Raw genomic sequence first — 56,837 nt, 5'->3', positions numbered from 1 at the left:
TCCGGCAGGCGAACCGGTTCACGGAACGGATCACGGCGGACGGCTCCGGCGGCCTCCTGGCCGAACCCGGCCGCTACCGCCTGTTCGTGTCGTACGCGTGCCCGTGGGCGCAGCGCAGCATGATCGTCCGGCGACTGCTCGGGCTGGAGGACGTGATCGGCCTCGCCGTCGTCGACCCGATCCGGGACGAGCGCGGCTGGCGGATCCCCGGCCGCGACCCCGTCACCGGCGCGGAGTTCCTCTCCGAGCTGTACCTGCACACCGACCCGTCCTTCGAGGGCCGCTACACCGTCCCCTGCGTCTGGGACACCCAGACCAAGCGCCTGGTCACCAACGACTTCCCGAACATCACCACGATGATGGAGACGGAATTCACAGCCCACCACGCGCCGGACGCCCCCGACCTGTACCCGGAGGCGCTCCGCCCCGAGATCGACGAGCTGAACGCCACCGTCTACAGGACCGTCAACAACGGCGTCTACAGGGCCGGCCTCGCCACCGCCCAGGACGCCTACGAAGAAGCCGTCGACGCCCTCTTCGTCACCCTCGACGACCTCGAAGAGCGCCTTTCCCACCGCCGCTACCTGCTCGGCGAGCAGATCACCGAGGCCGACGTCCGCCTTTACACCACGCTCGCCCGCTTCGACGCCGTCTACCACGGGCACTTCAAGTGCAACCTGCGCCGGCTCGTCGACTACCCGAACCTGTGGGGCTACGCCCGCGACCTGTACGCCGTCCCCGCGTTCGGCGGCACCACGGATTTCGACCAGATCAAGCGCCATTACTACGTGACGCACCGCAACATCAACCCGACCGGCGTCGTGCCCAAGGGCCCCCTCGTCGACTGGACGACCCCCCACAACCGGGAACGTTGACCCCACCACCTCGTTATGCTGGCGGTTCTCCAGTAAATCCGCACGAGAGGCACGACCCGACCATGCGCAGCCAGTTCTTCGGAAACATGGACCAGGGACAGCAGCTCCCCGGCCACTTCGCTCTCCAGAACTCCAAGATGCTCCGAGTCCACCTGAACGGCGACGTCCTGGCCCGGCAGGGCTCCATGGTCGCCTTCCAGGGCCAGATGGAGTTCGACTACGAGGGCTCCGGCGGCATCGGCAAGTTCATGAAGAAGGCTCTCACCGGCGAGGGCGTGCCGCTCATGCGCGTCAAGGGCCAGGGCCTGCTCTTCTGCGCGAACGACGCCGACGACATCCACCTGTTCTACCTGGAGAACGAGGGGATGACCGTCAACGGCAAGAACATCCTCGCCTACGACTCGCATCTGCAGTCGGACATCCAGCGCGTCCAGGGCGCCGGGATCGCCGCGGGCGGCCTGTTCAACACCACCCTCACCGGCACCGGCTTCGTCGCGCTCACCACGCACGGCACCCCGGTCATGCTCGACTGCGGCCGCGCGCCGACCTTCGCCGACGGCCAGTCCGCCGTCGCGTGGAGCACCAGCCTCCAGGTCGGCGTCAACCGCACCTTCAAGGCGGGCGCCCTGATCGGACGCGGCAGCGGCGAGGCCATGCAGCTCGCCTACCAGGGCCAGGGCTTCGTCCTCATCCAGGCCAGCGAGGGCCCGACCGTCGCCCCCCACACCCACTGACGCACGGGTGCGCCGGTGTGGACACCACGCCGGCCACCGGCCCCGACCACGCGGCGACCAGTGCGATGATCACGGTGCTGGCGCCGGGGCGAGGCCAGTGCGAGTAGCCTTGACTTGTCTTAGAACTTACCTGCGAGCTGCGGAAGAGGGCGATCTCCGCCGTGTCGACAGAGTCGTCGCAAACTAGTGCCGACCCCAAGATGACCGACTTCGGTGCCAACGAGTGGCTGGTCGACGAGCTGTACCAGAAGTACCTCGAAGACCCGAACTCTGTTGACGAGGCCTGGTGGAACTTCTTCGCGGACTACCAGCCGGACAGCCGGCCCACGTCCGCGACCCCCGCGTCCCCCCAGGCGCCCGCCGACGGCGCGGCCCAGAAGGCCGCGAAGGCACCGAACGGCACAGCGGCAGCGCCGCCGACACCGCAGCAGCCCGTACAGCCCCCGAAGGCGGGGCCGAAGCCCGCGGCGCCGAAGAGCGAGAAGCCCGCTCCCCCGCCGGTGCCCGCGGGCGCCGAGGAGGTCCGGCTGCGCGGGGTCGCGGCCCGGACGGCCACCAACATGGAGGCCAGCCTCGGCGTGCCGACGGCGACGAGCGTGCGCGCCGTCCCGGCGAAGCTGCTCATCGACAACCGCATCGTCATCAACAACCATCTGAAGCGCGGGCGCGGCGGCAAGGTCTCGTTCACGCATCTGATCGGCTACGCGATCGTCAAGGCGCTCGCGGCGATGCCGGAGATGAACGCGGCGTTCACCGAGGTGGACGGCAAGCCGGTGCTGGTCAGGCCGGAGCACGTCAACTTCGGGCTGGCGATCGACCTGCAGAAGAGCGACGGCTCGCGGCAGCTCGTGGTGCCGAGCATCAAGGCCGCCGAGACGCTCGACTTCCGCCAGTACTGGGCCGCCTACGAGGAGATCGTCCGCAAGGCCCGCGGCGGCAAGCTCACCCTGGACGACTTCCAGGGCACGACGATCAGCCTGACGAACCCGGGCACGATCGGGACCGTCCACTCGGTGCCGCGGCTGATGCCCGGCCAGGGGACGATCATCGGCGTCGGCGCGATGGAGTTCCCGGCGGAGTTCGCGGGCGCGTCCAGCGACACCCTCGCCCGCATGGGGATCAGCAAGGTCATGACGCTGACCTCCACCTACGACCACCGGATCATCCAGGGCGCGCAGTCCGGCGACTTCCTGCGCCGCATCCACGAGCTGCTGCTCGGCGCCGACGGCTTCTACGACGAGATCTTCGAGGCGCTGCGCATCCCGTACGAGCCGGTGCGCTGGGTGAAGGACATCTCCGCCACCCACGAGGACGACGTCGCGAAGGTCGCCCGCGTCCACGAGCTGATCCACGCCTACCGGGTCCGCGGCCACCTGATGGCCGACACCGACCCGCTTGAGTACAAGCAGCGCCGCCACCCCGACCTCGACATCCTCAAGCACGGCCTCACCCTGTGGGACCTGGAGCGCGAGTTCGCGACCGGCGGGTTCGGCGGCAAGCCGACGATGCAGCTCCGCGAGATCCTCGGCGTGCTGCGGATGGCGTACTGCCGGACGGTCGGCATCGAGTACATGCACATGCAGGACCCCGAGGAGCGCGCCTGGATCCAGGAGCGCGTGGAGGTCCCGCACGAGAAGCCGTCCCGCGAGGAGCAGCTGCACGTGCTGCGCCGGCTGAACAGCGCGGAGGCGTTCGAGACTTTCTTGCAGACCAAGTTCGTCGGGCAGAAGCGGTTCTCGCTGGAGGGCGGCGAGTCCGTCATCCCGCTGCTCGACTCGGTGATCTCGGCGGCGGCGAAGGCCAGCCTGGACGAGGTCGTCGTCGGCATGGCGCACCGCGGCCGGCTGAACGTGCTGGCCAACATCGTCGGCAAGTCCTACGGGCAGATCTTCGGCGAGTTCGAGGGCAACCTCGACCCGCGCAGCGCGCAGGGCTCGGGCGACGTGAAGTACCACCTGGGCGCGGCGGGCGACTTCGTCGCCGACGACGGCTCCAAGATCCACTGTGAGCTGGTCGCGAACCCGTCGCACCTGGAGACGGTCGACCCGGTGCTGGAGGGCGTCGTCCGCGCCAAGCAGGACCTGCTGGACGTCGGCGAGGCCGGGTTCAGCGTGCTGCCGATCCTGGTGCACGGCGACGCCGCGTTCGCCGGGCAGGGCGTGGTGGCGGAGACGCTGAACCTGTCGCAGCTGCGCGGCTACCGCACCGGCGGCACCGTCCACGTGATCATCAACAACCAGGTGGGGTTCACCACCGCGCCGGAGTACTCGCGGTCCAGCGTCTACTCCACGGACGTGGCCCGGATGATCCAGGCGCCGATCTTCCACGTGAACGGCGACGACCCGGAGGCGTGCGCGCGGGTGGCGCGGCTGGCGTTCGAGTACCGGCAGACGTTCAAGAAGGACGTCGTCATCGACATGATCTGCTACCGGCGGCGCGGCCACAACGAGGGCGAGAACCCCTCGTTCACGCAGCCGCTGATGTACGACCTGATCGACGCGAAGCGCTCGGTCCGCAAGCTCTACACCGAGGCGCTGATCGGCCGCGGCGACATCACCGTCGAGGAGGCCGAGCAGGCCCTCCGCGACTACCAGGAGCAGCTGGAACGCGCCTTCACCGAGACCCGCGAGGCGGTGAAGCGGCCGCAGGAGCCGGGCTCGGTGGTGAAGCCGGACGTCGAGGAGAGCATCCCGATCGACCACGGCGGCGCGGGCTCGGCGATCCCGGCGGAGACCGTCAAGCGGATCATCGAGTCGCAGGTCAGCCTGCCGGAGGGCTTCACCCCGCACCCGCGGCTCCAGCCGATCCTGCAGCGCCGCGCGCAGATGATCGAGGACGACGCGATCGACTGGGCCACGGGCGAGCTGCTGGCGTTCGGCTCGCTGTTGATCGACGGCCACCCGGTGCGGCTCGTCGGGCAGGACACGCGGCGCGGGACGTTCGGCCAGCGGCACGCGGTGCTCGTCGACCGCAGGACGGGCGAGGAGTACACGCCGCTCAAGCAGTTCGGGCAGGGCGTGTCGAAGTTCTACGTCCACGACTCGCTGCTCAGCGAGTACGCGGCGATGGGCTTCGAGTACGGCTACTCGATGACGCGTCCGGACGCGCTCGTCTGCTGGGAGGCCCAGTTCGGCGACTTCGCCAACGGCGCCCAGTCGATCGTGGACGAGTACATCTCGTCCGGCGAGCAGAAGTGGGGCCAGCATTCCGGGGTCGTGCTGCTGCTGCCGCACGGCTACGAGGGGCAGGGGCCCGACCACTCGTCCGCGCGGATCGAGCGCTACCTGCAGCTGTGCGCGCAGGACAACATGACCGTCGTCTACCCGACGACCCCGGCGAACTACTTCCACCTGCTGCGCTGGCAGGTGCTGTCGGGCCGGAACAAGCCGCTGATCGTGTTCACGCCGAAGTCGCTGCTGCGGCTGAAGGCGGCCACGTCCCCGGTCGAGCGGATCACCGGCGGCGCGTTCCAGCCGGTCATCCCGGAGGCCGACCCGGCGATCGACCCGGCGGGCGTGCGGCGCGTGCTGCTCACGACCGGCAAGATCTACTACGACGTGGTCAAGGCCCGCGACGCCGCGGGCGCGTCCGACACGGCGGTCGTGCGGGTCGAGCGGCTCTACCCGCCGCCGGTGGACGAGATCAAGGCGGAGCTGGCGAAGTACCCGGCGGGCGTCGAGGTCGTGTGGGTGCAGGACGAGCCCGCCAACATGGGCGCGTGGCCGTTCATGGCGCTGAAGCTGCCGCACCACATCGAGGGGCTGAAACTGGCGCGGGTGTCGCGTCCGGCGTCGTCGTCCCCGGCCGTGGGCTCGGCGAAGCTGCACCAGGCCGAGCAGGAGGCCCTGCTCGCCCGCCTGTTCGAGCCCAAGTAGCCAAGCCAGCCGAACGGCCGGGCGGACGGACCGTCCTCCAGCCCCCACCCACCGCCATTCAACGGACGAGCTCCGCTCGACGGGTCGATTTCCAGGGCTCCGGTGCGCGGCGCCGGGGCCCTCGGCGTCCCGGCCGGAGATCCGTACGAAAGAGAAACCAGGCAATGTACTTCACCGATCGGGGCATCGAGGAGCTGACGGACCGGCGCGGCGCCGAGGAGGTCAGCCTGGCGTGGCTGGCGGAGCGGCTGCGCGAGTTCGTCGACCTGAACCCCGAGTTCGAGACGTCCGTCGACCGGCTCGCCACCTGGCTGGCCCGGCTGGACGAGGAGGAGGACGAGTAACCGGCCCTGCTGAACGCGATACATCTTGACTTCCCAGAGACGCGACATATCGTGTTTACTGGACGAAGAGCTCGGACGAAGGGCAGATCGCGATGTCGCGCTGGACGATCGACGAACCGGCCACCCTCGACTTCGACGGCGTGGTCGCGCTACGGGCCACACTGATCGCCGGGAACATCTCGGTGCTCGCGTCCGACGAGCGGCCGTCCATCATCGTCGGCGACGTCGAAGGCCTGCCGCTGGTCGTCACCCACGACGCGGGCATGCTGACGATCACGCACGAGAAGCTGCTGGAGAGCGTGCTGAGCTGGCTGCGCACCCAGGGGTGCCGCGCCGACGTCACGGTGACCGTCCCGCACGACTGCCCGGTCTCCCTCAACCTCGTCTCGGCGGACGCCGTCGTCACCGGCACGACGTCCAAGACGTCCATCAAGAGCGCCTCCGGCGACGTGACGCTCGACGGGGTCGCGGGCGCGATCGACGCCAACACCGTCTCCGGCGCCGTCGAGGCGCAGGGCCTGGACGGGACCGTCTCGTTCACCTCGGTCTCCGGCGACCTGTCGCTGGCCGGCGGCTCCCTCGACCGGCTTTCGGCACGGGCCGTCAGCGGGCGCATCGCCGCCGACGTCGACCTCGGCGGCGACGGGCGGGTGGACGTCAACACCGTGTCCGGCGGCGTGGCGCTGCGCATCCCCGACTCGGCCGACGCGCAGGTCACGCTGACCTCGGCCGCCGGGCCGATCGACACGACGTTCCCCGGGCTCGACGAGCGGGAGGGCCGCTTCGCCCGGACCCGCGCGGGCAGGATCGGGAACGGCTCCGGACGACTTGCGGTCAACACCGTGTCCGGCGCCATCACCCTCGTCGGACGCGACGACGCCGCCCCCGAGACCACCACCCCGCGAATGGAGAAGTGAGGACCACGTGAGCCCCGTTTTCGGCCACGGTCGCCTGCGGCTGTACCTGCTGAAACTCCTGGAGGAGAGCCCGCGGCACGGCTATGAGGTGATCCGGCTCCTGCAGGACCGGTTCCTCGGGGTCTACTCGCCCTCACCCGGCACGATCTACCCGCGGCTCGCCCGGCTGGAGTCGGAGGGCCTCGTCACCCATGAGGTGATCAAGGGCAAGAAGGTGTACTCGCTGACCGACAAGGGCCGCGAGGAGCTCGAGCGCCGCATGGACGAGCTGGCCGACCTGGAGGAGGAGCTCTCCGCGTCGGCGCAGGAGTTCGCCCGCGGCGTGCAGGAGGACGTCCGGCAGACCGTCAGGACGCTCCGCGAGGAGCTCACCCAGGCCGCCCGGACGATGCGCGACCAGGGCAAGACCACGTCCAAGGACGCCTGGAAGGAGACCACGGGCCGCCAGAAGGACGAGTGGAAGCGCCAGAAGGAGTACTGGCGCGAGCAGACGCAGGCGTGGAAGGAGGAGTGGCGGCAGAACTGGGAGGACGCCTGGAAGACGGCGACCGGCACCCGCGACGACGTCGCCCGCCTCAAGCTGGAGCGGCTGCTCCGCGGGTTCGTCGAGGACGTCCGCAAGGCCGCGAAGTCGGCCCGGCTGGACGACGACGACCTCGCCGCCGCCCAGACCCTCCTCGACGACACCTGCGACCGCCTGAAGCAGGAGATCTTCCGCAAGGGCAGGCCCGCCCCCGGCCGCGAGGGCAAGGCCCGCCCCTGATCGTCAGGGCGTGAAGACGATCTTGCCGAAGAGGTCGCCCTCGGCCATCGCGGCGAACCCGTCGCGCGCCCGGCTCAGCGGCAGCGTCCGGTCGACCACCGGCCTCGTGCCCGTCTTGACCAGGAACCGCGCCAGCCGCTCCAGCTGGTCCCGCGTCCCCATCGTGGACCCGACCACCGACAGCTGCAGGAAGAACACCCGGTTCAGCTCCGCCGGCGGCACCGCCCCGCTGGTCGCGCCGGACACCACGACCCGTCCGCCGGGCCGCAGCGACTTCAGCGAATGCGACCACGTCGCCTGCCCGACGGTCTCGATGACGGCGTCGACCCGCTCCGGCAGCCGCGCGCCCGTCTCGACCGCGGCGTCCGCGCCGAGCTCCAGCGCCCGCTTGCGCTTCGCCTCGGTCCGGCTGGTCGCGTAGACGCGGTAGCCGGCCGCCGACGCCAGCGCGATCGCCGCCGTCGCGACGCCGCCGCCCGCGCCCTGCACCAGCACGGACGCGCCGGGCTGCAGGCCCGCCTTGTCGAACAGCATCCGGTACGCGGTGAGCCACGCCGTCGGCAGGCACGCCGCCTCCTCGAACGACAGCTCGGCCGGCTTCGGGACGAGGTTGCGCCGCGGCACCGCGACCTTCTCCGCCAGCGCCCCCTGATGGACCTCCGACAGCAGCGACCGCTTCGGGTCGAGGGTCTCGTCGCCGCCGCCCCGGCCCGGGTCGCCGATCACCGAGTGGACGATGACGTCGTTGCCGTCCTCGTCCACCCCGGCCGCGTCGCAGCCGAGGATCATCGGGAGCCGGTCGGCGGGCAGGCCGACGCCCTTGAGCGACCACAGGTCGTGGTGGTTGAGCGCGGCCGCCTTCACCGTGACGGTCGTCCAGCCGTCCGGCACGTCGGGGTCGGGCCGCTCCCCTGCCGTCAGCCCGTCCAGCGGATTGTCTGCGTCGATCTTCGTAGCCGTGACAGCGAACATGGACGCACACTAACCGTCCGTCCCGCGGCGAAACGGCCCGCCCCCCAGGGACGGACCGTCCGCCCCACCAAGGGGTCGCCGGTCAGAGCACTTTGGACAGGAAGTCCTTGGTGCGCCGGTGCTGCGGGTCGGCGAGCACCGCCCGCGGGGTGCCCTTCTCGACCACGACGCCGTCGTCCATGAAGACCAGCGAGTCGCCGACCTCCCGGGCGAACCCCATCTCGTGCGTCACGACGATCATCGTCATGCCGTCGAGCGCCAGGCCCTTCATGACGTCGAGGACCTCGCCGACGAGCTCCGGGTCCAGCGCGGACGTCGGCTCGTCGAACAGCATCAGCGCCGGCTCCATGGCCAGCGCCCGCGCGATCGCGACGCGCTGCTGCTGCCCGCCGGACAGTTGCGCCGGATGGCTCTGCGCCTTGTCGGCGAGCCCGACCCGCTCCAGCAGCGCGAGCGCCCGATCCCTGACCTCCGACTTCGGCAGCCGCTTCACCCGGTGCGGCGCCTCCATGATGTTCTCCAGCGCCGTCATGTGCGGGAACAGGTTGAACCGCTGGAACACCATGCCGATCTCGCGGCGCTGCGCGGCGACCTCGCGGTCGCGCAGCTCGTAGAGCTTGCCGCCCGACTCCCGGTAACCGACCAGGTGGCCGTTCACCCACAGCCGCCCCGAGTTGATCTTCTCCAGATGGTTGATGCAGCGCAGGAACGTCGACTTGCCCGACCCGGACGGCCCGACGACGCACATCACCTCGCCGGACCTGACCTCCAGGTCGATGCCCTTCAGCACCTCAAGGCGGCCGAAGCTCTTGTGCACCGCCTCCGCCTTCACCATCAGGCCGTCGCCGCCGCCGCCGTCGCCGTCGTCCGGCACGCTCATGCCCCTCCTCCCCCTCCCGCCGCGCCGCCTCCGCCGCTGCCGAAGCCGAGAGCGCGCAGCCCGGCCCTCTTCTCCTTGGAGACTCCCGAGCCGCGGGCGAAGTGGCGCTCGATGAAGTACTGCCCGACCAGCAGGAAGCTGGTCAGGATCAGGTACCAGACGCAGGCCGCGACGAGCATCGGGAAGACGTTGAACGTCCGCGAGCCGACGGCCTGCAGCTGGAAGAACAGCTCGTTGGTGACCGGGACGAACGCCACCAGCGAGGTGTCCTTGAGCATCGCGATGGTCTCGTTGCCGGTCGGCGGGATGATCACCCGCATGGCCTGCGGCAGGATGATCCGGCGCAGGGTCTGGAACCGCGACATGCCGAGCGCGGCCGCGGCCTCCTCCTGGCCGGGGTCGACCGACAGGATGCCGGCGCGCACGATCTCGGCCATGTAGGCCGCCTCCGACAGCGCCAGCGCCAGCAGGCCCGCCATGAACCCGGTCAGCAGCGTGCGCGCGTCCAGGGTGAACAGGGTGGCGTCGATGTCGACGCCCATCAGGTCGCCGAGCTGCCCCGCGAACGGCACCCCGCCGACGCGGTACTCGGAGTACAGGATGCCCATGTTGCCGAACAGGATCGCCAGCACGAGGCGCGGGACGGCCCGGAAGAACCAGGTGTAGAGCCAGGCGACGCCGCTGAGGACCGGGTTGTCCGACAGCCGCATCACGGCGAGGACGATCCCGAACGCGACGCCGATCACCATCGCGAGCACGGTCAGCGCGATGGTGGTCCGGACGCCTTCGATGATGTTGGGGCGGAACGCGTTGTCGACGATGAACGACCACTTGAACTTCTCGTTGGTGACGAGCATGTGGGCGAACATCGCGGCGAGGACCGCGATGACCGCCACCGCCACCCAGCGGCCTGGATGCCGGACCGGCACGGCCTTGATCGCCTCAGGCCGCGCCGGGACCGGCTTGTCTTCGGTGAGATCCGCCATCGGCTACGGGTTCACGGCCGCGTCGTTGACCGCCCCCGCCTGGACGTTCCACTTCTCCAGGATCTTCTTGTAGGTGCCGTCGGCCTGGAGCGCCTTCGTGGCCCCGGCGATGGCCTTGGCGAAGCGCGTCTGATCCTTCTGCACGATGAAGCCGTACGGGGCGGCCTCGTAGATCTCGCCGAGCAGTTCGAGCTGCCCGTTGGTCTTCTGCACCGCGTAGGCGATGATCGGCGAGTCGGCGAGGCCCGCGTCGTCCTTGCCGGACACGATCGCCGCGGTCGCCTGGTCCTGGCCCTGGTACTGGTCGACGGTGATCGCGGGCTTGCCGGCGGTCGTGCACTCTTTCGAGCGCTTCTGGATGTCCTCGACCTGGACGGTGGCCTTCTGCACCGCGATCTTCTTGCCGCAGGCGTTGTCGGGCTGGACGCCCTGCGGGTTGCCCTTCTTCGTCGCCCACTGGGTGCCGGCGTTGAAGTAGCTGACCATCGTGACGGCCTGCTTGCGCTCGTCGTTGACGGTGAACGAGGAGACGCCCGCCTCGTACTTGCCGGACTGGACGCCCGGGATGATGTCGTCAAACTTGCTGGAGACCCATTCGGTCTTCAGCCCGAGCTTGGCCGCGACAGCGTCGAACAGCTCCCGGTCCCAGCCGACGACGGTCTTGCCGTCGGCGTCCAGGAACTCGTTCGGGGCGTAGGTGGCGTCCGTGCCAATGATGATCTTGCCGTCCGACTTGATCGCGTCGGGGACCATCGCCACCAGTCCCGCGTCCACGCCGCCCGATGCCGTGATCTTCGGGCCCCCACCCGTGTCGTCCTTCTTCTCGCCGCACGCCGAAAGCGCGAGCGCGCCCGTCAGCACAAGCACGCCCGTCACGATTCCGTGACGGCGCAGAGAACCGGTGTTCACTGGTCCCCCTCCAGATGGTTGCGTCGGATCCGCGTAGATCCATGGGTCAGGTGCACATCTTGGCGTACAACCTCCCTGATCTGGATAAAGGGTGCGAAACAATAACGCAACGAGCGAGCCCCGGGACGGTACGCCGCCTTCGGCGTTCCCCACGCTGTGCAACCGGATCGCTACACCATGGCAACGTTCGCGTGACCCTTGCCACGATCGGCCTTCAATCGGGATTTGACGGCGGGTATGGCACAATCAGACAACGGGTGACCCCCGTACGTCGCGCGATGACCACCCGGTGGGCCGGCCACCAGACCACCACCACCGCGGCGGCATCCAAGGAAAGCCAACTTCCACTGACAGGGGTCGCTGTGGCCGTTCAACCCGTTCCCTCCGAACCGTCCTCCCTGGACGACGATCCGGCCTTCCCACTGCACCGCGGCGGAAAACTGGAGATGCGCTCCACCATTCCGGTCCGCGACAAAGACGACCTCTCCCTGGCCTATACCCCGGGCGTCGCCCGCGTCTGCACCGCGATCGCCGACCACCCCGAGCTGGCCTACGAGTACACCTGGACATCGAAGGTCGTCGCCGTGGTCACCGACGGCACCGCGGTGCTCGGGCTCGGCGACATCGGCCCGGCCGCGTCCATGCCGGTCATGGAGGGCAAGTCGCTGCTGTTCAAGGAGTTCGCCGGCGTCGACTCCGTGCCGATCGCCCTGAGCTGCACGGGCGTCGACGAGATCGTCGACACGGTGGTCCGGATGGCGCCGAGCTTCGGCGGCATCAACCTGGAGGACATCAGCGCCCCCCGCTGCTTCGAGATCGAGGACCGGCTGCGCGCCGCGCTCGACATCCCCGTCTTCCACGACGACCAGCACGGCACCGCGATCGTCGTGCTCGCCGCCCTGACCAACGCGGCCCGGCTGGTCGGCCGCCCGCTGTCCGACCTGCGCGCGGTGGTGGCCGGCGCGGGCGCGTCCGGCATCGCGGTCTCGCGGATCCTGATCGAGGCCGGCATCGGCGACATCGCCCTCTCCGACAGCAAGGGCCTCATCTACGAGGGCCGCGACGGCCTGAACCCCGTCAAGGAGCGCATCGCCGCGATCACGAACCGCTCCCACCTGAAGGGCTCCACCGAAGAGGCCCTACGCGGCGCCGACGTGTTCATCGGCCTTTCCGGCGGCACCGTCCACGAGTCGTGCGTCGCCACGATGTCGCAGGACGCCATCGTCTTCGCCCTCTCCAACCCGACCCCCGAGGTGGACCCGGAGGTCGCGCGCCGCCACGCCAGGGTCGTCGCGACGGGCCGCAGCGACTTCCCGAACCAGATCAACAACGTCCTGGCCTTCCCCGGCATCTTCCGAGGCGCCCTGGACGTCCGGTCCCACTCCATCACCGAGGGCATGAAACTGGCCGCCGCAAAGGCCCTGGCCGACATCGTCGGCGACGACCTGACCCCCGACTACGTCATCCCCGGCCCCTTCGACGCCCGAGTCGCCCCCGCCGTCACCGACGCCGTCGCCGCCCAGGCCCGCAAGGAGGGCGTCGCCCGCATCTGAAAAACACCCCATCGAGGGCCCCGACCTCATCAAGGGGCCGGGGGCCTTCCGACGTCCCCCGAACTCACTGTGCCGGGGACATCCAGACCAGTTCTGAGAGCATCCGCCCGGACGCGCTCTCCGCAATGATCCACCGCCCGAGTCCGCGCCCGCTCGTTGGCACGGTGACCGCGGCCCCGTCCGGCAACGCGATCCCGACGGTGTCGTCCTCGTCGAAGTCCTCCCGCACCAGCGCGAACAGCCGGGGCGCCACCCCTGCGCGGACGGGACGGATCGTGTCGCCGTCCGGCACAGCCGCCACCCCGACGCCGAAGTCATCATCTACACCCGCACCGAATGGGAAGCCTTCCTCACCGGTGCCCGCAACAACGAATCCGGCTTCTTCGCCTAACCACGCTCGGACGCCATGAGCCAGTCTCCCGGCAACACATCCCGAACACGGGCAAGGCTTGCGCTGTTTCGCGTGAGTACCCAAAGCCACGTCCGGCTGTCTTCCCGGAGCAGGACGTCGGATCCGGCGAACCAGCGGATCCCCGGCTGGACGTCAGGCTGCCACCAGCCCGGATAGTCGGGAAACGGAAGGCGTTCATACCGCGCTTCCAGCTTCACAATGTCCGCGTCGTCCAGCTCGCGATTGTCATGACACCCCTCGGCAGCGGCGAAGACGGCCTCGTACAGCACCATCTCCACGGCAGCCAGCGAGAACGACCCTAGAAACCGTCGCCACGGGCCGCCGTCCCGATATCCGCCGCAGACCACCGGCGGGTCGGCCGACCCCAGGTCGGAGACCTGGATGCCCCAGCTCGCACATCCTTGCGCCTCGATCCGGTGGATCAGCACCCCGTCCTCCACCCTCAACGAGTTCAAGGGCACCAGACGGTCTTGATTACTGGTGAGGTCCCTCCGTCTTCCGAGCAACCGGTAGAAGGAGACCATCGATGCGGGCAAGCGGGACCCAAGCCGCTCCTCAACGGCGGCCACCTCTTCGGCAGTACATCCATCACCGTCCCGAAGCGGCGTCAGCCACTCCCGGGCGAACCACTCGATGAACACGAAGGCGGACGGGGCATCCCGAACCCCCGCCAACGACTGCGCAACCGTGCGACTCTCACCCATCGGCCGACCCTATCCACCGCGACCAGAAGGCGAGCCTCACAAACAGAATCTCGATCAACACACGGTCCAGCGGGCACGTCCTGGCACTCATCACGTTGACGCACCGATCCGCTTCGGAGATCTACGCGCACCTGTGGGCCGTCCATCGTGATCGCTCATTTACCAGCCCACCACCCACGGGTCCCGGACTTATCATTTCTGACCTTGGACCCCGCTGCCATTCACCAAGCTCAAAGCACCCTCAATGGCAAATTTAAGATGCCTTCTCGCATCACCCATGTCAGCCTTTTCGAGCAGAATCGACAGGAACTCAGAATCCGGATAGCCATTCACCGCCTCCTCTTTTATCGACCAAATCTGCGACCAAATCGCGATCATCATCTCGTTGCAGGCCCGGGCCTGCCGTACCGCTTGAGAGGCGTCTCTCGTGAAGGCGTCGCGTGTCGAGATCCCCAGGCGGTGACCCACGGCCACCAGGAACATCTCCTTGCTGTTCGAATTCAGGATCGCCAGAACCTTGGTTCCATCGGCCATGAGGACCTTTGTGCCTGGGACGAAGCTGCTGCGGCAGCCAAGTTTGCTCAGCCACGATCCTGCTCTGCCCATGGCTCCGGTTGGGGCCTCTCCGGCGCCGTAGCCGCTGTTGAGGGCGCCGCCGGCGCTCATGGCCGCCGAGATCGCGCCGCGGCACGCGCCTGATCGCGCGCAGGCGAGGCCGGCTGCCTCGAAGGCTCCGGATTCGCAGCATCCGGCGGCGCAGAGGGCCACGCCGGCGATGACGATGGCGGCGACTCCGCCGGCGACGAGGGCGGGTTTCAGGCCGGAGTCGGAGGTGTCGTGGCCGGTGAAGGGGTTGATGTGGCATTGGCTTGGGCGCTGGCGTTGATGGTGCGGCAGAATCCGTCCCATTCGTTGTCGTCCAGGCCGGCGCCTAGGTAGGCGATGGCGTCGCGGAGGGTGAAATCCTGGCTTCCGCGGTATCCGAGGTTGAGCAGGTGCAGGTAGGTCTTTCTCGGCAGGGCGTGGCCGGGGACGGGTGCGGCGAGGTGGTCCCCGCCGCGCTTGGCACCGCCCCTGGGGGTGACCGGGCCGCAGTAGGAATGGCAGCGCACGGATCCCTTGCGCTCGTTGGGCGGGGTCTTGCCGATGGGGTCCTTGGTGGTCGCCGGTCAGGTAGGTGATCTTGCCGTCGGAGGTGCGCATCGCGACGGTCTGGCCGGTGAAGGTGTAGTGCCGGGTGCCGGTGGCGGTGGCGGCACCGTTGAGAGCGCGTAGTTCGGTGCCGTCGGGTAGGTAGAGGGTGGTTCCGGCGGAGTCCCTGCGGATCAGGCGGTTGCCGTCGGTGTCGTCGACGAAGGTGACGTCGTTGCCGTTTTCGGTGACCTTGGCCAGTTCACCTTCGGTGTCCCATTCCAGGGTTTGGCCGGGGTTGGCGCCCGCGTCGATGGTGCGGTTCGTGGTGTTGCCGGTGGCGTCGTAGGCGTAGGTGTCTGTGCGGTCACCTGTGGGGCCGGTCTGGGTTACCTGGGTTAGGCGGTTGCCCTGGCCCGGGGGCGCGTAGGTGTAGGTACGGACGGTGTCTGCGACGCCGCCTATGCCGTGCCGGGTTTCGCCGGTGCGGTTGCCTGCGGTGTCGTAGGCGAAGCTCTGCCAGTAGAGGGCGGGGCCGCCGATGAGAGCGGTGGTGGGTTCGCCGGCGCAGGTGCCGGTGGTCTGCGTCCAGGCATGGGTGACGCGTTGCAGGTGGTCGTAGGTGAAGCACTGGTTGTCGACACCACGGCCGAGGCGTCCGGGCGGTACCGACGCCATGACCGAGCAGGCCGGCAGGAAGTCGGCCCGGCGTCTGAAACCGCTTGTCAGGTGTTTGCGCTTCGGAAGGTGGGGCGGAGCGTTGTGGGGGGTGGGGGCCAGTAGCGGGCTACTGCGCGGCCGAGGATGAGGGCGTCGGGGACGGCGCCGAAGTCCCAGCTGTCGCGGCGGCCGCGGGCGCGCTGGTTGTCGCTCTCCAGCCACCAGCCGCCGCCCGCGCGGTGGTCGGCGCGTTTGACGATCAGCAGGTCGCGGTGGTCCGGGTGGCGGGCCACGACGACGTCGCCGACCTCGGGGCGGACGCCGGTGCGGATCAGGAGCCAGTCGCCTGGTTTCAGGGCCGGGAGCATCGAGTCGCCGGTGACCTCGACGGTGCGCAGGCGTCCGCGGGCGGTGGCGAGCGTGAGCGCCGCCGCGCCGGCCAGGGCCCCGAGCACCAGGTGACGCCGCATGGTCCTCCTCGTCCGCCCGCATAGATCGCGGGACGGCGGTCATGAACATGGCTGGAAGGGTTCCGGGCCGCGCCGCGGTCCGGGTCTTAGGCCGAATTACCGAGCGCCCTGGCCGGACGGGCCCACGGGCACAAGAGTAATGTCGGTGACCTGAGCATGATCCGCAACGAGGGAAGGGAATCGCAGGTGTTGCTCAAGCTTCTGCGCCCGAAGACCACGGTGTCCGCGCACTGCGACCTGCCGTGTGGCGTCTACGACCCGGCGCAGGCCCGGATCGAGGCCGAGTCGGTCAAGGCGATCGCCGAGAAGTACGCGGCCAACGAGGACCCGGAGTTCCGGGCCCGGGCGATCCTGATCAAGGAGCAGCGTTCCCAGCTGGTCAAGGAGCACCTGTGGGTGCTGTGGACCGACTACTTCAAGCCGCCGCACTTCGAGAAGTACCCGCAGCTCCACCAGCTGTTCAACGAGGCCACCAAGCTCGCCGGCGCCACCGGGACCAAGGGCAGCATGGACGTCGGCGTCGCGGAGCAACTGCTCGCCAAGATCGCCGAGATCGACAAGATCTTCTGGGAGACCAAGCAGGGCTGACCAGCGCGGACACCGAGGCCCGACCCCGATGGGGCCGGGCCTCGACCATGCCCGGACGGCCCCGTGCGCGGCCGTCCCCGGCCGGGCCGGCCACGCGTGCGCGCGGTCCGCCGGTGATTCGGCCGGGAAAGGACGTTGCCGGGCGAGCGTGCGCAGGTCATCCTTCTAGGTGGGATGTCCGGGCAGTTCGTGCCCGGCGCGGGCTGCGAACGCGGCGGTGCGTGTGAGCGACGAGATCGAATGCCCTGAATGCGGCGGGACGGGCGAACAGCGCCTGGGCCCGCTCCAACTGATGTGCATGTACTGCCACGGCCGCAAGGTCGTCGGCGGGGAGCATGAGCCCGCGGACGACGGGCGGCGTTTCGACGTCCGGGGGAACGGGCCGCTTCCGCCTGTGTGGGAGCATCCGGCCGTGCGGGCCTCGGGCCTCTGCACGCACTGCCTCGGCGCCGGTGTGGTGGTGGCCGAGGGCAGTTATGCCGAGGCGCCGTGCCCGGTGTGCTCGGGCGGCGGACGGTAACGACCGGCGGCCTCGGTGAGGGCGTCGCCGTCGAGGCGGTAGATCGTCCACTCGTCCTGCGGGCGGGCGCCGAGGGACCGGTAGAAGCCGATCGCCGGCGTGTTCCAGTTCAGGACGGCCCATTCGACGCGGCCGTAGCCGCGTTCGTCCGCGATCCGGGTCAGCTCGGTGAGGAGCGCCTTGCCGTACCCGTGACCGCGGACGCCCGGGTCGACGAACAGGTCCTCCAGGTAGATGCCGTGCGTGCCGTTCCACGTGGAGTACGTGAGGAACCAGACGGCGAACCCGACGACGCGGCCCTCGTGCTCGGCGACGTGCGCGAAGACCTTCGGGTCGGGGCCGAAGAGGCTCTCGCGCACCTGCTCCTCGGTGGCCTTCACCTCGTCCGGCGCGCGCTCGTACTCGGCGAGCGCGCGGATCAGCCGCAGGATGTCGGGGACGTCGTCGGGTACCGCGAATCGGATCATCCGTGCAGGTTAATCGAGTGCCGCGAGTGGGACGGCAGGGTCGGCCCACCGGTCGTTGGGGACGATCGGGTACCAGCCGGGCCGTCCGGGGTCACGGTCGTAGGGGTAGCCGCCGAGCTCCCTGTAGAGCTCCGCGTACTCGGCGACCTTGTCGCGGTCCAGGCGGACGCCGAGCCCGGGCCCGGACGGGACGGGTATCCGCCCATCCGTGTAGCGCATCGGGCCGCCCTCGATGACGTCGTCGGCGAGGTGGTGGTAGTGCGCGTCGGCGGCGTAGGTGAGGTTGGGCAGGACGGCGCCGAGGTGCAGCATGGTCGCGAGCTGGATGCCGAGTTCGCCGGACGAGTGCACCGCCACGCCGATCTGGAACGTCTCGCACACGGCGGCGGCCTTCACGCAGGGCCGGATGCCGCCCCAGAAGGTGGTGTCGAGCAGGACGACGTCCGCGCCGCGGCGCAGCACGTTGGCGGCGAGCTGCTCGAAGTTGACGACGACGGTGTTGGTCGCGAGCGGCACGTTGACGCGTTCGCGGACGAGCCGGAGCCCCTCCAGCCCGAGGACGGGGTCTTCGAGGTAGTCGTTGTCGAGGTCCTCGATCGCCTTCCCGAACCGCAGGCCCTCCTCCAGGGACAGGACGGAGTTCGGGTCGTACCGGAACCGGTCGCCGGGAAGCGCGTCGGCGAGCGCCTTGTAGCAGTCCAGCTCGTGACCCGGCGGGAACACGCCGCCCTTGAGCTTGTGGACGGTGAACCCGTGCGCGTCCTTGAGCGCGCGGGCGTGCTCGACGAGCTGCTCGGGCGTCCGGACCTCACGGGAGCCGCCCGCGCCCGGGTAGCGGTAGAAGAGGTAGGACGCGAACGGGACGGAGTCGCGGATGCGTCCGCCGAGCAGGTCGTACACCGGGACGCCGAGGTGCTGCCCGACGAGGTCCAGGCAGGCGAACTCGATGGCGGCGAGGATCTGCGTCCGGTTGTTGTAGAGGCTCGCCGTCGGGTTGGCGATCTTGAAGCGGAGCGCCTCCAGCTCGAACGGGTCGTGCCCCTCCAGATGCGGGACGAGGGCCTCGAACGCGGCCTCGGCGCTCTGCCCGCCGCCGCCCATCTCGCCGAGCCCGACGAGGCCGTTGTCGGCCTCGACCTCGACGATCGTCCGGACGAAGCGGCCCCAGTGGGCGCCGTTGCTGTGCAGGAGCGGCGCCTCAAGCGGCACGGTGACCGTGGTGGCGCGAATGCCTGTGATCTTCATGGGTCCCCGATCTGTGCTCAACGCCGAACCGTGACGGTGACGACGCCGCACGCGGGCAGGGTCACGGTCATGGTGCCGTCCCGGACGGGCAGTTCCGCCGGGTCACGCTCCAGCCCGCCGCTCAGCCGCGCGCCGGTGGCGCCCGGCACGTGCAGGCTCGTCTCCACCGGGCCCGCGGCGAGCGACTGGAGCCGGACGGCCAGGCCGTAGCCGTCGCGGGCGCGGCCGACGGAGGTGACGAGGACGTCGGGGTCGTCGACGCGCAGGAACGTCCCGGCGTCGGCGGCTTCGGCGGCACCGGTGGCGAGGGTGGCGACGAACGGGTCGGTGAGTCCGGCGGCCGTTCGGGCGCCGAGCCGACGGCCCGACCCCGCCTCCCCGGACGCGAGCGCGTACCGGAACGTGGTCTCGCCCTGCTGCTGGGACGGGAAGTTAGTGTCCCAGATGTTGTTGAGCGCCCACGAGTAGACGGTGCCGTCCTCGTTGTCGAGGGTCGGCGGGAACGGCGCGTACGGCATGTGGATGGAGCCGAACTGGACGAGCGGCGCCTCCAGCGTCGCCCACGCGACGGTCAGCTCGGGGTCCTCGAACGCGACCCAGTGCCGGATCGGCCGCATGTGCTCCGCCGACCCCGGGACGCTCGGGACGCCGGTGCCGCCGACGCCGCCGGTCAGCTCCCAGGAGGCGGGCGGCCCGTCCACGGCGAACGGGAACGCGAAGAACACCGCCTCCTTCGCCGCGGTCGGCTGCTTGCCGAGCTGGTAGCGGACGTCCACGCGCGGCACGCCCGCGTACAGGTCGACGGTGGTGCGCAGCCAGTCGACGCCCTTGCCGTGCTGCTCGACGACGAGCCGCTCCCCCGCCGGGGTGCGTTCGGCGCGGGTCACGGTCGCGTGGGTGGCGACGGCCCGGTCGCCGAGCATCGTCTTGTCATGGACGAGCATGTGCCCGGACATGTGGTTGAAATGCGGCGCGGTGGCGTACCGGTCGTAGACGTACTGCCCGAACCCGGCGACGGCGTCGGCGTTCACCAGTTCCCGGCCCGCGGTCTTGTCGAAGACGGAGCCGATGTGGCCTTCCTTGAGGTCGAACGAGACGCGGTAGAACTCGTTCTCGATCGTCGCGTCGGCGCCGAGGTCCTCGGGCTCGGGCGCGGCCGTTTCGGCGCGGACGACGTCGATCCTGACGTGCCCGTGGCCGGGAACATCCGGGAGGACGATCTCCAGGTGGCGGCCGATGGGGCGGGTGGGCCACTCGTCCGGATCGACCTCCTCCTCGCGGTGCGGTACGGGCTCGCCGGTGCGGGCGTCCACGAGCGTGACCGGGACGTCCACGGCGACGACGTCGCGGGGCAGGAACGCGCGGGCCACGTCGGTGCGGGCCGCCGTCCCGGGGTTGACGACGAGGAACGAGGCGAGCGCGTCCGGCGCGGGACCGAACGTCGCACCGAGCCGCCGCGCCCCGGCCTGGAGCAGGTCGAGGGCGTCGTCGTGGGCCTGGTAGCCGACCTGGGATTTGCGGGTCCACTGGAGGGCGCCGGAGTCGCCGCCCTCCTCCGCGTCCTCCCACGGGTTGGCGGCGCCCCAGGTGTGCTCGTCGAACAGCGCGGCCCGGTCGTAGGCCTCGTCGATGGCCTCGGACGCGCCGGTCCAGTCGCCGCTGCGCTCGTCGGCGAGGGCGTGCAGCGTCTCCGCCGACCGCAGGACGTTCTGCGCCCGCCGGACGTAGCCGAGCGGCCGGGCGCCGGAGCCGAGGCCGTCGGCCCACCAGTCCGTCCAGTCGCCCTCGTGGGTCTGGAGGCGGTCGCCGTGGTGCTCCTCGACGTACTCGAAGAAGTCGGCGTTGGTCGCCATCCGCAGGCGCGGATACGCCCACGTCTCGTTCCAGCGGTGCGCGATGTCGGCCGGGACGATCGAAGGCCCGGCGTTGTCGGCGTGCGCGCCCTGCACGCGCAGGTGGACGGCGTCCAGGAAGTCGGGGGCCTTGGCGGCGCCGACCTGGCCGGGCGCGGCGTACCAGCCGAACGTGCCCGGCCCGTACGGGTAGGGCCGGTCGGCGAGGGACCCGAGGTAGCGGGGCAGCAGGTCCTCGGCGAGGTCGTAGCCGTCGACGAGCCCGACCGTGTTGCCCTCCATGTAGGCCATGCCGTGCGGCGTGTCGGTGAACCAGACGATCAGCTCGCCGCCGCCCGGCGACCGCCACCGGAACGGGCGGGCGAGCTTGTCGCCGCCCGTGATGTACGGGACGGACCGTCCGGCCCAGTTGTGCGCGGCGGCCAGATACCGGACGCCCGCCGCGTTCAGCGCGTCGACCGTCCCGACGACCGCGCCCGGGATGTCGGTGTGCATCGCCGACCGGACCTCGATGCCGTACGTGCTCCGCAGATGCTCGACGAAGCGGAGCTGCCGGTACAGCTCCTCCGTCGAGCACGCCTCCGTGTGCAGCTGCATCGGGAACGCGGTGACCTCGATGTTCCCGGCGCGGACGCGCTCGGTGAACTCGGCGACCTGGTCGTCGGGACGCGTCGCCAGCCAGCGCAGCGCGGGCATGGACGACTCCACCGACCAGCGGAAACGGGCGTCGTCGGGGCGTCCGTCCGTCTCCCGCGCTAGGCGCAGCGCCGCGTCGAGGTAGTCGAGGTGGTGGCGCAGGACGGTGCCCTGCGTGTCGGTGTAGCCGATGTCGAGGTGCGAGTGGTGGACGACGAACACGTTCCACTTGCGCTGCGGGGTGACGTCGAGCGGCGCGGCCCCGACGAGCCCGTCCGCGTCGCGGACCTCCAGGGTGAGGCGGCGCGGGACGTCCACCTCGGGGACGAGCAGCGTGATCGTCTCGTCCCCCGAGGCGGAGGCGTCGGCGACGACGGCGTCGCCGTCCTTGAGGGCGATCTCAACCCGGCCGCCGCCGGTCAGCGTCAGCCGGACGGCCTGCCGCAGCTCACCGGCCTCGTCCCGCCTGAACAGCGGCAGCACCGCGGCGCGGACGGACAGCCCGCGCACCGCGAGCACCTCGGCGGACGTGTCGCGGCGCAGCGCGTCGCGGATCCCGTCATAGTCGGGCGAGCCGAGGCTCGCCTGGAGCAGGCGACTCGTCATCTTTATGCGTCAATCTCTCTCTAGGGAGCTTCTCGGGAGCGTCTTCGGATCAGAATTGGGCGAGGGTCAGGCCGCGGGTGAACAGGCGTTGCGTCGCCAGGAACAGGACGACGGTCGGCAGCGACACGACCAGCCCGGCGGCCAGCGCGATCGGCACGGGCGTCCCGGCGTACACGTCGGTGGTGAGCGCAGACAGCTCCGCCCACACGGGACGGACGGTCTCCGACTGCGAGAGCGTGAGCCCGAACAGCAGGTCGTTCCACACGAACGTGAACTCCAGGATGAACACGGCGGCCAGCGCCGCCGACGACAGCGGCAGGTAGATCCGCCAGAAGATGCGGAAGGTGGACGCGCCGTCCAGCCGCGCCGCCTCGAAGATCGACACGGCGACGTTGCCGAAGAAGTTCCGCATGACCAGGGCGGCGAGCGGCACGTTGACCGCCGAGTAGATCAGGATCAGGCCGAGCTGGTTGTCGTACAGCGAAACCTTGCTGTAGCCGACGAACAGCGGGATCAGCAGCATCTGGAACGGCACCGCCGTCCCCGCGAAGATCACCACGAACCAGGCGAAGCCGTGCCTGAGCCGCAGCACCACGATCGCGTACCCGGCGAGCGCGCCCAGCAGGACGGCGATCGCGGGCGCGGCGACGCTGTAGAGCAGGGTGCTCAGCAGCGTGTCGCCGACGGCGGTGCGGTCCCACGCCTGCGAGATGTTGTCGAACAGGCCGACCGACGACGGCGGATTCACCGCGTCCGACGGGTCGTAGTCGTCCGACGGACGGACGGCGTTCGCGACGATCAGGTAGGTGGGGAACAGCCACACCACGCCCAGCAACGCCAGCACGACCCGGCGAACGTTGAGACTCAGGCTCCTCATCGCGTCTCCTCCCTGCCGACCTGTCGGCGCAGGTAGATGTACGAGGCCAGGCCCGTGACGGTGGTGAGCAGCACCGCGACCGACGAGCCGTACCCGTACTCGTTGGCGACGAACACGTCCCGGTACATGGTCACGGCGAGCGTCTCGGACGAGCGTCCGGGACCGCCCTGCGTCATCACCCACACGATGTCGAAGTTCTTCAGCCCGGCGACGAGCGCGAGGCCGAACACGACCGTGGTGATCGGGCGCATCAGCGGCCAGATGACGTGCCGGAACATCGACCAGCCCGACGCGCCGTCGATGCGGGCCGCCTCGATCGGGGCCCTCGGGATCGACTGGAGGCCGACGACGAACAGCAGCATGTTGACGCCGAGCTGCTGCCACGTCCACACGAAGATCATCGCGATGGTGTTGCGGGGGCCGTCCTGGAGGAACGCGGTGTCGCCGCCCGGCATGCCGAGAAATGTCAGGATCTGGTTCGCCATGCCGTCCGGCTGGAGGATGAAGCCCCAGATGACGCCGAGGCCCGCGCCGGACATCGCGTACGGCAGCAGGAACGGGAGCCGGAACCACGAGCCGCGCTTGAGGTCGTAGGACAGCACGGCGACGAGCAGACCGAGTCCGACCGGCAGGACGACGGTCCCGACGACCCACAGCAGCGTGTTGCGGATCGAGGTGACGAGCGCGTCGTCCTCCAGCAGCCGCCGGTAGTTGTCCAGGCCGTTGAACTCGGGTGAGGCGAGGCCGTCGTAGCTGGTGAAGCTCAGGTACGCCGTCCACAGGAACGGCAGGTAGAGCAGGACGGCGACGAACAGCACGGCCGGCGAGACGTAGACGTGCCGGAACCGGCCGTGCAGCGCGAAGCCCTTCCCGGACCGGCCGCCGCCCCCGCCGCGCGGCAGGCGGCGGCGCCGGTCCGGAGAGCGTCCGCTCGCGACCGCCTCGGGCTTGGGACGGTCGGCGGTGGCCTTCTGCGTGCTCATGGACGAGTCAGCTTCCGGCCTTGTTGTTCTTCCAGTAGTCCTCATTCGCCTTCTGGATGGTCTTGAGGACGTCCATGTACGAGCCGGGCTCGTTGAGGAACTTGTCGAACCCGCTGAGCGCCTCGGTGAGGACGGGCGCCGGCGCGGCCTCGAAGTAGCGCAGCAGGAGCCGGTTCTGCTGCGACGCCGCCTCCTTGGTGACCTTGTCCAGCTCGGGGTCGGCGACCTTCACCTTCGGGTTGCCGGACACGTCGCCGCGGGCGTTGGCCCACTTCTCCTGCGCGGCGGGCGTGATCCACCACTTGAGGTACTTGGCGCTGGCCTCGGTGTCGGGCGCCTTGCGCAGCGAGCACAGCGGCCCGCTCTCGAAGATCAGCGACCGCTTCGGCAGCGCGGGGTCGACGTTCGGGATGAAGAAGAACCCGTAGTCCGTGCCCTGCTTGAGGCCGCGCTGGGTCATGCTCGTGTTGAACCACGTCCCGTTGACGACCATGGCGGCCTTGCCGGACTTGAAGTGGTCGGCGGGGTCGGCCTTGTCGCCCGGCTTGGAGAACCAGCCGGAGTCGATCATCGACTTCCACCGTTCCATGGCCTTGACGACGCCGGGGTCGGTGTAGGACGCCTGGCCCGTCGACAGCCGCTCGTACAGGTCGGGGTCGGTCCCGGCGAGGAGCTGCTCGAACCAGGCGAAGGAGAACAGCGACGTCGGCGTGGTGTGGTGGAAGGGGATCTGGCCCTTCGACTTCAGCGTCTGCGCGGTCTTCTCCAGCTCGGCCCACGTCGTGGGCGGCTTGAGGTCGTACTTCGCGAAGATCTTCTTGTTGTAGAACATGCCCCAGTAGCCGGTGTTCAGCGGGACGCAGTACTGCTTGCCGCCGACGGTGTAGTACTTCTTCAGCTCGTCGGTGAGGTCGCCGCTCTTGACGGCGTCCTGCCAGATCTGCGTCGTCTCGGCGACCTGGTTCTGCTTGACGATCTCCTCAAGGCGCCCGCCGGTCGACCAGGTGAACAGGTCGGGCTTGACCTTGGTGCGGAACGAGGTCTTGATGAACGCCGTGTAGCTCGGCTCGTCCGTGTAGCCGACGGGCTTCATGCCGAGGCCGGTCTGCTGCTTGCCGACGGTGGCCATCTGCTCGAAGAACGGCTTCCAGGCGCCCTTGTCGTTGTAGAGCTTCAGCTCGGACGCGCTCTCGCCGGAGTCGCCGGACCCGCAGCCGGCGGCGAGCAGCAGCGCGCTCACGGTGAGCGCGGTCACCCGCAGTCGCTTGGACGACAACATGGTGAGCCTCCTTCATCGGGGTGCCCGATCGGGGTGGTCGAAGGACCTGAGGTTTCGGAATGACCTGGGGATTCGGCTTGAGGGAATTGTGGGAAGGGTGAACAGACCGCCCGGCGGTTCCACCGGGCGGCAGGGTATGCGCGGTCAGGCGATGCGCTGCTCTATCACGTGCTTGACGTCGGCGAGATGGGCCCGCATCAGGGACTCCGCCTCGCGCTCGGCGCCGGCCTCGATGGCCCCGAGGATCGACTTGTGCTCCTCGAAGTCACGGGTGCGGTCGTCGAAGATCCGTTGTATCTCCCGCTGCTCGGACGCGTGCACCGACAGCAGCGAGTCGATGACCTCGCAGAGGACGGAGTTGCCCGCGACGCCCGCGACCTCGCGGTGGAAGGCCATGTTGGCCTTGTGCAGGCGTGCTTCCGCGCCCTGCGCGTCCGCGGCGGACCTGCCCGTGCCGGGCCTGCCCGTGCCGGGCCTGCCCGTGCCGGGCCTGCCCGCGGCGGACCTGCCCGCGGCCCGCGGGTTCGGGGACTGCGGGTTCGGGGGCTGCGCGTCCGCCTCGTGGGCGACGGCGGCCAGGTCCGCGCCGGCCTGGTCGAGGATGGCGCGGAGGACGTCGATGTCGGCGGGCTCGGACAGGCGGGCGGCCCGTCCGGCCAGCGGCGGCTCGATGAGCAGCCGGGCGTCCAGGAGCTGGAGGAGCCGGTCGCTCTCCAGCATGCGGACGTTGGGGTTCGGGATGACGACGCGTTCGAGGTCGGCGCCCACGTAGATGCCCGAGCCGTGCCGGAGCTGGATCGCGCCGGTCGCCTCCAGCCGGCGCAGCGCCTCCCGCAGCGTCGGCGTGGTCACCGCGAACCGCTGCGACAGCTCCCGCGCCGACGGCAGCCGGTCGCCGGCGCGCAGGCCGTCCGACCTGATCAGCTCCAGCATGCGCTCCGTGAGCGCGTCCGCCAGGCTCGGCCGGGCCACATCCTGTGACATCGCCACCTCGTCCCTGAGAAGTAAAGTCATCTAATCACTTAGCCGGTGCTGCTGTCCAGTCGTCCGTGCAGGTCGTCCGTGCAGGTTGCGCCGCAGAACGGCGCGCTGCTCCGCGAAGGCCAGCCGTCCCAGCCGCGCCGACATGATGCCGTCGAACCCGTGGCACGCGCCCGGCACATGGTGGACCTCGGTGGGAACGCCCGAGACGATCAGCCGCTGCGCGTAGGCGAAGTCCTCGTCCCGCAGCGGGTCGAGCTCGGCGATCAGCATGTAGGCGGGCGGCAGGCCGTGCAGGTCGGCCGCCCTGGCGGGCGCCGCGTATGCCGGGACGCGGGCCCGGGCCCCGGCCCGTCCGCCCAGGTAGTGGCGCCACATGTGCTCGACGTCGCCGCGGTTGAACAGCGGCGGCTCGGTGAACGTCCGCATCGACGGGGTGTCCATGCGATTGTCCAGGACGGGATAGAGCAGCATCTGGAACACCAGCGACGGGCCGCCCGCCTCGCGTGCGCGCAGCGCCACGGCCGCCGCCAGCGCGCCGCCCGCGCTGCCGCCGCCGACCGCGATCCGCTCCGGATCGCCGCCGAACTCGGCCGCGTGCTCGTACGCCCACACCGTCGCGGTGTAGCAGTCCGCGAACCCGGCGGGGAACGGGTGCTCGGGCGCGAGCCGGTAGCCGACCGACACGACCGCGATGCCGTCCTCGCCGGCGAACGTCAGGCAGCGGCCGTGCTCGTTCTCCAGATCGCCGGTGACGAACCCGCCGCCGTGGAAGTACACGAGCACCGGCGCCGGACGCGTCGTCCCGCGCGGCCGGTAGATCCGCACCGGGACGTCAGGCGCCCCGGGCGGGCCCGGGATCGTCCTGTCCTCGACGTCGGCGTCCGCGCCGGTCGTGGTCGGCTCGTCCAGGGCGTCGACCAGGGCGCGCATCGAGGCACGGGCCTTGATCGGGTCGGACAGCCCGACGTACGGCATGCCGTCGAGCGCGGCGGCGAGTTCGGGATCCATGTTCACGCTCCAGAGGTCGGACGGGAAGCGCGCGCCCCCGGACGGGAGGTCACCCGGGGGCGCGCAGGGCGGACGCGACGGCGGCGGCACGCGCCCGCCGGCGCCGGAAGGGGACGGAATTCACGCTCATGAGCCGACATCATGATTCATCAGATGACTTGATGTCTAGATCTCTGACGATCTAGGTCTGAATCTCTGGGAGGGCGGCCGGGTTGCGGGCGAGGAGGCCGCCGTCCACGCGGTGCTCGGCGCCGGTCACGAACGACGAGCGCGGCCCCGCGAGGAACGCCACCACCTCGGCGACCTCGTCCGCGCGCGCGACGCGTCCGAGCGGATGCGCCCGCCCCCACTCGGCGACCTGCGCGTCCTGGCTCACCTCCCCGCGGAACAGGTCCGCGGCCCAGCGCAGCATCGGCGTGTCCACCGACCCGGGGCACACGACGTTCGCGCGGATCCCGTCGGCGGCGTGGTCGAGCGCCATCGACCGCGTCAGCGCGTTGATCGCGGCCTTGCTCGCGCTGTAGGCGGCGACCCGGTCCTGCGACACGAACGCCTGCACCGACGACATCGTCACGATCGTCCCGCCGCCGCGCCGCCGCAGCTCGGGGACGGCCGCGCGGCAGGTCAGGAAGACGCCCTTGACGTTCACGCCGAGCACCTCGTCCCACAGCTCCTCGGACGTCTCCTCGACCGTCCCGTACCGCTGGACGCCCGCGCAGGTCACCACCACGTCGAGCCCTCCGTGCCGGGACACGGCCGTCCCGACCAGCGCGGACATCTGCGCGGCATCGGTCACGTCGGCCACGACGCCCGCGACGTCCAGCCCGTCCGCGCGCAGGTCCGCCTCCGTCCGGCGGACGCCGTCCTCGCCGATGCCGCAGAACACCACCGCGGCGCCGTCGCGCGCGAGCCGCTCCACCACGGCCCGCCCGATCCCCAGCGACCCGCCGGTCACGACCGCGACCTTGCCGTCGAACTCCGTCACGTGCCCTCCCCATCGATGACGCCCGCGCGCACCCACAGGCTCCGGGTGGAATGCGCGTCCAGCCGCAGCGCGGTGCCGTTGCCGGCCGCCGCCGCGAGCCCGTCCGTCGGGTATCCGGCGAACGGTTCGAGCCCCATCACGTACGCGCGTCCCCACCACGGATGGCCCGTGGTCGCGCCGGACTCCTGCCACAGCCACAGGTGCGGCAGGACGGTCGCGTCCCAGCGCACCCGCAGCCCGAGCCCGCCGTCCGGATCGACGACCTCGTACCGTCCTTCGTCCAGCCCGGTGAGGTAAACGATCTCACTGGGAGCCCCATGACCAGGGACGACGTCCAGATCAACCTCCCCGCCCCCAGCGCCCGGAACCCGCGGCCACCGGTACGGCCCGCCCGCGGCGACCCGCCGGCCGCCCCGCGCGATCGCGGTCTCGTGCGGGACGACCCGCGCCCCGCCGGGCAGCCTGATCCGGTGCCCGGGACGCAGAAAGGGCGCGCCGAACACGATGTGGTGGCCCCACATCACGTCCAGCCCCACCCCGGACTCGTTGGCCAGCTCCTCCTCCACGACCAGCTCCGCCTCACCGGCCCTGAGCCGGAGCGTCTTCGCCAGCCGCAGCGGCATCCGCCTGGCCCGGACGGTCAGCCGCACCGCGACCTCGTCCGCGCCGTCGGCCACGATGTCGGCGTCCCAGGGCAGCCCCGCCACCTCGCCGTGCTGCGCGAACGCCGCACCCCGATAGTCGCTGGGTGCGCCGCCGTTCGGCAGAACCTCCTGCCACCCGCCCTCGTACGAGTCGAGGAACACGGCGGTGTCGTCGGCCCCGCCGCCCGCGACGTCCCGCGGGTTACGCAGTCCGTCCGGCGACAGCCACACGAAGTCCATGTCGCGGGGCTTGAAGCAGAACTCGGCGATGTCGCCGCCCTTGCCCGCGAGGACGGTCACCCGCAGCAGCTCGTTCTCCAGCACCAGGGCGTCCAGCCCCGCCCAGGTGATCTCGTGGACGCGGGCGCCCCAGTTCCGGGACGGCCGGTGTCGTCGGTACGCCAAACCGCGTCAGCCCCAGCTCTCCGCGCCGCTGAACGCGAAATGCTCGCCCGGCGCGTAGCGCGGGCGCGGCTGGTACTCGTTCACGCCCGCCTCGCCGCGCAGCAGCAGCGCGGACGGGAACGGCAGCGGCTCCTGCGTGATCCGCGTCGACGTCGGGATGTACCGGATCGTCAGCCCGCAGCGCCGGTTCGGCGACTCGTTGGCGTCGCTGCCGTGCATGATGTTCGGGTGGTGGACCTCGACGTCCCCCGGTTCGAGCACCAGATCCACGGCGCGCGACTCGTCCACCCCGACCGCGCTCTCCACCCCGAACACGGCCTCGGCGTCATCGCGCTCCCTGACACCGTGCAGCTCTTCCTTGTGGCTGCCGGGGATGACGCGCAGGCAGCCGTTCTCGGGCGTCGAGTGGTCGATGGCGAGCCAGAGCGTCACGACGCGCATCGGCTCCAGCGGCCAGAACGCGCCGTCCTGGTGCCACAGGACGGCCTTCCCGGTGAACGGCGGCTTCGCGATGTACGCGGACGCGAACAGCGCGATGTCGGGCCCGATGAACCGCTCGGCGACGTCCAGCAGCCGGTCGTCGGAGACGAGGCGCACCCAGAACGGGTCCTTGGCGACGAGCTCCGTCGACAGGTCCTCGCCCGTCCGGTCGGGATAGCGCTCCTGCAGCCACCTGACGTGCTGATCCGCCTCCGCGATCAGCGCGGGATCGAGGACGTTCTTGAAGATCGCGTAGCCGTTCTCGTCGTAGCCTCGCATCTGATCGTCGTGCATGCGCGTCCTTTCATGTGAGTCTAGGCACAGGAAGTCTTAGTCATTAGATCACTTGTTGTCTAGATGTATTGTCGCCCTATCGCGGACGCCCCGTAGAGAGGACCGCCATGAGCGCGCTGGACACCGCGGCGAGAGCGAACACCGGACGCCCCGCACGCATCGCCCTGCTCGGCGAGTGCATGATCGAGCTGAGCCACGTCGCCCCCGACCGCCTCGGCCTCGGCTACGCCGGGGACGCCTTCAACGTCGCCGCCTACCTCGCCCGCAGCGCCGCGCCCGGGACGGCCGACGTCCAGTTCGTCACCCTGATCGGCGACGACCCCTACAGCACGCGGATGCGGGAGTCATGGGCCGCGCACGGCGTCGGCTCCGCGCACACCCGCGCCGTCCCGGGCGGCCAAGCCGGCCTCTACCTCATCCGCACCGACGAGCACGGTGAGAGAACGTTCCAGTACTACCGGTCGCAGTCCGCCGCCCGTGGCCTGTTCGGCCCGTCCCACACCACCGAGATCGACGACGCCATCGCGGGTCACGACCTCGTCTACCTGTCGGGCATCACCCTGTCGATCCTGTCGGCCCCCGCCCGGGACCGCCTCCTCGCCGTCCTGGACGAGACGCGCCGCCGCGGCGGCCTGGTCGCGTTCGACACGAACTACCGCCCCGCCGGATGGCCCTCCCCCGCCGCCGCGGCCGCCGCCATGGACGCCGTCCTGTCCCGCACCGACATCGCCCTGCCCACCCTCACCGACGACCAGGCCGTCTTCGGCGACGCGTCCGCCACGGACACCGTCCACCGCCTGCGCGCCAAAGGCGTCACCGAGATGGCCGTAAAACAAGGCGCCCAGGGCAGCCTGATCGCCGACGCCACCACCCACGACCCCGTCCCCGCCGTCCCCGACACAAATGTGATCGACACCACAGCTGCCGGCGACGCCTACAACGGCGCCTACCTGGCGGCCCGCCTCACCGGCGCCTCCCGCAGAGCGGCCGCGGAGTCAGCGACAGAACTGGCCGCCCAGGTCATAGCCCACCGAGGCGCCCTCCTCCCACCGGACCCGAACGAAACCGCGAACCCGCACCCACATACGCAACAACCCGAGCCCCTGACCCCGGCCACGCGCTGACCCGAACCGCCGCGATCGCGACCGAAGGAGGAGCGCACTGCAATAAACACCTCAGACACGGGTCTTTGAAGTCTCGAACAGGGGCTTGCAGGCGGTAGTTTCGGAAGCAGCGGGACCATCCTGCGAGGGAGTGACGTGACCGAGGAAACCGCTGCGATGCCGACCAGTACGAAGTTGTCCGTCCGCGACGTGGTGACGGTGAAGCTGCCCGCCGCGAGCGCCTACCTGTCCGTCCTGCGGACCGCCACCGCGGGCCTGGCGGCCAGACTGGACTTCACGCTGGACGAGATAGAAGACCTGCGCATCGCCGTCGACGAGGCGTGCGCGATGCTGCTCGCCCAGGCCGTCCCGGGAACGGACCTGGTCTGCGAGTTCGAGCTGACCGGCGAGGCGATGCGCATCTCCGTGTCCGTGCTGACCGTGGACGGCGAGGTGCCGAGCCGCGACACCTTCGCCTGGACCGTCCTGTCGTCACTGGCGGGCGAGGTCGACGCGCAGGTCGGCGCCGACGACCGGGTCACCGTGACGCTGCAGAAGCGCCGCGGCACGGCGGGGGCCCCGTGACAGAGAAGACGACGATCGCCGGCGCGGGCAACGAGCGGTCCGAGAGCGCGGTCCCGGACCGCGCCCGCGCCCGTGGCCTGTTCGAGCGCCTGGCCGAGCTGCCGGAGGGCGACCCGGAGCGCCAGCGCATCCGCGACCAGCTCGTGGAACTGCACCTGCCGCTGGTGGAGTACCTCGCCCGCCGCTTCCGCAACCGCGGCGAGTGGCTGGATGACCTGATCCAGGTCGCCACGATCGGTCTGATCAAGTCGATCGACCGGTTCGACCTGGAACGCGGCGTGGAGTTCTCCACCTACGCCACGCCCACCATCGTCGGTGAGATCAAGCGGCATTTCCGCGACAAGGGCTGGGCGGTGCGCGTGCCGCGCCGCCTCCAGGAGCTGAAGCTCTCCCTGACCAAGGCGATCAGCGATCTCGCCCAGCGGGAGGGCCGCGCCCCGACCGTCAGCGAGCTGGCCGCGCACCTGCAGATGAGCGAGGAGGAGGTGCTGGAGGGCCTGGAGTCCGCCAACGCCTACTCCACGGTCTCCCTGGACGCGCCCGACTCCGGCGACGAGGACGCGCCCGCCGTGGCCGACTCCCTCGGCATGGTGGACGAGTCGCTGGAGGGCGTCGAGTACCGCGAGTCGCTGAAACCGCTGCTGGAGAAGCTCCCCGCCCGCGAGAAGAAGATCCTGCTGCTGCGGTTCTTCGGCAACATGACCCAGTCGCAGATCGCGGCCGAGCTGGGCATCTCCCAGATGCACGTGTCCCGGCTCCTCGCCCGCACCCTGGCCCAGCTCCGCGAGGGCCTCACCGCCGACGAGTAGCCCGATCGTGCGGGGCGTCTCCCCGCACGAACAGGTCAGTCCTTGGTGGGCTGCTCTTTCAGGCGGTCCTTGAGGCGCTGTCCCAGGGACCGCGGTTCACCGTGGCCCTGCGCCCGCTCGGGCTCGGGCTCGGGCTCAGCGTTCTCCAGCGCATCGGCGCCCTCATCGTGCTCTCCGGCCTCGTCCTCGTCGTGGTCGGTGATCAGCCAGGCGGTGCTGGGCGGGCTGAGCACGGTGACGAGTGCGAGGACGGCGACCGCCGCCATCGGGCCCGCGACCGCGGGCCGGTCGCTCTGCCACAGCGACCACGCGATCGGCAGCGCGAACAGCTGGGTCAGCACCGTGGGGGCGCGGCTCCACTGGTCGGCGCGCAGCAGCCCCCGGGCGCAGGCGAGCATGCCGAGGCCGCCGGCGAGGGCGAGGACGGTGACCCCGATCGCGCTGGGCGGGTCGACGGCGCCGCCGGTGGCGGTCTCCACTCCGGTGAAGACGCCGAATCCGACGGCGGCGGCGCCCTCCACGGCCTCAAGAGCGGCGGCGGCCTGCACGGTGATGGGACGCTTGGACACAACCCGAAACCCTACTCGTACCCGCCTCTGGACCGTGCTCAAGGTCATCTTGTCCGGGGCCTGGAGGGTCGTCCCCTGGAACGACAGGCGACACCGGGCGAAACGCATCCGGAACGATCGATACCCTGACGCCGTGCGCGCCATGCTCATCGCCAACCCCAAGGCGACCTCCACCTCCCGGCGGGCCCGCGACATCCTGATGCGGGCCTTCGCCGGCGACCTCGATCTCGTCCTCGCCGAGACCGGCCACCGCGGCCACGCGACCGAGCTGTCCAGGCAGGCGGCCGTGGACGGCTACGACGTCGTGATCGTGCTCGGCGGCGACGGCACGGTGAACGAGGCCGTCAACGGGCTGCTCGCCCACGGGCCGTCCCCGGACCTGCCGGCGCTGGCGGTCCTGCCGTCCGGCAGCACCAACGTGTTCGCCCGCACGCTCGGCCTGCCGGGCGACCCGATCGGCGCGACGAAGGCGGTCCTCGAAGCGCTGCGCGCGGGACGGTACCGGACGATCGGGCTCTGCACGGCCGCCCATCCGGGCGGCGCGGAGCGCTATTTCACGTTCTGCGCGGGCGTCGGGCTGGACGCCGAGGTCGTCCGGGAGGTCGAGCGCCGCCGCGCGGCCGGCGCCACCGCGTACAACTCGCTGTACGTGCAGACGGCGATCCGGCATTTCTTCTCCGGCACGGATCGCCGGCGTCCCGCGCTCACATTGGAACAGCCGGGACGCCCGCCGAAAACCGGACTGTTCCTGGCGTTCATCTCGAATACTTCTCCATGGACTTTCATGGGCCGCCTCCCGGTGAATCCGAGTCCCAAGGCGAACTTCTCTCGCGGCCTGGACGTGTTCGGCATGCGTTCGCTGGACGTCGGCCCGACGCTCGGGGCGGTGGCGCAGATGCTCACCGCCCGCGCCCGTCCGGTGCAGGGACGGCACGTGGTGAACGTGCACGATGCGGCGGAGGTCACGTTGCGCGCGGAGCGTCCGATGGCCTTTCAGCTGGACGGCGACTACCTTGGCGAACAGCGCAGCGTGACGTTCCGTTCGGTCCCGAAGGCAATACGCATCGTCATTTGAGGCCGTATGGGCCGCCAGGCGAGAGCCAAGTAACACGCTCGACCCACGGATGTGACACATGCGACATCCATACTTTGAGAATCCTTTCTCAAAGGTCTTGCGTCGCCCCAGCCTGCCCTGACACGCTCAAAGTGCGCCCACCGACAAGAGATCCCCGACGACGCCGGTCTCCTGTCCCGCAGCGCCGCCGAACATTCACCCCTGGAGATGGCCACCGCCACCCGGGTGTTCGCGACATGTGAAACCGTTCACAAGAGTGGAGTCTCTCCACCACCTGACGAAGGAGTGGACCGCATGGACTGGCGCCACCGCGCAGCCTGCCGTGACGTGGACCCCGAGCTGTTCTTCCCGATCGGCAACACCGGGCCCGCGATCCTGCAGATCGAAGAGGCCAAGCAGGTATGCCGGCGTTGTGACGTCACCGACGCCTGCCTGCGCTGGGCGCTCGAATCCGGCCAGGAGTCCGGCGTCTGGGGCGGCATGGGCGAAGACGAACGCCGCGCGTTGAAGCGCCGCGCCGCCCGCGCTCGCGTCTGAAGGTCCCGCATTTAACGATCCCGCGCTCAGCGTCCCGCGTTCACCCGCGCTCAGCGTCCCGCGTTCAGGGTCAGGCGGGTCTTGGGGGCTGGTGGCGGGGGGACTGGCGGGCCGTGAGGGGGATGTCGACGACGACCTCGGTGCCGCCGCCGGGGCGGGGGCGGAAGTCGAGGCGGCCGCCGAGTTCCCCGACGATCAGCGTCCGGACGATCTGAAGGCCCAGGCTGGTCGTGCCTTCCACGTCGAAGTCCGCGGGGAGGCCGATGCCGTCGTCGGCGACGATCGCGACGAGCCGTCCGTTGTCGGCGCCCGGCTCCCGCTGATCGGTGGCGCCCGTCCGATCAGCGTCACCCGCTCGATCGGCACCGCCCGTACGACCGGCGGCGCCCGTCCGGTCCGTCCAGCCTGGTGTGTCGGGTCGGGCGCGGGGGGGCTCGCCTTCGCCGTGGCGGTGGGCGACGACCTCCAGTGTCCCGAAGCGGTTCGTCAGGCCGTGTTCCAGGGCGTTCTGGAGCAACTCGGTCAGCGCCATCGCCAGCGGCGTGGCGACCTCGGCGGGCAGGACGCCGAAACTGCCCGTCCGCTTCGGCGCGACCTTGGTCTCCGGCGTCGACACCTCCCCCGCCATCGTGATCACGCGGTCCGCGATGTCGTCGAAGTCGATCAGCTCGTCGGGGGTGTGCGACAGGGTCTCGTGCACGATCGCGATGGACCCGACCCGGCGGACGGCCTCGTCCAGCGCCGCCCGGCCCTCCGGGATCTGGAGGCGGCGGGCCTGGAGGCGCAGCAGCGCCGCCACCGTCTGCAGGTTGTTCTTCACCCGGTGGTGGATCTCCCGGATGGTGGCGTCCTTGGACAGCAGCTCCCGGTCGCGCCAGCGCAGCTCGGTGACGTCCCGGCACAGCACGATCGCGCCGATCCGCGTCCCGCCGACGACCAGCGGGATCGTCCGCAGCTGCATGATCGACCCGTGCGACTCCACCTCCACCTCGCGGGGCGCGCGGCCGGACAGGACGACGCTCAGCGCCTCCTCCATCGGCTCCCCCGTGTCGCACAGGTCGGCGGTGACCTGCCCGAGCGCGTCGCCGACCAGGTCCGCCGGGTAGCCGAGCCGCCGGTACGCCGACTGCGCGTTCGGGCTGGCGTAGGTGACGCGGCCGGACCGGTCCAGCCGCATCAGCCCGTCGCCGACGCGCGGCGAGCGGACCAGGTTGGGCTCCTCGCCCGGCGCCGGGAACGTTCCCTCGCAGATCATCGTCGCGAGGTCGCTGGCGCTCTGCAGATAGGTCAGCTCCAGGCGGCTCGGCGTGCGCGCCGAGCTGAGGTTCGTGCTCCGCTGGATCACGCCGAGGACCTTGTCGCCGCGCCGCACCGGGATCGACTCCTCCCGGACGGGAATGCCGCTCCCCCACTCCGGATCGCCCTCCCGGACGATCCGCCGCTCCCGCCACGCCACGTCGATCAGCCCGCGCCGTCCGGTCCTGACGACCTTGCCGACCAGGTCCTCCGGGTAGGCGGTCGGCCCGGTCGTCGGGCGCATCTGGGCGATCGCCACCCAGCCGGGGACCGTCGCGTCGCCGTCCGGCACCGGCCTTGCCCGGCGGGACGTCCCGTCGGCGGGCAGCGCGTCCGCCGACCGCAGCGGCACCCAGAGCAGCAGGTCCGCGAACGACAGGTCGGCGAGGAGCTGCCAGTCCGACACCAGCGCGTGCAGCCACTCCAGATCGGCGTCGGTGAGCTCGCTGTGATCGCGGACGAGATTGGTCAAGGTAGGCACGCCACCATCATCGCCGATGCGCTTTGGTGCCCCGCCCGTCCCCTGGACTGTCCACGGCCTGGCAGGATGCCCGGTATGACCGCGGCACTCGACCCTCTGGCCAGGCTCCGGGACGCGGCGGAGCGACGCGCCGAGGCCGGGCTCCGCAGGACGCTGCGTCCCCGCCCGCCCGGCACCGGCGGGCTCGTCGACCTGGCGTCCAACGACTATCTCGGGCTCGCCGGCGACCCCCGCCTCGTCGCGGGCGCCGTCGCCGCCGCCCGCGAGTGGGGCACCGGGTCCACCGGCTCCCGCCTCGTCACCGGGACGACCGAGCTGCACGCCGAGCTGGACCGGCGGCTCGCCGCGTTCACCGGCAGCGCCGCCGGGCTCGCGTTCTCCTCCGGCTTCCTCGCCAACCTCGGCGCCGTCACCGCCCTCGCCGGTCCTGGCACGCTCGTCGTGTCCGACCAGGTCAACCATGCCTCGCTGGTGGACGCGTGCCGGCTGTCGCGGTCCCGCGTCGTGATCGTCCCGCACCGCGACGTCGCCGCGGTCGAGGAGGCCCTCGCCGACCGCGACGAGGACCACGCGGTCGTCGTCACCGACGCCGTGTTCTCCGTGGACGGCGATCTCGCGCCCCTGCGGGCCCTGCACGCCGCCGTCCGGACGCACGGCGCCCTGCTGGTGATCGATGAGGCGCACGCGCTCGGCATCGTCGGCGAGCACGGCCGCGGCGCCGCGCACGCCGCCGGTCTCGCGGGCGAACCCGACGTGGTCCTGACCGTCACGCTGTCGAAGTCGCTGGCGTCCCAGGGCGGCGCGGTGCTCGGCGCCCCAGAGGTGATCGACACGTTGATCGACACCGGCCGGTCGTTCATCTTCGACACCGGGCTGAACCCGCCCGCCGCCGGTGCGGCGCTCGCCGCGCTCGACGTCCTCGAAACCGACCCCGCCCTGCCCGGACGCGCCCGCGACCTGGCCCGCCGCATCGCCGACCTCGCGGCCGGTTCCGGCCTTGAGACCACCGATCCGGCCGCGGCCGTCGTCCCGGTGTTCCTCGGCGAACCGCACGCCGCCGTCCGCGCCGCCGGGATCTGCGCCGAGCACGGGCTCCGCGTCGGGTGCTTCCGGCCCCCGTCCGTCCCGAAGGGCCGGGCCTGCCTCCGCCTCACCGCGCGGGCCACACTGGACGAGCCGGTCCTCACACTCGTCCGGCAGGCCCTGGCGAAGATCACGTGTTCTACCGGCCGTAGTCTTCACACATAACATCGGGGAAACCGGTGATGAACGTGAGGAGATGCCGTGACGGAGGTCAGGGGCGGGCCCCGGCACGGGGGCGGTTTCGAGCACGGCTACGACCGGGCCTCACTCGGCGACGTCGGTAAGCGCCACCCGAACCAGGCGCCCCGCATCCCCAAGTACTACAAGCTCAAGGAACTCCTCGTCGAGCTGATCCAGTCGCTGCCCCCGGGCAGCCCGCTGCCGCCCGAACGGACCCTCGCGGAGAAGTACGAGACGTCCCGTACCACCGTCCGGCAGGCCCTCACCGAGCTCGTCGTCGAAGGACGCCTCCAGCGCATCCAGGGCAAGGGCACCTTCGTCGCCAAACCGAAGGTCTCCCAGGAACTCCAGCTCGTCAGCTACACCGAGGACATGCGGCACCACGGGCTGCGCCCCGAGACCCGCATCCTGGAGGCCGGATACGTCAGCGCCGACGAGCGCCTCGCGACCCTCCTCTGCATCCGGCCGGGCGGGCGCGTCCTGCGCGTCCACCGGCTCCGCCTCGCCGACGGCGAGCCCATGTCGATCGACACCTCGCACCTCCCGGCGCGCCGCTTCCCCGGCCTGCGCCGCGAACTCCCCCGCCACCGCTCCCTGTACGAGACGCTCGCCACCGCCTACGACGTCCACCTGACCGAGGCCGAGGAGACCATCGAGACCGTCCTCGCCACCCCCCACGACGCGCAGCTCCTCGGGGTGGACGTCGGCCTCCCCATGCTCCTGCTCTCCCGGCACGCCTTCGACACCACGGGCCAGCCCGTCGAATGGGCCCAGTCGCTGTACCGAGGCGACCGCTACAAGTTCATCACCCGCCTCCGCCGCTGACCTGCGGGCCCGACTCTCCTCCAGATTCTCGACCACCAGTTCGAACGATTTGGCTACGCTGGGTAAAAACCTTCTCTACGATAATCGGGAGCAGATCGTGAGAGAGGAGTCACACAACGTGAAGGTCCTGTCAGACGAAGAAGTGTCGTTGTTGCCCGACACGCCCTACAACCTGTGGGTGCGCGGTGAACTCGACGACCACGTCGACGCCCCCGAAGGATTCCGAGTCGAGATCATCGGAGGAGAGGTCGTCGTGTCCCCGCCGCCCGGGCTCCCGCATAACGCCATCGCCGGTGACATCACGCTGGTCTTCAACCGCGCGCTCGGGCCCGACTTTCCCTGGCGGACGGACAGCGGAACCGGGATGTCTCTCGTCGGGATCGGCGACGGTTACGTTCCGGACATCATGCTCATAGACCAGGAGGTGTATCTCGCCGCACGGCGCGCCGGAGTGCGGACGGTGGTGCCCGACCAAGTCGAACTGGTCGTGGAGGTCACCTCGTCCAGCAACGCCAAGAACGACCAGCAGCCCACGGGACGGGCGCACCGCAACAACAAGTGGAACGGCTACGCAGGGGCCGAGATCCCGTACTACCTGCTGGTCGACCGCTCGCCCAAGATCGCGCGCGCCATCCTGTACTCCATCCCGGACCAAGCCCTGGGGGCCTACCTGCACCAGGAGTCCTGGGCGTTCGGCGAGGCGATTCACCTCCCCGACCCGTTCGACATCGACATCGACACCACCGAGTGGAGATCCTGGGACAACTGACCCGTCCTAGAGGGTCTGGCTCAGGGCCTTGATGGGCATCTGGAGGGTGGTGAGGAGTTCCAGGTCCTTTTCGGCGGGGCGGCCGAGGGTGGTCAGGTAGTTGCCGACGATGATGGCGTTGATGCCGCCGAGCATGCCGTCGCGGGTGCCGAGGTCGCCGAGGGTGAGTTCGCGGCCGCCCGCATAGCGGAGGATGGTGCGGGGAAGGGCGAGGCGGAACGCGGCGATTGTTTTCAGCGCTTCCGTTCCCTCGACCAGGGGGAAGTCTGCGAACGGGGTGCCGGGGCGGGGCGCGAGGAAGTTCAGGGGGACCTCGTCCGGTGAGAGGTCGGCGAGCTGGCCGGCGAACTCGGCGCGCTGCTCGATCGTCTCGCCCATGCCGACGATGCCGCCGCAGCACACCTCCATTCCGGCGTCCTTCACCATGCGGAGCGTGTCCCGGCGCTCCTCCCACGAGTGGGTGGTGACGACGTTCGGGAAATGGGAGCGGGCCGTCTCCAGGTTGTGGTTGTAGCGGTGGACGCCCATCGCGGCGAGCTCGTCCACCTGTTCCTGGGTGAGCATCCCGAGCGAGCACGCGATGTTGATCTCCACGGCGTCGTTGATCGCCTTGATGCCGTCGCGGACCTGCGACATCAGCCGCTCGTCCGGGCCGCGGACGGCGGCGACGATGCAGAACTCGGTCGCGCCCGTCCTCGCGGTCTCCTTCGCCGCCTCGACCAGCTCCGGGATGTTCAGCCACACCGACCGCACCGGCGACTCGAACGTGCCGGACTGCGAGCAGAAATGGCAGTCCTCGGGGCAGCCGCCCGTCTTCAGCGACACGATGCCCTCGACCTCGACCTCCGGGCCGCACCACCGCATGCGCACCTCGTGGGCGAGCGCGAGCAGGGCGTCCAGGCGGTCGTCCGGCAGGGTCAGGCATTGCAGGACCTGCTCCGCGGCGAGGCCCTGCCCGCCGTCGAGGACCTGGCGGCGGGCGACTTCGAGGATGTCGGTCACGTGTTGCTCCTTGTCGAGGCCGTGGCTATCGCGGATCGGGGCCGTGGTTATCGCGGGTCGGGGCCGTAGCTGTCGCGGAACGCGGCGGCGTCGAACGCGCCGCCGAACGAGGGGGCCAGGCCGCGGTGCGCGGCGAGGAGGAACTCCGCCGGGTCCAGCGCGGCGGCGCCCGCGGGCAGCGCGCCCGCCAGCGGCCGCGCCGCGATCGTCTCCAGGTCGCGGAGGTTGCTGCGCATCGCGAGGTCGGGGGCGTCCGGCCACGCCCCGATGACGACGCCCGCGAGCTGCACGCCGCGGTGCGCCATCGCCTCCAGCGTCAGCGCGGTGTGGTTGAGGGTGCCGAGGTCGGGACGGGCAACGACGACGACGGCGGCGCCGAGCCAGCGCGCCAGGTCGGCGATCGTGGCGCCCTCGTCGTCGTAGCGGACGAGGAGGCCGCCCGCCCCCTCGATCAGCACCAGCCGCCGGCTCTCGGACAGGTCCCGCACGCGCTTCGCCACGTCCGGCAGCCGGACGGCCGGGACCCCGGCGCGCCGGGCCGCCGCGGCGGGCGACAGCGGGTCGGGGAACCGGGCGAACTCGTGCACGTCGTCGAGGCCGGCGAGCCGCCGCACCTCGTCCAGGTCGCCGGGCTCCCCGGCGCGGACACCGGTCTGGCCCGGCTTGACGACGGCGACGGACGCGCCGCGCGCTGCGGTGACCGCGGCCAGCGCGGCGGTGACGACGGTCTTCCCCACGCCCGTGCAGGTCCCGGTGACCACGACAACGCTCACAAAGCGGCACACTAGCGCGGCCCCGCGGCGGGGTCGGCCGCCGAACCCCACAGTCTTCGGCGGCCGATTTTGTCGGCGGCGGAACCGGGCACGGCGGCGGTGCGTCCGAACGTCATGGCCGGTCCGTACACACGTTCCCGTTGGGTGCCGGCATTCGCCTGCGCGGCCGTCGCGGCCTGCGCTGCGCTGACCTCCTGCGGCGACGGCTCCGAGAAGGCCGGGCCGTCGCCGTCGTCCCCCGCACCCACCCCTTCAGCGTCCTCGACCGCGTCCCCCGCCAAGGACTCCCCCGCCGATGAGAAGCTCGTCCTGCGCTGGCGCACGACGGGCGGCATCGGGGGGGTCGGCGGCCCGGGCAGCGTACCCGACTTCTCCCTCTACTCGACAGGGCGCGCGGTCGTCTCGTCCGGCGGGCCGCAGGGCTCGCTGACGGAGTACCGCCTCAAGCCGGAGGCGCTCCAGCGGCTCCTGGACGAAGCCCGCAAGGCGGGCCTGCACCGCTCCCACACGGTCGGCTCCGACCAGGTCATGGACGCGATCATCATCGTGGTCACCCTGGGCGACGCGACGTCCCGGGTCATGCAGCCGGGATCCGAGGGGAGCCCGGAGGCCGCGTTCCTGAAGCGCCTCGACGCGAAGGGCTGGGCGGCGTCCGACCAGGCCGCCTCGCCCAAGCCGTACACGCCGTCGAAGACGGCCGTCCTGGCGGGCGAGACGAGCGGCGGCGGCACCGTCAGGAAGTGGCCGCTCGGCCCGCTCGGCGAAGGTCAGCGGAAGGCGGGCGGGATCTGCACGCTGGCGCCGTCGGCGAAGGTCCCCGCCGCCAAGCCGGACGTCACCTGGCGCAGCGAGGGCAAGACGTACTCCGTCCGGCTGCGCCCCCTCCTCCCCGCCGAGTCCAGCTGCCGCGACATCGCCTGACCGCCCCGTCCCCGCACGGCGCCAGGCTGCCGGATTTGTCGTTAATGGTGGATAGCCTGGGTTGGTGCGGCCTGGTGGCCGTCGTGGTCGTGGATGGCAACGGATGCTTCGGGCTGGAGAACACGCGATGCGCAGGGTGGACGGCCGTTCCCTCGGGGCCGGCGGTGAGTGAGGCGGTGGTCGTCCGCGGGGCGCGGGCGGACGAGTACGAGCTGATCGGGGAGCTGACCGTGGAGGTGTACGTCGCCGGTGGGCTGGTGTCGGCCGCGTCGCCTTATGTGAGCACGCTCCGCGACGCCGCGGACCGTGCCGGGAAGTCGGAGCTGCTGGTCGCCGAGATCGGCGGTGAGGTCGGCGGGGCCGTGGCGTACTGCCCGCCGGGCAGCCCGTACGCCGAGCTGGCCGGGCCGGGCGAGGCGGAGTTCCGGATGCTCGCCGTCCGGGGGCGGGCGCGCGGCAGGGGGGTCGGGCGTGCCCTGGTCGGGGAGTGCGTGGAGCGGGCACGCGCGGCGGGGCTCAGCGGGCTCCGGCTGGCGACGCAGCGGAACATGCGCGACGCGCATCGCCTGTACGACCGGATGGGATTCGTCCGCACGCCGGATCGTGATTTCGCGCCCGTGCCCGGGGTGGACCTGCTGACGTACGCGCTGTCGTTCTAGGGGGCGGGCGGCGGGGCGCCGTGGCGGGTGCAGCGGGCCGTCCAGCCCAGGGGCGTGACCTGGACGATCATCCGGCGGCGGCAGGACGGGCAGTAGCGGGGCGGCTCCATCTCGCGGGCCGCGCGGCAGGCGGCGTGGCCGCCGCCCGCGGCGGGCTCCCCGCAGCGGTCGCAGTAGGGCTCCACGGCGAGGCTCCTCTCAGTGGGTTCCGGGGGCGCGCATGCGTCCCACGATGCCGGTGTCGTACGTGCCGTCGGCGAACTCGGGACGGTCGAGCAACTCCCGCAGGAACGGCAGGTTGGTGCGCGGCCCTTCGATGTGGAACGCGTCGACGGCGACGCGGGCACGGCGCAGCGCATGCTCGCGGTCGTCGCCGTGGACGGACAGCTTGGCGAGCAGCGACCCGTGGTGCGGGGTGACGGTGGTGCCCTCGGCGTATCCCGCGTCGATGCGGATGCCGTCGCCGACCGGCTCCTCCCACACCTTGATCTCGCCGTGCGCGGGGTGGAACGTCCGCGGGTCCTCGGCGTGGACGCGGAACTCGACGGCGTGGCCGTGCGGGGTCGCGTCCGCGAACGAGACGGGCTCGCCGACGGCGACGCGGAACTGCTGCTCGACGAGGTCGACGCCGGTGACGAGTTCGGTGATCGGGTGCCCGGCCTGCAGGCCGGTGTCCAGTTCCAGGAAGAAGAACTCCTGCGCGGCGGGGTCGACGAGGAATTCGACGGCGCCGGCGCCGCGGTACCCGACCGTCTCGCCGGCGCGGACGGCGGCGGCGAGCAGCCGGTCGCGGAGGGCCGGGGCCACGCCGGGCGACGGGGTCTCCCCGGCGATCGTCCGGTGGCGGCGCTGGACGGAGCGGTCCCGTTCGCCGAGCGCGACGACGGCGCCGTCGGCGAGGCCGACGATCTGCACTTCGACGTGCCTGGCGCGGGCGACGTAGCGTTCGATGAGGACGTCGCCGTGTGCGGCGTGGGCGCGGACCGCGGCGTACGCGTCGCGCAGCGTCGCCTCGTCGTGGGCGGCGCCGAGACCGGCGCCTCTGCTGCCCGCGGCGGGCTTCACCATGACCGGGTAGCCGATGCGCTCGGCCTCCTCGACGGCCGTGTCGGCGTCCGGGACGGGCTCCCACACGCCGGGCGCGACGGGGACGCCCGCCTCCTTCATCAGGTTCCGGGCGTTGATCTTGTCGCTCATCCGGGCGGCGGCGAGCGGCGGCGGCCCGACCCAGACGAGGCCGCGCGCGCCGACCGCGCGGGCGAACCCGGCGTTCCCGGCGAGGAGCCCGTGGCCTGGATGGACGGCCTGCGCGTTCGTCCGGTGCGCGGCCTCCAGGATCGCCGGGACGTTGAGGTAGCTGCGCGCGGGGTCGGCGGGGCCGATGAGGACGGCCTCGTCCGCCTCCGCGACGAACGGCAGGTCGGTGTCGGCGTCGGAGTGCACGGCGATGGCCTTGACGCCCATCGCGCGGGCGGTGTGGACGATCCGGCCGGCGATCTCCCCGCGGTCCGCCACGAGCACGGACTCGAACACCTGCGGCCTCCCTCGCGGATCGGCGGGACCCGACGCCCCGACCCGGCCGAGACTAGCGCCGGCGGCGCCGCCGCGTCCGGCCGTGCGGCGCACAAAGAACGGCCCCCCGATTTGTGCGCGGGGCGGTCGATCGTGAGCCGACCGCGGCGGAACCGGAGGAGGAGGCCCTGCTCAGGAGTCGACGGGCGGGGTTCCGTGGGTGTGGAAGGACTCGATGGTCTTCAGGCCCCACGCCTGGCCCTTCGCGCGTTCGGCCTCGGTCCAGGTGATGGTCTTCCAGTCGGGGGCGAGGATGAGGCGGGCGCACGGGTTGCACAGTTCGACGCGGTTGCCGCCCGGCTCGTAGACGTAGAGGAAGAACGTCTGCTGGATGGCGTGCTTGTGCGGGCCGGTCTCGATGAAGACGCCGTGGTCGAGGAAGATGTCGGCGGCGCGGAGGATGTCCTCGCGGGTGTCGGTCGCGAACGCGATGTGGTGCAGGCGGCCGTGGCTGCGCGTCCAGTCGCGGGTGTAGACGAGGTCGTAGGACTTGTTGGTGAACGTGACCCAGCGTCCGGCGATGGCGCCGTCGTCCAGGCGGATCTGCTCGGTCGGGTGCCCGCCGAGGACGTCGCGCAGGAAGTCGGTGGACGGCTCGACGTCGGCGGCCAGGAAGTTGACGTGGTCCAGGCGGCGGACGCACACGCCCAGCGCCGGGTACGCCTGCGCCTGGTTCTTCAGCGACGGCGCCAGCTCCGGCGGCGCCCGGTACCACTCCGACTCCCAGTAGATCTCCAGTTCGTGGCCGTCCGGGTCGCGGAACACGTAGGTGGGGCCGAGGCCGGGGTCGCCGTCGCGCCAGCCGACGCCGAGGCCCGCGTCCTCGATGGCCTCGACGCGCCGGTCGAGCGCCTCCTGGGAGGACGCGCGCAGCCCCGTCCGCCGGATGCCGGACGTGCTGTGCGCGGTGAGCTTCAGCGTGTGGTGCTCGTAGTCGTCCCACGTCCGCAGGTACACCGAGTCGCCTTCGGCGCCGTTCTCGGTGAGGCCCATGACGCGGGTGAAGAACCACAGGCTCTTCTCCGGCTCGGGCGTCAGCAGCTCGACGTGCGCGACGTGCGCGATCTCATGCTTGATGGTCATCTGCGGCTCCGGGGGAAGACTGTTCCGTCGAAGAGTTTGCGGGCCGTGCGGACGACGCCCGCCCGCCGGACGGTCGTGCCGTCGAGGTCGACGGCCACGTCCAGGCGGCCGGTGGGGTGCTCGATGGTCATCGGGTCGCCAGGCGGCGGGAGCACGGCGAGGTCCCGGCCGACCGCGCCGTCGATCAGCAGCGCGGTGGCGACGGTGACGGCGCCGAGCACGCCGATCGAGGCGTGCACGCGCAGCGGGATGAACGTGCGGGTGCAGATCATGCCGCCGTCGCGGGGCGGGGCGACGAGGGTCGTCTTCGGGACGGACGCGTCCGACACGTCGCCGAGGCCCATCAGCTCGCCCGCCCGGAGCCGCAGCGCCTGGACGCGGTCGCGCAGGCGGGCCAGCTCGTCCGGGCCCTCGTAGCCGGTGACGCCGAAGGACGACGCGGCGGCGACGACCACCGGCATCCCGTTGTCGACGCAGGTGACCTCGATGCCGTCGATCACGTCGCGCGGGCGGCCGGTCGGCAGCAGCGCCCCGCACGACGAACCCGCCGTCCCCGCGAAGTCCAGGAGGATCGGGGCGGCGGCGCCGGGGACGCCGGAGATCGCGGTGCCGCCGTCGTAGTCGGGGATCCCGCCGGGGGTGGGGAAGGTGGCGGTGGCGATGCCGTCCGAGTTGAGCATGCGGACGCGGACGCTCGTGCGGTCGCCGTCCGGCTCGACCAGGCCGCGCTCGACGGCGAACGGCCCGATGCCCGCGAGGATGTTCCCGCAGTTCTGCCGGTCGGTGACGGTCGGCTCCTCCACGCCGAGCTGGAGGAACAGGTAGTCGACGTCGGCGTCCGGGGCGTCCGAGCGGGATACGACCGCGACCTTGCTGGTCAGCGGGTGCGCGCCGCCGATCCCGTCGATCTGGCGGGGGTCGGGCGTGCCCATGACGCGCAGCAGGAGGTCGTCGCGTTCGGCGGCGTCCGGCGGCAGGTCGTCGGCGAGGAAGTAGGCGCCCTTGGACGTGCCGCCGCGCATCATCATGCAGCGGATCCCGTTCACGAGCCCTCGTATTCGACGTGCTCGACGTACTCGATGCCCAGGTGCGGGAGGCGGGCGCGGAGGCCGTAGCGGTCGAGGCCCAGCTCGCCGCGCCGGAACGCCTCCCGCGCGGCCTCCTCCTTCTCGGCGCGGGCGCGAGCCGCGACGACCGCGTCCCGGGCGTCCTCGCGGCGCACGCACAGCACCCCGTCGTCGTCGGCGAGGACCGTGTCGCCCGGCCTGACGACCTGCCCGCCGATCGTCACCGGGACGTTCACCGAGCCGGGCGTCGCCTTCACCGTCCCCTGCGCGCTGACGGCCGCCGACCACACCGGGAAGCCCATCGCGTGCAGTTCGGCGACGTCCCGCACTCCGGCGTCGATGACGAGACCGCGCACGCCCCGGTGCTGGAGCGCGGTCGCGAACAGCTCGCCGAACATCCCGTCGGTGGACGGCGACGTCGTCGCCACGACCAGCACGTCACCGGGACGGCACTGCTCGACCGCGACATGGATCATCAGGTTGTCACCCGGCCAGGACAGCACCGTGACCGCGGAGCCACCGATCCGGGACCCCAGGTGCACCGGACGGATCGCCGGACCGAGATAGCCCGTCCGGCCCATGGCCTCGTGGACGGTCGCGACCCCGTACGCCGCGAGCGCGTCCACGAGGGCGGCGTCGGTGCGCGGCGGGTTCGTGACGACGACGGTCCTCACGCCAGCACCGCCGTCGTCTGCGGGTACAGCCGGACGTACGCCTCGGCCATCGTGGCGTGCGGCAGCCCGAGGTTCGGGCCCGCGTTCCGCTTCAGCTGCACGCCGCGGCGCCGCGCCAGTTCGGTGTAGTACTCCCACATGTGGACCTGCGCGGGCAGGCACTCCATCGCCTTCCGCTTCCGCTCGAACACCGGCGTGACGTCGAGCAGCACGTCCGGTTTGAAGTCGCACTGCTCCGGCTGGTGCGGCTCGAAGAAGAACACCGGCGGCGCGCCGAGCGGGTCGCCCGGCGCGTCGTACCCGATCGCCTGCGCGAGCACCCGGGCCTGCAACGCCATCCGCGCGGCCGCCGGATGGTCGCCGTTGTACGGGTCCGCCAGCGTGTGCGTCAGGACGACCGCGGGCTCGAACTCGCGGTACACGCGGACGAGCCGGTCCACCAGCTCGGGCGTCTCGCGCAGCGGGTAGTCGCCGGCGTCCAGGAACTCGATCTCGGCGCCGAGCTCCGCCGCGGCGGCCTCCGCCTCGCCGCGCCGCAGCTCCTTGATCTCGTCCAGGCCCCGGCCCTCGCGCCACGCCCGGGCGGACTCGCCGCGCTCGCCGTAGCTGAGGCACACGACCTTCGCGCGGTCGCCGCGCGCCGCGGCCAGCGCGATCGCGCCGGCGGCGCGCCACACGAAGTCGCCCGCGTGGGCGCTGATCACGAGCAGGGGGCTGGCCGGGGTGTCGTCGCTCATGTCCCCACACCCTCCACCCTTGTCGCCCAAATTGTCAACAATTCTGCGCACAGACTGTCCGACTCCCCGGGTTGACGCGCGCGGAGCTGTTCAGTTAGAAGCGGACGTGGGGGTCGGTTCACACCGGAGCGCACCGGTTCGCTCCGATGGTTCCGGGAACGGAGGACGGTCTTGACGAAGGTCGTTTCCGCGGCGGACGGACGAGAGCTCGCCGTGGAGCAATGGGGGGTCCCGACCGGTTTTCCCGTCTTCCTCCTGCACGGCACGCCCGGCAGCAGGCTCGGCCCCATCCCGCGGCCCATGGTCCTGTACCAGCTCGGGATCCGGCTCATCAGCTTCGACCGTCCCGGCTACGGCCGCTCCGACCGGATGATCGGACGCGTCGTCGCCGACATCGCGGCCGACGTGCGGCTGCTCGCCGACGTCCTGGAGCTGGAGAGGTTCGCCGTCCTCGGCCGGTCGGGCGGCGGCCCGCACGCGCTCGCCTGCGCGGCGCTGCTGCCCGGCCGCGCCACCCGCGCCGCCGCCCTCGTCGGCCTCGCGCCCGCCGAGGCGGAGGGCCTGGACTGGTTCGAGGGGATGGCGCCGTCCAACACCCGGGAGTACATGGCCGTGCGGGGGCAGGGGCCGCTCGTCACGGACCGGCTGCGCTCGATCGCCGACCGGATCCGGGCGAACCCGGCGCAGCACGTCGCGAACCTCTTCGCCGAGCTGACCCAGTCGGACCGCCGCGTCGTCCTGGAGTCCGGCATGCGGAGGCTGCTGCTGGAGACGTTCCGGGAGGCGTTCCGGACGTCCGCCGACGGCTGGATCGACGACCTGCTGGCGTTCTGCGCGCCGTGGGGGTTCGAGCTCGGCGACATCGTCGTCCCGACCATGCTGTGGCACGGCGCGAACGACACCTTCTCCCCCGCCGGGCACTCCCGCTGGCTCGCCGACCGGATCCCGTCCTCGACCGTCGTCGTCCAGCCGGGCTCGGCGCACTTCGCGGCGTTCGACGTCGTCCCGAACGTCCTGTCGTGGCTGGCGCGGCCCGCCGAACCCCAGCCCGCCTAGCCGCGCCGCCGTGGGCCGGCCCGGGCCGCGCTCAGACGGGGTGCAGCTCGAAGTCGCGGTACACGCGCAGGCCGTTCCGGACGTCCGTGATCAGCGGATGCGGCCGCTGCTCGGCCAGCCGCAGCAGCTCGGCGACGGCCCGCTCGCGCAGCTCCCGCGCCTCCGCCACCCGGCCCATCCCCTCCAGCGTGATCGACAGGCCGCCCCGGCAGAAGCAGGTGTCCGGGTGATCGTCGCCGTACACCCTGGCGAGCCCGGCGAGCGCGTCCCGCTCCCGCGCCTCGGCGTCCTCGAACCGTCCGGCGTCGCCGAGGCAGTTCGCGTGGTTGACGGCCGCGAGCAGCACGAGCGGATGGCCGGGGCCCAGCAGCTGCGTGAGCTTCGACGTGGTCTTCGCGGTGAGCGCGATCGCCTGGTCCAGGTCGCCGGTGTAGCGCAGGTAGCAGCCGAGATTGTTCTCGATCATCACGGTGTACGGGTGGTCGTCGCCCATCTGCGCCCGGTGCTTGGCGAGCACGGCGCGGACCCGGTCGCGCGCGCCGACCAGGTCGCCGAGCTCACCCGCGCAGGTCGCCACCTCCAGGTCGGCGGGCAGCGTGTCCGGCGACTCGGGGAAGTAGCGCTGGTAGCGGGCGTGGGTCTCCTCCGCCAGGGTCAGCGCCTCCTCGCGGAGCCCGGCCCGGCGCAGCGACACCGCGAGGCTCTTGCCCGTCCGCAGCGTGTCCAGGATCTGGTCGCCGAGCACCTCCAGGTAGCGCCGGTACACGTCGCGGAGCTTGACGACGGACTCGTCGTAGCGGCCCGCCTCGCGCAGGTCGCGCGCCACGTTCGCCTCGGAGAACAGCGTGTATGGATGGTCGTCGCCCAGCTGGATCTGGCGCAGCCGCAGCGTCTCGGTGTCGTAGCGGTAGGCGCTCTCCCAGTCGCCGGTGAGCCGGTAGTCGATCGCCAGATTGTGCGCGATCATCAGCGTGCGCGGATGCTCCTCGCCCCACGGCGTCGCCGCCTGCTCGTACGTCTGCAGGTCCAGCGCCAGCGCCCCGCGGTAGTCGCCCATCGCGCGCATGTCGGCCGCCAGGTTGCCCGCCGTGATCAGCGTGTGCGGGTGCGTCGGGCCGAGCGTCGGCGACGTCCGCTGCCGCTCCAGGACGTCCAGGTCGAGGTCGTAGGCCTCCTGGAAGTCGCCCTGCGAGCGGAGCACGTTCGCGATCTGCGACCGCAGGAACAGCCACTGCCAGTGGTCGCGGTCCAGCTTGTCGGCCCACTCGGCGACCAGCTCCTGCCCGGCCGCCATCGCGCTGTCGAAGACGCCGCGCTTCCACTGGTACCGGACGAGGTCGGTGAGCATCTGCCGGACGTCCTCGTCGTCGCACTGGGCCGCCGCGGACGGCTTCACGTGCGGCAGGATCTCCTCCAGGTTCGGCCAGTTGTCCGGATCGTCGGTGTCGCCGTGGCTCGGCCGCGCGCCCAGCAGGATCTTGTGCACGTCGTGGCAGGTCGTCTCCGTCAGCTCCGGGTCGAGCCCGTGCCGGATCACCGCCTGGACGAGCGGGTGCACCCGGATCGACTTGTTGCCCTGGTCGACCTTCGCCAGCGCGAACCGGCTGATCTCCCGGACGTGCTTGCCCAGCACCAGCGTGTCGCGGACCGTCTCGTCGTAGGAGGCGAGGATGCCGGCCGTCACGTCGCTGTAGATCAGGTCCAGCGAGATCGGCTCGGAGGAGAAGAACGCGAGCAGCTCCAGCAGCCGCGCCGCCGCCGGCGACGCCTCCCGCAGCTGCCGGAACGTGACGCTCCACGTCATCGCCACCGACTGCGGGAAGCTCTCCGCGCTGCGCTCCAGCGTGGACGCCGTCTCGTTCTCCAGCGCCTCCAGGTACTCGCTCGCCGGCATGAACGTCGAGGCCAGCCACGCGGCGGCCTGCTCGATCGCCAGCGGCAGGTAGCCGAGCGCCGTGCCGATCTTGCGGGCGCTCTCCTCGGAGATGTCCGGGACGCGCCGGACCAGGTGCTCGGCGGCCTCCTCCTCGGTGAACACCTCCACCGGGATCGGGTTGGCGAGCTCCGTCCAGGCCGGGTCGCGGGACGTGAGCAGGACGTGCCCGTCCCCGCCCGGCAGGTACGGCTTCAGCTCCTCCGGGTTCTCCGCGTTGTCGAAGATCAGCAGCCAGCGGGAGGTGGGCTCGCCGCGGCGCAGCGCCTCCAGCGCGGCGCCGGCCGCGTCCGCGATGTTCTCCCCGACTCGCAGCCTGAGCTGCTCGGCCAGGTTCGCCAGCGCCAGCCGGATCGAGTCGGACGACTGCGCGCTGATCCACCACACGAGGTCGTAGTCGGCCCGGAACCGGTGCGCGTACTCCAGCGCGACCTGCGTCTTGCCGACGCCGCCGAGACCGTGCATCACCTGCGGGATGACGACCCGCTGCGTCGCCCCGAGGAACTGGTCGCGGAGCACCTCCAGCAGCTGCCCGCGCCCGGTGAACGCGGTGTTGCGCCGGTCGGCGTTCCAGATCTCCGGCGCGGTCCGCGCCGCGCCCGGGAAGCGCGGCCCCACCCGCGAGTGCTCGGCCGGATGGTCGAAGGTGTAGCCGGGGCGGCCGAGCGCCCGGACGAGCGCCTCCGCGCCGTCGCGCTCCCCGAGCCCGGTGAGGTCGAGCGGCAGCTGGTCGGTGAGCGACGTGCGCGGCACGGCGTCCTGGATCCGGACGGTCGTCAGCCGCCGGTGCGGCGCGGCCGTGCGGCTCGCGAGCGGCTCCCACGCCCGCAGCGCCTGCGCCGAGGTGACCGAGTCGGGCGAGAGCAGCACGATCGTGTGCTCGCCCGGCGCGTCCTCCGGCACGTCCTGCGGTACGGCGTCCACGCTGCGGGCGTCGACGCGGAACCCGGCGCGGCGGAGCACCAGCGCCATCCAGTCGACCCACGGCCGGTCGGCGGAGACGTAGCTGACGAGCACATCGGAGACCTCGGCCGGGCCGCGTCGCGTGAACCGTTCGAGGGTCGCGAGGCGCAGCTCCTCCTCGACGGGCCGGTACTCCCGCACCCGCCCCTGGGTGATCACCTTGGTGAGCCGCTCGTACGCCGCGAGCATCGAGTTCGGCGAGCCGGGCGCGTCGCCGAACGTCGCCAGCGTCTCCTCGAACGCGTAGTACGGCCGGTACGGAACCTCGATCGAAAGCCAGTAGCCATTCGCCTCCTCCCGGGACATGCCGCGCGGGAAGCGGTCGAAACGCGCCCGCGCGTACGCCCGGCCCGCCTCGACCTTCGCGTTCTCGCCGAAGTCGATCCGCATGGGGACGGGCAGGATGCGGATCGGCCGCACATGGTCGCGCTTGTCGATGTTATGGGCGATGTCGGCGGCGCCGTCGATGCTCTGGTAGCTGAGGGTGAAGCAGTCGACCAGGACGTCCGGGAAGTGGAGCGTGCAGATGTCGGCGATGTCGCTGTAGCCGGTGCGGCTGTCGATCAGGACGTAGTCGTACTGCCGCCGCATGTCGTCGCGGAGCGCGTCGAAGAACTGGCCCCCGCCGAGGCGGCCGTAGAAGTGGTCGAAGTCCAGGGCCCGGGTGAGGGACGAGTAGTTCCTGTTCTGCCGCCCCGCGGAGATGAAGTCGAGCGTCCCCTCGCCGGGGAACTCCCACTCCAGCGTCACCGCGTGCCGCAGCACCTTCGCGTACGCGCGGTGCCAGTCACGGTCGTCGTCCTCGTGCTTGTTCGTGGTCGCCCACGAGTACTCGTCGAGCATGTCGATGACGCCGGGGGTCGACGTGAGGATGTTCTGGTCGAGGAACGGATGAAGGTATTTGTGCAGCCCCGGGGATTCGAGGTCCCAGTCGATGACGAGCACCTTCTGCCCGGCCGCGGCCAGGATCCAGGCGACGTTGGCGAGCGCGCACGTCCGCCCGGTGCCGCCCTTGTACGAGTAGAAGGTGACGATGGTCCCGCTGTTCGCAGGGCTGGAAACGTTCGCGATATTCGTCATGGGGTCTCCTCGCCTCAGAACTCCTGGTCGCGGAGAGTGGGCCGGGACATGGACGGCGGAGTGTGCGGCGGGTGCACGTCGGTCGTCTTCAGGTACCGGCCGAGCGCCTCGTTGACGGCCTTGGGCAGCGCGTCGCGGAACGCGGCGGGCGACCCGACGCGCATGGCCGAGCCCTTCAGCGCGGCCCCGTTCGGCAGCGCCTCGGCGAGGCCGTCGCCGAGGTCGGCCGCGGCCTCCGCCGTCTGCTGGTCGTCGTTGTTGAACGGGGCCAGCACGTGGACGGGATCCCGGTCGATCTGCCGGAGCCGCTTGCCGATGTCACGGTCCTTTGCGGCCCACGGGTCGACGACCAGCACCTCGGGCGCGTCCACCGGCTCCTGCGGCGGCTCGTCGGCGGTCTCGACGATCGACCGGTGGCCGAGCTCGCTGAGCACCTGCTCGGCGAACGAGCCGATCGGGAGGGTGTGGCCTTCGCTGCGGAACGGCGTCCACTCGCGGGTCGTCCGGCCGTAGTAGTAGGCGTCCCGCTCGGGCGGCAGCTGGTCGAGCGCGTGCGCGGCGAGCGTGACCCGGACGGCCGGACGGCTCGATCCCGGCGTCACGTCGGCGAACGGGCTCGTCAACGTCGATAAGGACGGGACCGGGCTGTACGGCAGCGCGCAGTCGGCCGCCCGTTCCTTGACGACCGTGGCCAGCCGCAGCACCGTCTCCTTGTACTGCTCGCGGAAACGGCCCAGCTTCATGATCCCGTAAAGGCCTTCCAGCGCGTAGGCGGACGGGAACTCCCGCGGCACGTTCTGCATGCTGTGCAACGGTTCGGGGATCTCGCTGATGTCCATCGGCGTCCACAGCGCCGGAATGATGGCGGCCGGACGGTTGAGACCGGCGGATTGTGCGTGATAGCGCTTCAGGAACGCCGACCATTCCTTGCCGCAGTACTCGCTGGCGAAGTAGGCCGGGGAGAACAGCGCGACGAAGACGCGGCAGTTCGCGAGCGCGTCCGCGAGCTGATCCGGCCACTCACTGCCGACCGGTATCTGCCTGTCCATAAATCCGGGATGAGACGTGCCCGTTGCCTGGCCGATGTCATAACAGAGATCGTTGTAGAACTTCGCCACCCAGCGGTCGGCGTGCTCGGGCCGGTAGCGCGACCTCGCGTAACTCAGAAAGAAGTACGGGCGCCTCTCCTCCGCCAGAACTCTTCCTGCCATGCCGCTCCCTCCCGGGTCCCATCAATGTATAGCGGCAAGGACGGAGAGCGTAACAGCCCGGTCAAATATGCACTTTTACCGATTCGGCGAGATGGGCGGGAGGTCCCATGACTCAAGTGTTCGGCGCATCGTCGCGACGAACTGCTCGCCGAGACCGGTCAGGGCGCCGGAGTCCTGGAGCGTGCGGGCGGCCGTGAGCGTCTTCGGATACCAGTCGGCGAAATGGCGGGCGGCCTCCGCCGCCACCGCGGCGTCGCCGGACCGCGTCCGCCGGAGCCAGAAGTCGGCGACGGCGACGTGCGCGTACGTGCCCTGCAGCAGACCCTCCAGCGGACGCGGGTCGCGGCGCCACGGCGCGTGGTACAGCCGGTCGTCGGACTTGTCGTACAGGTCGGCGAAGTCGAGGACGGCGCCGAGCTTCACATGCTGGAACTCGTGCAGGATCAGCAGGCACAGCATCGCCGGGCTCTCGGGCAGCGCGATTCCCACGGACCCGTACGCGTCGCGCGCCGCGGAGCTGACGCTGGCCCCGGACGCGGGCGGATCGAGCGGGACGATCGTCGTCAGCGCCTCCGCGATCGCGGGCGCGTACTCCGCGTACTCCTTTTCCAGCAGCGTGCACGCCTCCTGGAAGAAGGCCTGCCACCGCGCGAACCCGGCGGCGTCGAGCCGCGGCGCGGCGGGATGGTCGTGGCAGTCGCGGCGGGGGTCGAGGTCGTCGAGCGCGACGGTGAAGGACCCGGCGCTCAGGTGGCGGACCGGTTCGACCGACCGGGCGCCTTCGACGTCGAGGCTCCCCGCGTCGACGCGGACGGTGGCGTGGGCGCGGCCCGGCACCTCGTAGCGTCCTATTCCGGGGAAGTACACGGCGCCGTCCCGCACGGGGACGGTGAGCGTGACGTTCTCGACGGCCCGCGCCGCGGTCAGGCACGCGACGGTCGCCAGGAGCCCGTCGTCCTCCACCGCTTCACCGCGTGACTCGGAAGGATCGAGGGCGCGTAACCGTTCGACGGCCCAGGCCCGGACGTAGGGATGCGACAGCGCCCAGTCGTAGGCGTCGGGGTGCACGGCCCCGAGCCGCTTCACCACGTCCCAACCGCTCGGCGCCCCGTCCTCCAGCCCCCACCCACCACCATTCAACGGACGAGCTCCGCTCGGCGCACCGTCCTCCAGCCCCCACCCACCACCATTCAACGGACGAGCTCGGCTCGGCGCCCCGTCCTCCACGCCATTCGACGGACGAGCTCGCGGCGGCTCGGTGGCGGCGCCGACCGCGGCGAGCACGGCGCGGCGGCCGATCGCCTGTGCGGCGCCGAGCCGCGCGATCGAGGCGCGGTCGCCGTGCCCGGTCGCCACGGAGTGCACCACGGCGGGCGGCAGGACGTGCGGGTGGCGTGTGAGGCGGCCCTGGACGTGGCCGATCAGCGGGAGCAGGTCGGCGCAGTAGACGCTGGGGTTGGCGAAGCCGGACCCGTCGTCGCCGCGGTACCGGTGGGCGTACAGCCCGCCGCCGCAGGTGGCGACGACCGGGCATTCCCGGCAGGTGTCGCACAGGGCCGCGAGCCCGCCCTGCCTCGCCTCGATGCCCGCGTTCCGCGCGACGTCGTCGGCGGAGTGCCGGAACACGTCCATACCGGTGTCGGGGGCGCCGTCGTAGGCCGTCTTCAGCGAGTCGGCCTGCTCGTAGCGGCCGTCGGTCTCGACGACGAGCACGTCGCTGGCCTCCAGGCCCAGCGACTCGGTGAGGCTCGGCCCGCCCTGGGTCGTGCTGATGATCGAGTCGAAGATCCGCACCGGGACGGGACGGCCGTCGTCCAGCCACCGGTCGGCGATGGTCTTCAGCCAGTCGGCGTACGCGGTGGGGGACGTCCTGCGGGGCGGATGGTCCCAGGTGTGGTGGGGCCAGAGGAAGTCGATCGCGGGCGGCTCGTGTGCGACGAGGGACTCGTAGACGGCGATCGGGTCGTTGGCGACGTCGATGGTGCAGAGCAGGCCGGAGTACAGCTCGGGATAGTCGGAGCGGAGCAGGTCGATGGCCCGGACGACCTTGTCGTAGCTGCTCCGCCCGTCGCGGTATAAGCGGTGCCGGTCGTTCGCCGCCCGGTCGCCGTCCAGCGAGATGCCGATCTTGACGCCCTGCTCGCGGAACAGGTCGCAGAACCGCCGGTCGAGCAGGACGCCGTTGGTGTGCATCCGCAGGTCGACGTCGCAGACGCCGCGGAGCGGCGCCCGCAGCGCGGCGATGAGGACGGCGAGGTGGCGGGGCCCGGTCAGCAGCGGCTCACCGCCATGGAGGACGAGGGACACCCGCGTCAGGCCGTGGTCGCGCGCGTGGTCGGCGATGCGCTCCGCCGTGCGCTCCATGGTGGCCACGGCCATCTCGGGGGGCCGCCTCCGCCAACCCGTGTCGGCGTGCTCGAACACGTAGCAGTGATCACAGGCGAGATCACATCGGCTGTGCACTTTGAGCACGAATTGCCGGAACAGAGTTGACGGAGGCATGACTCTTGTTAATGTGATGTCAGATGAAGGAGTTGAACGCGGCGACCCGCACGGCCTCCGAACCGTCTGCGTTCAGCTCGTCCGTCCGGGTGAGTCGCGCGACGATCCGCGCCGCCTCGGCCTCGACGGCCAGCGCTTCGGGAGTCAGTGTCCGCAAGTCGGAAAGTCCCGGTGTGTCTGCTTCGTCCAGCGCCTTCATAATCATCCATCCCGCCATGGTGACAGTGCGTAGCGTTATTATGGCCCGCCCAGA

General features: G+C 71.0%; 53 protein-coding genes and 1 pseudogene (1 of these 54 only partly in view). 21 read left to right on the top strand and 33 right to left on the bottom strand.

The features are described 5' to 3' along the window. From ACH34T_RS21375 to ACH34T_RS21350, 6 genes are all read left to right on the top strand, one after another. Nucleotides 1-875, top strand: partial view of a glutathione S-transferase family protein gene (locus ACH34T_RS21375; protein WP_395993947.1) — the 3' portion only. 34 nt of this gene lie to the left of the window's left edge; only the last 875 of its 909 coding nucleotides appear in the window; its start codon lies beyond the left edge, outside the window; its stop codon occupies nt 873-875. 62 nt (nt 876-937) lie between these two features. Next, the gene (locus ACH34T_RS21370) at nt 938-1,609 is read left to right on the top strand and encodes an AIM24 family protein (protein ID WP_395993946.1); all 672 of its coding nucleotides are present in this window, start codon (nt 938-940) and stop codon (nt 1,607-1,609) included. Nucleotides 1,610-1,809: 200 nt separating this feature from the next. After that, nucleotides 1,810-5,484, top strand: coding sequence for a multifunctional oxoglutarate decarboxylase/oxoglutarate dehydrogenase thiamine pyrophosphate-binding subunit/dihydrolipoyllysine-residue succinyltransferase subunit (locus tag ACH34T_RS21365; RefSeq protein WP_395993945.1), 3,675 nt, complete (start codon nt 1,810-1,812; stop codon nt 5,482-5,484). 164 nt (nt 5,485-5,648) lie between these two features. Then, a complete protein-coding gene (locus tag ACH34T_RS21360) occupies nt 5,649-5,828 on the top strand; it encodes a DUF6104 family protein (RefSeq protein ID WP_395993944.1) in 180 nt (59 codons plus the stop codon). 92 nt (nt 5,829-5,920) lie between these two features. Next, entirely contained in the window at nt 5,921-6,745 is an 825-nt protein-coding gene (locus ACH34T_RS21355; protein ID WP_395993943.1) for a DUF4097 family beta strand repeat-containing protein, read from the top strand. A 7-nt stretch (nt 6,746-6,752) separates the two neighbouring features. Then, complete coding sequence (locus ACH34T_RS21350) at nt 6,753-7,508, top strand: helix-turn-helix transcriptional regulator (RefSeq protein WP_395993942.1); 756 nt, start codon at nt 6,753-6,755, stop codon at nt 7,506-7,508. 3 nt (nt 7,509-7,511) lie between these two features. Here ACH34T_RS21350 and ACH34T_RS21345 read toward each other — a convergent pair whose 3' ends face one another. The 4 genes from ACH34T_RS21345 to ACH34T_RS21330 all read right to left on the bottom strand — a co-directional run bounded on the left by ACH34T_RS21345 (nt 7,512) and on the right by ACH34T_RS21330 (nt 11,213). Continuing rightward, a complete protein-coding gene (locus ACH34T_RS21345) occupies nt 7,512-8,480 on the bottom strand; it encodes a zinc-binding dehydrogenase (protein WP_395993941.1) in 969 nt (322 codons plus the stop codon). An 82-nt stretch (nt 8,481-8,562) separates the two neighbouring features. Further along, the gene (locus ACH34T_RS21340) at nt 8,563-9,360 is read right to left on the bottom strand and encodes an amino acid ABC transporter ATP-binding protein (RefSeq protein WP_395993940.1); all 798 of its coding nucleotides are present in this window, start codon (nt 9,358-9,360) and stop codon (nt 8,563-8,565) included. Further along, nucleotides 9,357-10,346 carry an amino acid ABC transporter permease gene (locus tag ACH34T_RS21335; protein ID WP_395993939.1) on the bottom strand — a complete coding sequence of 330 codons (990 nt, stop codon included), beginning with the start codon at nt 10,344-10,346 and terminating at the stop codon, nt 9,357-9,359. The genes ACH34T_RS21340 and ACH34T_RS21335 overlap by 4 nt, the downstream gene beginning before the upstream one ends. Before the next feature lie 3 nt (nt 10,347-10,349). After that, nucleotides 10,350-11,213 (bottom strand): ABC transporter substrate-binding protein, encoded by an 864-nt coding sequence (locus ACH34T_RS21330; protein WP_395993938.1) that lies wholly within the window; start codon nt 11,211-11,213, stop codon nt 10,350-10,352. A 404-nt stretch (nt 11,214-11,617) separates the two neighbouring features. Between ACH34T_RS21330 and ACH34T_RS21325 the strand changes: the two genes are divergently transcribed. Then, nucleotides 11,618-12,808 carry an NADP-dependent malic enzyme gene (locus ACH34T_RS21325; protein ID WP_395993937.1) on the top strand — a complete coding sequence of 397 codons (1,191 nt, stop codon included), beginning with the start codon at nt 11,618-11,620 and terminating at the stop codon, nt 12,806-12,808. A gap of 64 nt (nt 12,809-12,872) precedes the next feature. Here the strand turns inward: ACH34T_RS21325 and ACH34T_RS21320 are convergent, their stop codons facing one another. Beyond that, nucleotides 12,873-13,100, bottom strand: coding sequence for a hypothetical protein (locus ACH34T_RS21320; protein ID WP_395993936.1), 228 nt, complete (start codon nt 13,098-13,100; stop codon nt 12,873-12,875). Between ACH34T_RS21320 and ACH34T_RS21315 the strand changes: the two are divergent. Next, nucleotides 13,074-13,199 (top strand): annotated as a pseudogene (locus tag ACH34T_RS21315) (DUF397 domain-containing protein); the annotation flags it as partial. The gene ACH34T_RS21320 and the pseudogene ACH34T_RS21315 sit on opposite strands and share 27 nt — an antisense overlap. On the opposite strand, the gene ACH34T_RS21310 reads toward ACH34T_RS21315, so the two are convergent. From ACH34T_RS21310 to sodX, 3 genes are all read right to left on the bottom strand, one after another. Then, entirely contained in the window at nt 13,196-13,924 is a 729-nt protein-coding gene (locus ACH34T_RS21310; protein WP_395993935.1) for a hypothetical protein, read from the bottom strand. The pseudogene ACH34T_RS21315 and the gene ACH34T_RS21310 sit on opposite strands and share 4 nt — an antisense overlap. Nucleotides 13,925-14,116: 192 nt before the next feature. Continuing rightward, a complete protein-coding gene (locus ACH34T_RS21305; RefSeq protein WP_395993934.1) occupies nt 14,117-15,733 on the bottom strand; it encodes a hypothetical protein in 1,617 nt (538 codons plus the stop codon). A 47-nt stretch (nt 15,734-15,780) separates the two neighbouring features. Then, complete coding sequence (sodX, locus tag ACH34T_RS21300) at nt 15,781-16,185, bottom strand: nickel-type superoxide dismutase maturation protease (protein ID WP_395993933.1); 405 nt, start codon at nt 16,183-16,185, stop codon at nt 15,781-15,783. 186 nt (nt 16,186-16,371) lie between these two features. Between sodX and sodN the strand changes: the two genes are divergently transcribed. Both sodN and ACH34T_RS21290 read left to right on the top strand, forming a co-directional pair. Then, complete coding sequence (sodN, locus tag ACH34T_RS21295) at nt 16,372-16,773, top strand: superoxide dismutase, Ni (RefSeq protein WP_395993932.1); 402 nt, start codon at nt 16,372-16,374, stop codon at nt 16,771-16,773. A 223-nt stretch (nt 16,774-16,996) separates the two neighbouring features. Further along, complete coding sequence (locus tag ACH34T_RS21290; RefSeq protein WP_395993931.1) at nt 16,997-17,293, top strand: hypothetical protein; 297 nt, start codon at nt 16,997-16,999, stop codon at nt 17,291-17,293. Here the strand turns inward: ACH34T_RS21290 and ACH34T_RS21285 are convergent. The 11 genes from ACH34T_RS21285 to ACH34T_RS21235 all read right to left on the bottom strand — a co-directional run bounded on the left by ACH34T_RS21285 (nt 17,248) and on the right by ACH34T_RS21235 (nt 30,039). Continuing rightward, the gene (locus ACH34T_RS21285; protein WP_395993930.1) at nt 17,248-17,760 is read right to left on the bottom strand and encodes a GNAT family N-acetyltransferase; all 513 of its coding nucleotides are present in this window, start codon (nt 17,758-17,760) and stop codon (nt 17,248-17,250) included. The genes ACH34T_RS21290 and ACH34T_RS21285 overlap by 46 nt on opposite strands. 9 nt (nt 17,761-17,769) lie before the next feature. Continuing rightward, nucleotides 17,770-19,005 (bottom strand): enolase C-terminal domain-like protein, encoded by a 1,236-nt coding sequence (locus ACH34T_RS21280; protein WP_395993929.1) that lies wholly within the window; start codon nt 19,003-19,005, stop codon nt 17,770-17,772. Between the two features lie 17 nt (nt 19,006-19,022). Continuing rightward, nucleotides 19,023-22,100 (bottom strand): glycoside hydrolase family 38 C-terminal domain-containing protein, encoded by a 3,078-nt coding sequence (locus tag ACH34T_RS21275; protein WP_395993928.1) that lies wholly within the window; start codon nt 22,098-22,100, stop codon nt 19,023-19,025. Between the two features lie 49 nt (nt 22,101-22,149). Further along, the gene (locus ACH34T_RS21270) at nt 22,150-22,977 is read right to left on the bottom strand and encodes a carbohydrate ABC transporter permease (protein ID WP_395993927.1); all 828 of its coding nucleotides are present in this window, start codon (nt 22,975-22,977) and stop codon (nt 22,150-22,152) included. Beyond that, on the bottom strand, nt 22,974-23,960 hold the full coding sequence (locus tag ACH34T_RS21265) for a carbohydrate ABC transporter permease (protein WP_395993926.1): 987 nt from the start codon (nt 23,958-23,960) through the stop codon (nt 22,974-22,976). The genes ACH34T_RS21270 and ACH34T_RS21265 overlap by 4 nt, the downstream gene beginning before the upstream one ends. A 7-nt stretch (nt 23,961-23,967) precedes the next feature. Then, the gene (locus ACH34T_RS21260) at nt 23,968-25,239 is read right to left on the bottom strand and encodes an ABC transporter substrate-binding protein (protein WP_395993925.1); all 1,272 of its coding nucleotides are present in this window, start codon (nt 25,237-25,239) and stop codon (nt 23,968-23,970) included. 144 nt (nt 25,240-25,383) lie between these two features. After that, nucleotides 25,384-26,223, bottom strand: a complete 840-nt coding sequence (locus tag ACH34T_RS21255) for a FadR/GntR family transcriptional regulator (protein ID WP_395993924.1) — start codon at nt 26,221-26,223, stop codon at nt 25,384-25,386. A gap of 30 nt (nt 26,224-26,253) precedes the next feature. Continuing rightward, a complete protein-coding gene (locus tag ACH34T_RS21250) occupies nt 26,254-27,231 on the bottom strand; it encodes an alpha/beta hydrolase (protein ID WP_395993923.1) in 978 nt (325 codons plus the stop codon). A 181-nt stretch (nt 27,232-27,412) separates the two neighbouring features. After that, nucleotides 27,413-28,216, bottom strand: a complete 804-nt coding sequence (locus ACH34T_RS21245; protein WP_395993922.1) for an SDR family NAD(P)-dependent oxidoreductase — start codon at nt 28,214-28,216, stop codon at nt 27,413-27,415. Next, complete coding sequence (locus tag ACH34T_RS21240) at nt 28,213-29,265, bottom strand: DUF4432 family protein (protein ID WP_395993921.1); 1,053 nt, start codon at nt 29,263-29,265, stop codon at nt 28,213-28,215. Before ACH34T_RS21240 ends, ACH34T_RS21245 begins: the two co-directional genes overlap by 4 nt. A 6-nt stretch (nt 29,266-29,271) precedes the next feature. Next, nucleotides 29,272-30,039 (bottom strand): phytanoyl-CoA dioxygenase family protein, encoded by a 768-nt coding sequence (locus ACH34T_RS21235; RefSeq protein ID WP_395993920.1) that lies wholly within the window; start codon nt 30,037-30,039, stop codon nt 29,272-29,274. Nucleotides 30,040-30,146: 107 nt separating this feature from the next. Here ACH34T_RS21235 and ACH34T_RS21230 point away from each other — a divergent pair, with 107 nt between their 5' ends. The 3 genes from ACH34T_RS21230 to ACH34T_RS21220 all read left to right on the top strand — a co-directional run bounded on the left by ACH34T_RS21230 (nt 30,147) and on the right by ACH34T_RS21220 (nt 32,536). Next, nucleotides 30,147-31,163 (top strand): sugar kinase, encoded by a 1,017-nt coding sequence (locus tag ACH34T_RS21230; RefSeq protein ID WP_395993919.1) that lies wholly within the window; start codon nt 30,147-30,149, stop codon nt 31,161-31,163. 135 nt (nt 31,164-31,298) lie between these two features. After that, nucleotides 31,299-31,727, top strand: coding sequence for an anti-sigma factor (locus ACH34T_RS21225; RefSeq protein ID WP_328353611.1), 429 nt, complete (start codon nt 31,299-31,301; stop codon nt 31,725-31,727). Then, a complete protein-coding gene (locus ACH34T_RS21220) occupies nt 31,724-32,536 on the top strand; it encodes an RNA polymerase sigma factor SigF (protein ID WP_395993918.1) in 813 nt (270 codons plus the stop codon). Before ACH34T_RS21225 ends, ACH34T_RS21220 begins: the two co-directional genes overlap by 4 nt. Before the next feature lie 35 nt (nt 32,537-32,571). On the opposite strand, the gene ACH34T_RS21215 is transcribed toward ACH34T_RS21220, so the two are convergent. After that, a complete protein-coding gene (locus ACH34T_RS21215; RefSeq protein WP_395993917.1) occupies nt 32,572-33,105 on the bottom strand; it encodes a hypothetical protein in 534 nt (177 codons plus the stop codon). A 142-nt stretch (nt 33,106-33,247) separates the two neighbouring features. On the opposite strand from ACH34T_RS21215, the gene ACH34T_RS21210 reads away from it, so the two are divergent. Next, the gene (locus tag ACH34T_RS21210; RefSeq protein ID WP_395994038.1) at nt 33,248-34,180 is read left to right on the top strand and encodes a diacylglycerol/lipid kinase family protein; all 933 of its coding nucleotides are present in this window, start codon (nt 33,248-33,250) and stop codon (nt 34,178-34,180) included. 294 nt (nt 34,181-34,474) lie between these two features. Continuing rightward, nucleotides 34,475-34,717 (top strand): WhiB family transcriptional regulator, encoded by a 243-nt coding sequence (locus ACH34T_RS21205; protein ID WP_328353619.1) that lies wholly within the window; start codon nt 34,475-34,477, stop codon nt 34,715-34,717. Between the two features lie 70 nt (nt 34,718-34,787). Here ACH34T_RS21205 and ACH34T_RS21200 read toward each other — a convergent pair whose 3' ends face one another. Next, nucleotides 34,788-36,494 (bottom strand): histidine kinase N-terminal domain-containing protein, encoded by a 1,707-nt coding sequence (locus tag ACH34T_RS21200; RefSeq protein WP_395993916.1) that lies wholly within the window; start codon nt 36,492-36,494, stop codon nt 34,788-34,790. Nucleotides 36,495-36,560: 66 nt separating this feature from the next. On the opposite strand from ACH34T_RS21200, the gene ACH34T_RS21195 reads away from it, so the two are divergent. The 3 genes from ACH34T_RS21195 (at nt 36,561) to ACH34T_RS21185 (ending at nt 39,351) form a co-directional block, all read left to right on the top strand. After that, nucleotides 36,561-37,742, top strand: coding sequence for an 8-amino-7-oxononanoate synthase (locus ACH34T_RS21195; protein ID WP_395993915.1), 1,182 nt, complete (start codon nt 36,561-36,563; stop codon nt 37,740-37,742). A gap of 36 nt (nt 37,743-37,778) precedes the next feature. Further along, the gene (locus tag ACH34T_RS21190; RefSeq protein WP_395993914.1) at nt 37,779-38,582 is read left to right on the top strand and encodes a GntR family transcriptional regulator; all 804 of its coding nucleotides are present in this window, start codon (nt 37,779-37,781) and stop codon (nt 38,580-38,582) included. 118 nt (nt 38,583-38,700) lie between these two features. After that, on the top strand, nt 38,701-39,351 hold the full coding sequence (locus ACH34T_RS21185; protein ID WP_395993913.1) for a Uma2 family endonuclease: 651 nt from the start codon (nt 38,701-38,703) through the stop codon (nt 39,349-39,351). 6 nt (nt 39,352-39,357) lie between these two features. On the opposite strand, the gene bioB is transcribed toward ACH34T_RS21185, so the two are convergent. Continuing rightward, nucleotides 39,358-40,353 (bottom strand): biotin synthase BioB, encoded by a 996-nt coding sequence (gene bioB, locus ACH34T_RS21180; RefSeq protein ID WP_395993912.1) that lies wholly within the window; start codon nt 40,351-40,353, stop codon nt 39,358-39,360. 47 nt (nt 40,354-40,400) lie between these two features. Continuing rightward, the gene (gene bioD / locus ACH34T_RS21175) at nt 40,401-41,126 is read right to left on the bottom strand and encodes a dethiobiotin synthase (RefSeq protein WP_395993911.1); all 726 of its coding nucleotides are present in this window, start codon (nt 41,124-41,126) and stop codon (nt 40,401-40,403) included. Between the two features lie 144 nt (nt 41,127-41,270). Here bioD and ACH34T_RS21170 point away from each other — a divergent pair, with 144 nt between their 5' ends. Both ACH34T_RS21170 and ACH34T_RS21165 read left to right on the top strand, forming a co-directional pair. Then, entirely contained in the window at nt 41,271-42,047 is a 777-nt protein-coding gene (locus ACH34T_RS21170; protein ID WP_395993910.1) for a hypothetical protein, read from the top strand. 164 nt (nt 42,048-42,211) lie between these two features. Beyond that, the gene (locus tag ACH34T_RS21165; protein ID WP_395993909.1) at nt 42,212-42,706 is read left to right on the top strand and encodes a GNAT family N-acetyltransferase; all 495 of its coding nucleotides are present in this window, start codon (nt 42,212-42,214) and stop codon (nt 42,704-42,706) included. Here the strand turns inward: ACH34T_RS21165 and ACH34T_RS21160 are convergent. From ACH34T_RS21160 to ACH34T_RS21135, 6 genes are all read right to left on the bottom strand, one after another. Continuing rightward, entirely contained in the window at nt 42,703-42,891 is a 189-nt protein-coding gene (locus tag ACH34T_RS21160; protein WP_395993908.1) for a hypothetical protein, read from the bottom strand. The genes ACH34T_RS21165 and ACH34T_RS21160 overlap by 4 nt on opposite strands. Nucleotides 42,892-42,904: 13 nt before the next feature. Beyond that, a complete protein-coding gene (locus ACH34T_RS21155; protein WP_395993907.1) occupies nt 42,905-44,239 on the bottom strand; it encodes an acetyl/propionyl/methylcrotonyl-CoA carboxylase subunit alpha in 1,335 nt (444 codons plus the stop codon). Between the two features lie 171 nt (nt 44,240-44,410). Beyond that, nucleotides 44,411-45,361, bottom strand: a complete 951-nt coding sequence (locus tag ACH34T_RS21150; protein WP_395993906.1) for a catechol 2,3-dioxygenase — start codon at nt 45,359-45,361, stop codon at nt 44,411-44,413. Then, on the bottom strand, nt 45,358-46,407 hold the full coding sequence (locus tag ACH34T_RS21145) for a 4-oxalomesaconate tautomerase (RefSeq protein WP_395993905.1): 1,050 nt from the start codon (nt 46,405-46,407) through the stop codon (nt 45,358-45,360). Before ACH34T_RS21145 ends, ACH34T_RS21150 begins: the two co-directional genes overlap by 4 nt. Next, nucleotides 46,404-47,102, bottom strand: coding sequence for a 4-carboxy-4-hydroxy-2-oxoadipate aldolase/oxaloacetate decarboxylase (locus ACH34T_RS21140; protein WP_395993904.1), 699 nt, complete (start codon nt 47,100-47,102; stop codon nt 46,404-46,406). Before ACH34T_RS21140 ends, ACH34T_RS21145 begins: the two co-directional genes overlap by 4 nt. Beyond that, a complete protein-coding gene (locus ACH34T_RS21135) occupies nt 47,099-47,839 on the bottom strand; it encodes a PIG-L deacetylase family protein (RefSeq protein ID WP_395993903.1) in 741 nt (246 codons plus the stop codon). Before ACH34T_RS21135 ends, ACH34T_RS21140 begins: the two co-directional genes overlap by 4 nt. Before the next feature lie 171 nt (nt 47,840-48,010). Here ACH34T_RS21135 and ACH34T_RS21130 point away from each other — a divergent pair, with 171 nt between their 5' ends. Next, nucleotides 48,011-48,895 (top strand): alpha/beta fold hydrolase, encoded by an 885-nt coding sequence (locus tag ACH34T_RS21130; RefSeq protein WP_395993902.1) that lies wholly within the window; start codon nt 48,011-48,013, stop codon nt 48,893-48,895. 31 nt (nt 48,896-48,926) lie between these two features. Here the strand turns inward: ACH34T_RS21130 and fxsT are convergent, their stop codons facing one another. The 4 genes from fxsT to ACH34T_RS21110 form a co-directional block, all read right to left on the bottom strand. Next, nucleotides 48,927-52,871 carry an FxSxx-COOH system tetratricopeptide repeat protein gene (gene fxsT / locus ACH34T_RS21125; protein WP_395993901.1) on the bottom strand — a complete coding sequence of 1,315 codons (3,945 nt, stop codon included), beginning with the start codon at nt 52,869-52,871 and terminating at the stop codon, nt 48,927-48,929. Between the two features lie 14 nt (nt 52,872-52,885). Continuing rightward, nucleotides 52,886-54,082 carry a TIR-like protein FxsC gene (locus ACH34T_RS21120; protein WP_395993900.1) on the bottom strand — a complete coding sequence of 399 codons (1,197 nt, stop codon included), beginning with the start codon at nt 54,080-54,082 and terminating at the stop codon, nt 52,886-52,888. Nucleotides 54,083-54,157: 75 nt separating this feature from the next. After that, on the bottom strand, nt 54,158-56,584 hold the full coding sequence (locus ACH34T_RS21115; protein ID WP_395993899.1) for an FxsB family cyclophane-forming radical SAM/SPASM peptide maturase: 2,427 nt from the start codon (nt 56,582-56,584) through the stop codon (nt 54,158-54,160). A gap of 19 nt (nt 56,585-56,603) precedes the next feature. Beyond that, entirely contained in the window at nt 56,604-56,783 is a 180-nt protein-coding gene (locus ACH34T_RS21110) for a hypothetical protein (protein WP_395993898.1), read from the bottom strand. Nucleotides 56,784-56,837: the final 54 nt, after the last annotated feature.

Origin of the sequence: Actinomadura sp. 9N215 (assembly GCF_044326345.1) — a bacterium.
Classification (GTDB): Bacteria; Actinomycetota; Actinomycetes; order Streptosporangiales; family Streptosporangiaceae; genus Spirillospora.
Note: the sequence above shows the minus strand (reverse complement) of the source record. Positions and strands in the feature narration are given on the sequence as shown.

Bases quoted from the DNA above. Each gene is read 5' to 3' on its own strand.
- ACH34T_RS21210 (WP_395994038.1), top strand. From the start codon at position 33,248: ATGCTCATCGCCAACCCCAAGGCGACCTCCACCTCCCGGCGGGCCCGC.
- ACH34T_RS21285 (WP_395993930.1), bottom strand. From the start codon at position 17,760: ATGATCCGATTCGCGGTACCCGACGACGTCCCCGACATCCTGCGGCTG.
- ACH34T_RS21335 (WP_395993939.1), bottom strand. From the start codon at position 10,346: ATGGCGGATCTCACCGAAGACAAGCCGGTCCCGGCGCGGCCTGAGGCG.
- ACH34T_RS21345 (WP_395993941.1), bottom strand. From the start codon at position 8,480: ATGTTCGCTGTCACGGCTACGAAGATCGACGCAGACAATCCGCTGGAC.
- ACH34T_RS21205 (WP_328353619.1), top strand. From the start codon at position 34,475: ATGGACTGGCGCCACCGCGCAGCCTGCCGTGACGTGGACCCCGAGCTG.
- ACH34T_RS21270 (WP_395993927.1), bottom strand. From the start codon at position 22,977: ATGAGGAGCCTGAGTCTCAACGTTCGCCGGGTCGTGCTGGCGTTGCTG.
- sodX (WP_395993933.1), bottom strand. From the start codon at position 16,185: ATGCGGCGTCACCTGGTGCTCGGGGCCCTGGCCGGCGCGGCGGCGCTC.
- ACH34T_RS21110 (WP_395993898.1), bottom strand. From the start codon at position 56,783: ATGAAGGCGCTGGACGAAGCAGACACACCGGGACTTTCCGACTTGCGG.
- ACH34T_RS21280 (WP_395993929.1), bottom strand. From the start codon at position 19,005: ATGAAGATCACAGGCATTCGCGCCACCACGGTCACCGTGCCGCTTGAG.
- ACH34T_RS21150 (WP_395993906.1), bottom strand. From the start codon at position 45,361: ATGACCATCAAGCATGAGATCGCGCACGTCGCGCACGTCGAGCTGCTG.
- ACH34T_RS21230 (WP_395993919.1), top strand. From the start codon at position 30,147: ATGAGCGCGCTGGACACCGCGGCGAGAGCGAACACCGGACGCCCCGCA.
- ACH34T_RS21365 (WP_395993945.1), top strand. From the start codon at position 1,810: ATGACCGACTTCGGTGCCAACGAGTGGCTGGTCGACGAGCTGTACCAG.
- ACH34T_RS21135 (WP_395993903.1), bottom strand. From the start codon at position 47,839: ATGAGCGACGACACCCCGGCCAGCCCCCTGCTCGTGATCAGCGCCCAC.
- ACH34T_RS21250 (WP_395993923.1), bottom strand. From the start codon at position 27,231: ATGGATCCCGAACTCGCCGCCGCGCTCGACGGCATGCCGTACGTCGGG.
- ACH34T_RS21275 (WP_395993928.1), bottom strand. From the start codon at position 22,100: ATGACGAGTCGCCTGCTCCAGGCGAGCCTCGGCTCGCCCGACTATGAC.
- ACH34T_RS21235 (WP_395993920.1), bottom strand. From the start codon at position 30,039: ATGCACGACGATCAGATGCGAGGCTACGACGAGAACGGCTACGCGATC.
- ACH34T_RS21360 (WP_395993944.1), top strand. From the start codon at position 5,649: ATGTACTTCACCGATCGGGGCATCGAGGAGCTGACGGACCGGCGCGGC.
- ACH34T_RS21355 (WP_395993943.1), top strand. From the start codon at position 5,921: ATGTCGCGCTGGACGATCGACGAACCGGCCACCCTCGACTTCGACGGC.
- ACH34T_RS21370 (WP_395993946.1), top strand. From the start codon at position 938: ATGCGCAGCCAGTTCTTCGGAAACATGGACCAGGGACAGCAGCTCCCC.
- ACH34T_RS21305 (WP_395993934.1), bottom strand. From the start codon at position 15,733: ATGGCGTCGGTACCGCCCGGACGCCTCGGCCGTGGTGTCGACAACCAG.
- ACH34T_RS21115 (WP_395993899.1), bottom strand. From the start codon at position 56,584: ATGCCTCCGTCAACTCTGTTCCGGCAATTCGTGCTCAAAGTGCACAGC.
- ACH34T_RS21340 (WP_395993940.1), bottom strand. From the start codon at position 9,360: ATGAGCGTGCCGGACGACGGCGACGGCGGCGGCGGCGACGGCCTGATG.
- fxsT (WP_395993901.1), bottom strand. From the start codon at position 52,871: ATGACGAATATCGCGAACGTTTCCAGCCCTGCGAACAGCGGGACCATC.
- ACH34T_RS21265 (WP_395993926.1), bottom strand. From the start codon at position 23,960: ATGAGCACGCAGAAGGCCACCGCCGACCGTCCCAAGCCCGAGGCGGTC.
- ACH34T_RS21260 (WP_395993925.1), bottom strand. From the start codon at position 25,239: ATGTTGTCGTCCAAGCGACTGCGGGTGACCGCGCTCACCGTGAGCGCG.
- ACH34T_RS21195 (WP_395993915.1), top strand. From the start codon at position 36,561: ATGCCCGGTATGACCGCGGCACTCGACCCTCTGGCCAGGCTCCGGGAC.
- ACH34T_RS21255 (WP_395993924.1), bottom strand. From the start codon at position 26,223: ATGTCACAGGATGTGGCCCGGCCGAGCCTGGCGGACGCGCTCACGGAG.
- ACH34T_RS21310 (WP_395993935.1), bottom strand. From the start codon at position 13,924: ATGGGTGAGAGTCGCACGGTTGCGCAGTCGTTGGCGGGGGTTCGGGAT.
- ACH34T_RS21120 (WP_395993900.1), bottom strand. From the start codon at position 54,082: ATGGCAGGAAGAGTTCTGGCGGAGGAGAGGCGCCCGTACTTCTTTCTG.